We start from the raw sequence: 57,671 nt of genomic DNA on the forward strand, positions 1-57,671 counted from the left end.
CGCGGTGACTCCGCCGGAGCTGACAAAAGACGACGAGCGTTATCCGGGCCACGATCCGCGCTACGCGAAACTGACGGATAAAGAGCTGCCGGTAACCGAAAGCCTGGCGCTGACCATTGAGCGCGTTGTACCGTACTGGAACGACACCATTCTGCCACGTCTGAAAAGCGGTGAGCGCGTGATTATCGCCGCTCACGGTAACTCCCTGCGCGCGCTGGTGAAATACCTCGACAATATGGGTGAAGACGAGATCCTCGAACTGAACATCCCGACCGGCGTACCGCTGGTGTATGAGTTCGATGAAAACTTCAAGCCGGTTAAACACTACTATCTGGGTAACGCCGACGAGATCGCCGCGAAAGCGGCTGCCGTTGCGAACCAGGGTAAAGCGAAGTAATTAAATATAAAAAACCGGCTAACAAAGCCGGTTTTTTTATTTTTTAGCATGGAAAACGCTTCAGCTAGCCGCGACGCGCTTTTACCGCATCCGCCAGTTGATGCAAAATCATATCGGTATCTTCCCAGCCGATGCAGGCATCGGTAATGCTCTTGCCGTAGGTCAGCGGCACACCGCTTTCAAGACTCTGATTGCCTTCCACCAGATGGCTTTCAATCATCACGCCCATGATTGATTGCTCACCGCCAGCAATCTGCTGACAAACATCTGCGCCCACATCCATCTGCTTTTTAAACTGCTTGCTGGAATTGGCATGGCTAAAATCGATCATAATCTTCGCGGGCAGACCCGCTTTCGCCAGGCCAACCTTCACGTCGGCAACGTGCTTCGCACTGTAGTTCGGCTCTTTACCGCCGCGCAGGATGATATGACAATCACTGTTGCCGCTGGTGTTGACGATCGCTGAATGACCCCATTTGGTTACCGACAGGAAACAGTGCGGTGCCCCCGCGGCGTTGATAGCATCAATCGCGACTTTTATGGTCCCATCGGTGCCGTTTTTGAAACCCACCGGGCAAGAGAGTCCGGAAGAGAGCTCGCGATGCACCTGAGATTCGGTGGTTCGCGCGCCAATCGCTCCCCAGCTCATCAGATCGGCAAGATACTGCGGCGTGATCATATCGAGGAATTCTCCGGCCGCCGGCAGCCCGCTGTCATTAATATCCAGCAACAGCTTGCGCGCGATACGCAGACCATCATTGATGCGGAAGCTGTTATCCATATGCGGATCGTTGATCAGCCCTTTCCATCCCACGGTGGTGCGCGGCTTCTCAAAATAGACGCGCATCACAATTTCCAGCTCACCTTTTAGCGATTTGCGCAACTTGAGCAGCCGATCGGCATACTCTTTCGCCGCAACAGGATCATGAATGGAACACGGGCCGATGACCACCAGCAAGCGATCGTCATTGCCTTTGAGGATCTGATGGATCGCTTTACGTGCATGCGCAACGGTATTAGCGGCATTCTCGGTAGCGGGGAATTTTTCAAGGAGGGCAACGGGAGGCAGTAATTCGTTGATCTCTTTAATGCGTAAGTCGTCGTTCTGATAATTCATTTTAGTTCCAGCGTTGCCATACTTATCCAGTTAAATGCAATCTCCACAATCTATCTCTTCAGCTAAAAAGTGTAAATATGATTTTACATTACGCGCAGTCCGGAGAGGGGGAGTAATGTTCTCGTTGTGTCCACAACTGGGCATCAACCCTGATAACGCAGAGGATAGAGCCCCTTCACGCAGGGCTATTGGGCCGCCAGCAGCGGTACTCACATACTATGCGGGGCACTCCTTTTTCATTTTGTTCACCTGAAAGCCCAATCATGTCATAAAGTAATAATCAGAATAATAATGTTAGAGAGAAATCATGGGGCACTCACATTCACATACTCCTGTGCGGCAAACGGACGATCATAATGCCCGGCGACTACTGCTGGCGTTTTGCGTCACTGCCGGATTTATGCTGGTTGAAATCGCAGGCGGGTTGCTTTCAGGTTCTCTGGCGCTGCTGGCCGATGCGGGCCATATGCTCACTGATACAGCAGCGCTCCTGTTCGCCTTGCTGGCGGTTCGCTTCTCCCGCCGCCCACCAAATACCCGTCATACCTTTGGCTGGTTACGTCTGACCACCCTGGCCGCGTTCCTTAATGCCATTGCGCTGGTCATCATTACGATTCTGATCGTCTGGGAAGCCATTCAACGCTTTAATCATCCTCAACCGGTTGCCGGTAAAACCATGATCATCATCGCCATAGCGGGATTACTGGCGAATATTCTGGCATTCTGGATCCTGCGTCATGGCAATGAAGGTCATAATCTCAATGTACGGGCTGCGGCTCTGCATGTACTGGGGGATCTACTTGGTTCGGTCGGGGCGATAATAGCCGCCATCATTATCCTCGCCACGGGCTGGACGCCTATCGATCCCATTCTGTCAGTGTTGGTTTCGTGCCTGGTTCTGCGTAGCGCCTGGCGTTTGTTGCAGGAGAGTATCAACGAACTCCTGGAAGGCGCCCCGCGCTCCCTTGATGTTGACGCATTAAAGCGCGATTTGCGCCGTTCAGTGCCGGAAGTGCGCGATGTACACCATGTTCATGCCTGGCTGGTAGGAGAGAAAACGGTGATGACGCTGCATGTGCAGGTGGTGCCGCCGCACGATCACGACGGCCTGCTGGAACGTATCCACCTTTTCTTGCAGCACAAGTATCAGATTGCGGACATTACGGTGCAGATGGAGTATCAGCCCTGTCGTGTCCCGGAATGCCATCTGAATATGTCGCCCTCCGGACATGGACACAATCATTAACGGGCAAAAGCGTGAGACCCGCGCTCACGCGCGCTGTTAATCCACATCCGGCTACCGTTAAGGGCGATAAACGTCAGAAGCAGGTATTCCAGCGACATCGCGTAGACCCCCTGACGCGCAAAAATAACCATGCTAATTATGTTAATAATCACCCATAGCAGCCAGTTTTCGACATATTTGCGCGTCATCAGAATCATCGCCACAATAGACAGCACCATCATGCAGGCGTCCCAGAACGGGAATGCATCCGGCTGCAGTGTCGGCATTGCTACCTGCAACCCCAGGGTTTGCATCAGCACAACGGCAATGCGCGTCAGGAAGGCAAAAACCGGGTTAATAAACGCCGTCATCAGACCAATCGCCACCACGCAGGCCGCCAGCCAGCCCAGCGCCTTTGTCAGCGGCAGCCAGCGGATTTGCAGTTCAGCCTGATTATCGCGGGTCTGTCGCGACCAGGCGTACCAGCCATAGACGTTGGCCGCGAAGAAAAAAACCTGTAACAGAAGGCTGGCATAAAGCTGGATCTGGAAGAAGATAATGGCAAACAGAGTGACGTTGATCAGCCCAAAGGCATAGTTACCGATCTTCTCCAGACTCGCCAGCCAGATGCACAACAGGCCAGCGAGGGTGCCAATGGCTTCAATCCACGACAGGTCATATCCACCGGCACCAATGGGTATGTGCACTAATATGTTCTGCGTACTAAAAAAATCCATCTTATCCCCAGAGCGTACAGTGACGCGATAATGCGTTATCTCCGAAGTGTAGCCGCAAAATCGAGCATTCTGTTCAGCGGCACCAGCGCAGCAGCGCGCAACTGCTCATCAACATGAATTTCATGTTCGCTGCCCCCCTGCTCCAGCCCTTCAGCAATCGTCCGCAGGCCATTCATGGCCATCCAGGGGCAGTGCGCGCAGCTCCGACAGGTTGCCCCTTCGCCAGCCGTAGGCGCTTCCAGCAGCTCTTTTCCCGGTACCGCCTGCTGCATTTTGTAGAAAATGCCGCGGTCGGTAGCAACAATTAGCTGATGCTGCGGCAGGGTTTTAGCCGCATTAATTAACTGGCTGGTTGACCCCACGGCATCGGCCATATCAACAATCGCCTGCGGCGATTCCGGGTGCACGAGCACAGCCGCATGCGGATAAAGCGCCTTCATTCTTACCAGCGCTTGCGTTTTGAATTCATCATGAACAATACAGGCTCCCTGCCAGCACAACACATCGGCAGCAGTCTGTTTTTGTACATAGTTGCCCAGATGGCGGTCTGGCGCCCAGATGATTTTTTCGCCCATGCTATCAAGATGCTCAATCAGTTCCACCGCAATGCTGGAGGTCACTACCCAGTCAGCGCGAGCCTTCACCGCCGCCGACGTATTGGCATAAACCACCACGGTGCGGTCCGGATGCGCATCGCAGAAGGCGCCAAATTCGTCTATCGGGCAGCCCAGGTCAAGGGAACATTCCGCGTGTAGCGTGGGCATCAGAATCGTTTTTTCCGGGCTGAGGATTTTTGCCGTTTCGCCCATAAAACGCACCCCGGCAACCAGCAATGTTGAAGCGGCATGCCGTGCGCCAAAGCGCGCCATTTCCAGGGAATCGGCTATGCATCCCCCCGTTTCTTCAGCCAGGTGCTGGATTTCCGGGTCAGTGTAATAATGTGCCACCATAACAGCATCACGCGCTTTCAGGAGACGTTTGATCTTCTCGCGGTAGAATTGCTTTTCATCCACGTTTAGCGGGGCGGGTTTTGGTGGAAACGGATAGACTGCCGCTTCCGGGTCAAACATTACGCTCATCTTGCTGTCTCGTTTTTCTGGCTTAACGAAATAACCGATATAAAGCGTATCTACACCATAATCGGTCAAATTTGTTTTATATGCTAAACAAGATAGCTGATTATGCCAGGAATGTCGTGGAGAATTTAGCGGAAGAGGCCGAGGTCATGTCACTTTTGAATCCTATCTATCGCAGGTAGCAGAAAAACATCTTTAACGTTAATACTATGCGATTAAACGGTACTTACCAGGGATATGGTCAGCCCGTTATGGCGAGATAGTGCATTTTTTTAGCTGCCCGGCTTACTCACTGCAAATGTGAAGATAGTCGTTATATCTGGTCTGTAAAAGACATGGGGCGTTCCGATCGCCCCAGACCGCGCTGAAACCTGCCGCTGGCGGACACTGAGTTTCTTTTCCCTGCCCTGTAACCTGACGACCGGTGGGTTCAACTGTTACCCGTGGTCGTACCCGACTTTACCACCATACTTCGGCCTGTACGCCCACGCTAAATTGATCATTTTTGTCATCTTCAAAAGAAACTTCAGAGATGTCGTTTTCCAGTGATTTAATATAGGTACCATAAAAACGTATTTCTGGACGAGACCTCAACATGCTGGTACCAACTTTAAAGGCATGATACAACGTGGTTTTATATCCTGATTCGTGGTATTTCTGATTGTTTGCCTCGTTGGTTTGGTTGAAATAGGCCAATTCAACGCCAGTCTGGTTGTAATCATTCCAGATATACGCAGGACGAACCACGGCCCTGAATGTTTCAAAATCAGTATGCGCGCCGGTTTCATAGCTATAGAGATCATTGCCACGGCCATAAACTAAGGCATTCGCCATAATCACGTCCGGACGAAGATAAGTCTCTCCTTGCGAGATCAAACGCAGGCCGGTTCCGTTTGTATGATCGCCATAATAATATCCGTTATATCCATAATCAGGGTTTGAATCTGAAATATGCATAAATCCGCTGGCAATGGCGTTGTTAGCCGCCTGGATGACAAATTCGTTAAACCCACCATTGTCAAAATTCTGTCGCACAAGCCCGGTGATCAGCCATGCATCTTTCATGTCAAAATAGTTGTCAGATTTAGATATGTGATCTTTATTTGGCATATTATACCGACCATAAACGCCTAAGGTTGCCTTATCCCATAATGGAATATCATGGAAACGCATATCGATGGCATTGGTATTCACCTGTGTCGTGCTGGAATAATCCTTTGAATACAGATCCAAATCTTGACGCAACAATGCTATGTCCAGTTTACCCACACCTACATTAATATTCTCCAGCCCAACGGCACCAGCAGAATCTGCTTTATGTGCTTTCCAGTCCAGCATCTGGATTTCATAGTTCTGCAGATAATGTTTCCCTACCCAAAAGTTGGCCTCAGGAAGCGATGGGATAAATCCTGTGGTTGTAATATACATATCTGAGAACTGCAATATATTATCTTTATTGGTATTAAATGATCCATTACTATAAGACTGGCTGACATTGCCGTCCAGCCAAACAACTGCGTTTACCGTTTTGCCATTCTGAGCGTAGACTCGTTTATCCAGAATTAGATCAAACCATCCTCCATATTCATTTCCGAAACGCCCCAATGCGCCAATAGCATAAGATTTGGGAACACCGTGGCTTGATGTCGCCCATCCGGTACGAAAATAGCCGCTATAATTAAAGCCAAGATCATCTTTGACATATTTACTAATATCTGCCAGCGTCATGTCCTGAGCGGATGTAGCGCCGGTCACTTTTGTTGCACTCCCGCCTGCAGTTGCTGCTACAGATGTCGACACGGTTGCTGTCGGCACTGTCTGCGGTTTTTTGTTCAGTTTATCGCGAGCACTGTTAGCAATGCCGGTATCAGCCGTCCCGGTTGTTACCGGTTGCCAATCAAAAAAAACTTTATATTGCTGTAACGCTTTCCTCGTGGATTGTAGTTCCTGTTTATTTTCCGCCAGTTCCTTTTCTAATAATTCCAGCCGTTGCTCAATGGTGAGTTTGGCTGCCATAGCACTATTAGACACAATAGCTGAAGAAATTAGTAATACAATGGATTTCAGCTGAGTGTTTTGGATCATAACAATATCCTTACAGTGTTGTTATTTTTTGCAATAAGAAGAACGCCTGACGTTTTTAATTTACGTCTGGTGTCCTGTAAATAACTTCTGCTCACGCGGTTTCTGCGTGAGCGATTTTTTGCAAACGTTATATTTTCTGTGGCGAAAAATGATGGCGAATAAAATAGCCAGGCGTGCAGCTCCAGGCATGACAGAAACTGTTTATTTGTTGTCCACCGTAGGGGGACGCCAGTGGGTTCTCCGGATCGAACGCTTCCCAAAATGTATCTGCTCCAGCTTTGATCATACCTCCCCAGTAACTTTCCACCAGTTGTCGGGCCGCCTGTGGTAACCCGTTCTGTACCAACGCGTCCACCATGTGGTGATAAAGATAGGGGGTCAAAGGCCGAACCGCGCCATCGTGTTTCATCACCTGTTGCAGCGCAACCGCGTTCTGCGATTCAGGCAGCACCTGAGCCAGAGTCAGCCACACATTCGATGCCCAGGATACCTGCCGCTGTTCACCGCTGACAAATAGCTGCTGCTTCTCGTCGTAAAAATGCGTTCTGGCCGCCGCACACATGCGCGTTATAGCAGTCTCTACTACCGCCAGGTCATCCTGCGGCGCAATCGCGCTCCCCAGTTCCAGCAAACGGCGACAACTGTAAATCAGCACGCCCTGCATCGCCGCCTGTCTCTCCAGACCTTTCAACGCCGCCGACTGATCCTTTCCGGCATCCCAGTCGATAAATACAAAACCTTCCTGCTCCGGCGCATGAAACAGCCCGTCCTCCCCCACATGACGCAACAAGAGTTCGATCTGTTTTTTCGCTACCGGCCACAGTTCATCAACGGTCACCCGGTCCTCACTGGCGCGCAGATAACCAAGCAGCACGTCGCCAAACAGAGCCGAGTAGTCCAGCAGTACCACTTCACCGATACGCGGCTGCGGCTTCTCATACACACAGGCGGTGACGTATCCGTCCGCACGCGACATACCCGCAAACAGATAAAGACAACGACGCACGAGCGCCATATTGCGAAAACTGACGTAGTTGGTTAGTGCCTGCAAGCGCAGATCCCCCAACCAAAGTCGACAATCACGGCGTGGACCATCCTCAAATACCGTCTGCATACATTCATGGAGCGTGCGAATGCCGACTCTATCAATCGCGCCCAGTAGTTCGCTGTCATAGTGCGCTGGACGTCCCGTGTCCTGACCTGCCGACGATACCGCCCTCACGGCGACATCATCCAGCGTAACGCTGAAGTTGTTTGACACCGCCACCACCTCGATACGCACATAGCGGAAAGCATGGCGACGCGCGACATTCACCCTCTGCGGCAGAAAATCTATATTCAGCACCTCGTCCGGTAACCAGGAAGCGCTGACCCAGCCGTTGTAGGGATAAAGTGGTACGGCTACGTCGGTCACCACTTCGCCAAATACCAGCCGTAACCGGGCTGGCGCATCGCACGACACCCCCTGCCAGCCGAGACGGAAACTCAGATAACCTGTGTAATGTTCACCGAAATCGACAATAATCTGTTCACCGGTCCGGAAAGCCTTTCCCGCTAGTTTGTCCGGCGTGTAGAGCGGCGTCATGCGGTAGCCCAGTGGTTGCGCGGCATCTTTCTGCGCCTTCACCGCACCGACGATAGAGTGCACCTCTTCACGCAGTCGGGGTTTGAGCGTTTCCGCGAGTGCAACCCAACGCTGTGGTGACGATTCTGACGGCACGCCCGGCGGCAACCCCGCACCTTTCTCCACCGCGGGTACTCTGCTCACGCCTTTCTCTGCCACAGCTGGCCAGATTTTGACGCTGGCAGCCGCAATGGCCGCCTTGACCAACAATTCTCGTCGATTCATAATTTTTTTATTCCTCTGATACAAGTTTATTCCAGCGCCTTGTTTTTCATTTTTTATTTCAAAAACAGCCCTGACTGAGAGCCTATCCCAGTAGGCGTTATTGGCGCAGACAGTTTGAACACGGCCAGCGCGGAAGAACCGGAGCGTACACGTAGTACGTGAGGATTCTGAGCACTGCCCAGGTTCAAAATAACAAGCAAAATAGCCCTAATGGGATAGGCTCTTAAGCACTTCCGCATAACAATGAATTCTTCTTATGGCAACGCTTCTGCGCACCGTTGCAGCATAGGGTAATAAAAGTATTACTACTCAAATCTTTGCCAGTGCAATGTCCCAATATAATCGGAAAAAAACACAATAACGTACCGCTGACGGGAAATAGCGCTGCCTGGCTATCACTACTGTCTTTCATCCCGTTATAAAACCGGTGCAATACTAAAAAAAACGTTAACACGCCATATGCAGACAGTCTCCCGATTGGGGAGATGACGATACCAGACGCAGTATCAATAAAATCAGAAAGGATAATTCGTTTTCCTTTATACGGGGATTGCACTTCCGGATTATCACTGATTTTATCAACATCGATCGGCACCTGGCATATCTCACCAACCTGATTTCCTGCCAGCACTTGCAATTGCCATCCCGCAAAAAAACATCATTAAATAACGATTTTTATCAAACAATCCCCTATTAAAGTTACCGTAATTTTTCAATGTAAAGCGTAGCCATGCCGCACAATGCGCGACACTGCAGACATTATCACGGCCACCTATGCCAGCAGGGTTCTCACTGGCTAATGTTTTATATTTCATGGTCGGTCCTTAATATCAAACCACTCTTCGCGGAAATCCAGTCGTGAATACTCAGCATAGTTTTAGGGACAAAAAAACAAACCACTTTTCTACGGCGACAGCCATATACACAAGTGGTTTGGGTTTTGCCCGTATGCATAATGCTTAAATACGGTAACAATCCGATTTTTATTACGCCAGAATACAGCGCTGCTATTTACTGACAGGTTCTGTTCAGCACATTACGAATATCTGCCCTTGCTTGCGGCATTTGATGCCTGAGTTGCAATGCTCGATCAAAAAAACATAGATGCTACTCAGGCGTTTTCTTGAGCAGCGATTTTTTGCCTGGCTGGTTATCTTACCCACAGCAGCCACGGCTGCGAATGGGATACCATCTACAACCTTTCTGAGCAGTGAAGATCTGTACCTTCGGCTCTTATTGATGACTGTCTCAACAATATTGTTCAATTTTCTGGCTATCTTCATTTTCTGGGCCCTGAAAACAAAAAAACCAGATGTCCGCTGACATCAGCGAACATCTGGTTTTGCCTGCGGTAACGCAGTAACAATCCAACGGAGATCAGCATACACATCAATAGCACTACCTCAATATAAACGATATTAAAACGTGATAGAGATCGAGATATGTATGCAATATTTCAATCTAAACAGGCAGGGGAATCCCAGGATTTGCAGAAATGGATAAAGAGGACAATCGCCAGAACATTCCTGAGTTGGTGAGATCCCCGGTTGAGCGTGGGTAACCCGGGGCGGTAATAATAGCGCCTCTGACCGGGCAAGAGAGCGCGCGAGGGTGAATCAGGCAGGCAAACCAGGATGTTTATAGTGAAAGCGATAAACCTGTCTTACCGTTGATTCTGATGAGCCATGTCTGGCCCTGTTAGTCGGGCAATGAATGATATTTGTCGGCAGGGTTACCGTCCTGAACTTCTGAGGATGACTCGCTTCGCTCGCCCTTCGGGCAACGCAACGCGTTGTGCAAATTTGTTCCCGACTATTTTGTCAGCCCGAATCTGCCGCAGGTTCGAATCTTATACATCGCAGATAGCAAAAAAGCGCCTTTAGGGCGCCTTTTTACATTGGTGGGTCGTGCAGGATTCGAACCTGCGACCAATTGATTAAAAGTCAACTGCTCTACCAACTGAGCTAACGACCCCTTGCGGGATTTTACTGCTTTAATCATTCAGGATGGTGGGTCGTGCAGGATGACTCGGCTTCGCCTCGCCCTTCGGGCCGCTGCTGACGCAACGTTATCCTTCACGTTCTCTACCAGTAACCACCTTTAAAACTGGTGGGTCGTGCAGGATTCGAACCTGCGACCAATTGATTAAAAGTCAACTGCTCTACCAACTGAGCTAACGACCCATATGGGTGTTACCTGAAAGATTTTACTTGCTACCAATCTAACCCTGGCGGTGGTGCAGGATGACCAGGCTTCGCCTTGCCTTTCGTGCCGTTACTCGCGCAACGTTATTCTTTACGCTTTACTTTCGCGTTCCACCAGAATAATTGGTGGGTCGTGCAGGATTCGAACCTGCGACCAATTGATTAAAAGTCAACTGCTCTACCAACTGAGCTAACGACCCGAGTGGTGGGTGATGACGGGATCGAACCGCCGACCCCCTCCTTGTAAGGGAGGTGCTCTCCCAGCTGAGCTAATCACCCGATACTGCGCTGGATACATCTTTTAGTGGTGAGTCGTGCAGGATGACTCGGCTTCGCCTCGCCCTACGGGCTGTTGCTGACGCAACATTATCCTTTACGTTTTACTCTCGCGTTCCACCAGAACAATTGGTGGGTCGTGCAGGATTCGAACCTGCGACCAATTGATTAAAAGTCAACTGCTCTACCAACTGAGCTAACGACCCACTCTTTTCTGTCGCCCGGGGCTTGTTTGATATCCCCTGGCAACGGCGGCATATATTACTGATTTCAGAATTCAGCGCAACAAGAATTTAGAGAAAGATCACTTAACTGCTTAGGATTCATGCGACAAGACCAGAAATAACGCGATTTCTGGTCATGGCATAATCATCCCAGGGCGTTAAGGCGTTTTTGCGCTTGTTTCGCGCCATCGGTGCCAGGATATTTACTGATCACTTGCTGATAAACCGCCTTCGCTTTTGCAGTATCACCTTTGTCCTGCATAATTACCCCAACTTTAAACATCGCATCGGGTGCCTTCGGGGATTTCGGGTATTTTTTGACCACAGAAGCAAAATAGTACGCCGCGTCATCTTTTTTCCCCTGGTTATAATTCAGCTGACCAAGCCAGTAGTTGGCATTTGGTTGATAAGTTGAATCAGGGTACTTCTTAATGAAATTCTGAAACGCTGCCATCGCATCGTTCTGGCGGGAAGAATCCCTCACCAGGGCGATAGCCGCATTGTAATCGGTATTTGCATCTCCCGTTTGCACCGGAACGCCTGAGGAGGCCGCAGGCGCAGTCTGAGGGGCTGCCGCCCCCTGCGCCGCTGCTGAGGGCTGTCCCCCCGCAGCTGCGCCACCGCTACTCAGTCCGTCAATCTGTTGCAGGATCTGCTTCTGGCGCTCAACAACCTGATTCAGTTGATATTGATTTTCCTGAATTTGACCGCGCAGGGAGTCGATATCGGACTGGTTATCAGAAAGCTGTTGCTGGAGTTGGGTTAAAAGCTGGCTGTGAGCATTAGAAATACGCTCAAGTTGAGTGACGCGGTCTTCGACCGAGCCTGAGCCGACACTACTGATTGGCGCCTGAGCAAAAGCGGCCCAGGGGGCCGCTATGCCAACCAGTAACGACAGACTCAACAGATGATGTCTGAAGTTACTGCTCATGCAATTCTCTTAGTAAACCAGTACGGCGCGACGGTTTTTGGCGTAAGCCGCTTCGTCATGACCCAGTACTGCAGGTTTTTCTTTACCGTAAGAAACGATGGACATCTGGTCAGCAGAGACACCTTTGCCCTGCAGATACATCTTAACGGCGTTAGCACGACGCTCACCCAGAGCGATGTTGTATTCCGGCGTACCACGTTCATCCGCGTGACCTTCAATAGTCACTTTATAGGATGGGTTGCTACGCAGGAAATTAGCATGCGCGTCCAGCATTGCAGCGAAGTCAGAACGGATATCGTATTTATCCAGATCGAAGTAAACGATATTGTTCTGCTGCAGTTGCTGCATCTGCAGACGAGCCTGCTCTTCGGAAGACATGTTGCCGCCGTTAGCGTTACCGTCCATACCAGTGCCGGCACCCAGCATGCCTTCACCGCTCTGGTCGTTGCTGGCGTTCTTATGAGAAGAACATGCCGCGATTGCCATAACCGGCAGAGCGATCAACAGCCCTTTCAGCACTTTGTTCAGTTGCATTTATTTGATTCCTTTAGTAATCAATTATTTATTATCACAGATACGGCGACCAGGCAGGTGATTTAACCTGTCCATCAGTTGCCGGAAGACGCGCCTTGAAACGCCCATCTGTAGAAACCAGATTCAGCACGGAACCCATCCCCTGAGAAGAGCTGTAGATTACCATAGTGCCGTTAGGTGCCAGACTTGGCGTTTCATCCAAAAACGTTGATGTGAGAACCTGCACAGCACCCGTTTCCAGATCTTGTTTAGCAATGTGCTGCTGACCATTGGCCGAGCTTACCATTACCATCGTTTTACCATCAGCGCTCACGTCCGCATCCTGGTTTTGCGACCCTTCCCAGGTAATGCGCTGCGGCGTGCCGCCATTAATATTGACTTTATACACCTGCGGACGACCGGCCTGGTCGGAAGTAAAGGCCAGGTTCTGGCTATCCGGAAACCAGCTTGGCTCTGTGTTATTACTGCGACCATCGGTCACCTGACGAATCTGACCCGAAGCAAGATCCATCACGTACAGGTTCAGACTACCCGTTTTCGACAGGGCGAAAGCCAGTTTGCTGCCGTCCGGGGAGAACGCGGGCGCGCCGTTATGACGCGGGAACGACGCAACCTGACGGACAGCGGCGGTAGTCAGCGACTGAATTACCAGCGCCGAACGACCGCTTTCGAAGGTAACGTAAGCCAGTTTGGAGCCATCCGGAGACCAGGCCGGAGACATCAGCGGCTGGCTTGAACGCTTGACAAGAAACTGGTTGTAGCCATCGTAATCGGATACGCGCAGCTCATACGGGAACTGGCCGCCGTTGGTCTGCACAACGTATGCGATACGGGTACGGAAGGCGCCCTTAATGCCGGTCAGCTTCTCAAATACCGCATCGCTGGCAGCATGCGCCGCATAGCGCAGATACTGTTTAGTCACTTTAAATGTGTTCTGCGCCAGCACGGTACCCGGCGCGCCGCCGGTATCAACCAGCTGATATGCCACGTTGTAAGAACCGTCCGGGTTTTGCGTCACCTGGCCGACAACCACGGCGTCAATACCCAGCGCAGACCATGCCGCAGGCTGCACTTCCTGAGCGCTACCCGGCTGCTGAGGCAGGCGAGAGCGATCCAGCGGGTTAAACTTGCCGCTATTGCGCAGGTCAGCCGCCACGATCCCCCCCACATCCGCCGGCGCGGCACCCTGCCCCGCCCACTGGAACGGCACAACGCCGATCGGGCGCGCCGAGTCAACCCCCTGGGTTATCTCGATACGGACTTCTGCGTGCAACACCGCCGCCCACAGCATTAAAAAACCAAATGCTACTCGTAATGCCTGCTTCATCATATCTCCCTTATCCGGGCTGAAAACCCATGATAATTTAGCAGAATGTTAACAAACTCAAATACACAAAACTACCAAAACCCCGTGACGACAGAGATTGGTTTTTCCCCGCCGAAGCGGGGAAGATCACTACAATTTAAAGTCCAGTGTCGCATTTTTTATTTTTTCATAAACAGCCTGACTTGGCGGTTTAGGAATAGTCGCAGTTCTCGCGGCGGTCAACGCAGCCTGGCAAAGCGAAGGATCGCCGCCCTCAGACGTTATGTCCTTTAAAGTGCCGTCGGGTGCAAGGTTTATATGCAATACGCACCGTTTGCCCTGATACAGACTTGCATCATACAGACGACGCTGAATCGCAACCTGAATTTGCCTGGCATAGGCACTTATGTCAGCCCCGTTATCACCGCCGTTTGCGCCAGAAGTCCCTGAATCTTTGGAAGGCTGCCCCTTCCCTTTAGCGCCCCCGCCCGATTTCGGCGCATTCTTACCGGAGCTCAGGTCGCCAAGGAGATCGTCAACGCCAGTGGCTTCTTTCGCCGCAGCGGCTTTCTTCGCGGCGGCGGCTTTAGCTGCAGCGGCTTTAGCCGCTTTCTCAGCAGCGGCCTTCTCTGCCGCAGCCGCTTTAGCAGCGGCGGCTTTCTCAGCGGCAGCTTTCTGCGCGGCGGCTTTTTCTGCTGCCGCTTTTTCTGCTGCGGCCTGTTTAGCCGCTTCCTGTTGAGCTTTTTTCTCTGCCTGTTGCTGCGCTTTCTTCTCGGCTTCCTGCTGAGCTTTCTTCGCCGCCTCAGCTTCGGCTTTCTTCTGCGCATCCGCAGCCGCTTTCGCCGCTTCCGCTTCGGCCTGTTTCTTCGCATCAGCCGCGGCTTTGGCCGCCGCGGCCGCTGCTGCTTTCGCCTGGGCTTCCGCCTTCGCTTTCGCATCCGCTGCGGCTTTGGCGGCGGCTTCCTGCGCCGCTTTCGCCTGCGCGTCCGCTTTCGCCTTCGCTTCAGCGGCAGCTTTGGCTGCCGCTTCTTCGGCCTGCTTCTGCTGTTCTTTCGCTTCTTTAGCCGCTTCCTGCGCCTGCAGACGTTCTTGTTCCAGCTGTTTTAGCCGCTCCTGCTCGGCTCCCTGCTTTTCACGTAACTCTTCCGCCTGCTGTTGAGCCTGCTTTTCACGCTGTTCAGCGGCGCGGCGGGCGCTGGCCTGCTGCTGCTGCTCGCGGTTGTAGTTATCCACGACCGCGCCCGGATCAACCATTACCGCGTCAATAGAAGAACCACCGCCGCCGCCGGCTGATGTATCCAGATGCTCGTCAAACGAACTCCAGATCAGTAACGCTATCAATACGATATGCAGCGCGACTGAAACGATGATCGCTCGTTTAAGCTTGTCGTTTTGTTCGGTTGCCTTTGACACTATCGGTTCCCAAAAACTGTTCGCCTGTTCCCGTTATACTATGCCGACCACGAAACGGTTTCGTCCCATAGTCAACATTCTGGCGGGCGTGTATATCCCGAGCGATTAGATCGGCTTAGTCATCAAGCCAACCGATTTAACCCCTGCGCTGTGCAACAGGTTAAGCGCTTTAATAATCTCATCGTAGGGCACCTCTTTGGCGCCACCAATCAGGAACACCGTTTTTTCATTCGCCTCAAGTCGGCGCCTGGCTTCGGCAATCACCTGTTCCGGCGGCAGTTGCGACAGCGTCTCAGCGCCCACTTTCACGCTATACTGCCCAACACCGGAAACTTCAACGATCACTGGCGGATCGTCGTTGCTTTTCACCGTTTGCGATTCCGTTGCGTCCGGCAGGTCGACCTCTACGCTCTGCGTAATGATCGGCGCAGTCGCCATAAAGATCAGCAACAGCACCAACAGAACATCCAGCAGCGGAACGATATTGATCTCGGACTTCAGTTCGCGACGCCCGCGTCCACGTGCTCTGGCCATGGCTTACCCCTTATTGCTTTCGCTGCTGGTAAACGCCTGACGGTGCAGAATGGCGGTGAACTCTTCCATAAAGTTGTCGTAGTTGAGTTCAATTTTGTTCACACGCTGATTCAGGCGGTTATAGGCCATTACCGCCGGAATTGCGGCAAAAAGACCAATTGCCGTGGCGATGAGCGCTTCAGCGATCCCCGGCGCAACCATTTGCAGCGTCGCTTGTTTTACCGCACCCAGCGCGATAAAGGCATGCATGATCCCCCACACGGTGCCAAACAGCCCGATATAAGGGCTGATCGACCCCACCGTGCCGAGGAACGGAATATGCGTCTCCAGGCTTTCCAGTTCGCGATTCATCGAAATACGCATGGCACGCGAGGCGCCTTCAACAATCGCTTCCGGCGCATGGCTGTTCGCACGATGCAGGCGAACAAATTCTTTGAAACCGCTATAGAAGATTTGTTCCGACCCCGTCAAATTATCACGACGTCCCTGGCTCTCCTGATACAGACGAGAAAGTTCAATACCGGACCAGAACTTATCTTCAAATGCCTCCGCTTCACGCGACGCTGAATTGAGAATACGCGTTCTCTGAATAATGATGGCCCAGGAAGCGATAGAAAAACCAATCAAAATCAACATGATAAGTTTAACCAGAAGGCTCGCCTTCAGGAACAAATCAAGGATATTCATGTCAGTCACTGCTTAAACTCCGCGACAATAGACTTGGGAAGCGCACGAGGCTTCATTAAGAGTGGATCAACGCACACGATAAGAACCTCTGCTTCATTCAAAACGACATTCTCGGCGTTGACAATTCGCTGCGTGAATACCAGACAAGCGCCTCGCATTGAGGTGATTTCCGTCTGGATTTCAAGCATGTCGTCGAGTCTGGCGGGCGCAAAATATTCCACAGTCATTTTGCGAACCACAAAGGCAACTCGTTCAGCCAGCAAAACCTGTTGGCTGAAGTGATGGTGGCGCAGCATCTCTGTGCGTGCTCTTTCATAAAAAGCGACATAGCTGGCGTGGTAAACCACACCACCGGCATCGGTGTCTTCGTAATAGACCCGAACCGGCCATCGAAACAGCGTTGTATTCACTTTACATCCCGGTAATGCAACAAAAGGTTAGTGCTTTCAAACTTCGCTACTATACGCGCGGCAATCGTGGTTTGGAATGGGGGAAAGTAAACGACGAGTAAATTTTTATGGGCTTATGCAAGCCCATACAGTTACCAGAAACTTCTTATTCAAAAGAAGAAAAAGAACAGGCCCAAAACGAGCACAATATCAGCGATAAGTGGACAAAAAATTCCCTGCCAGTGAATGGTTCGCGGGCGAAAACCCACGCCGTGGATCACACCCGCACAAACGGCCCACATCAGCAGGAAACCGTGCCAGATCTCCAGCTCGCTGGTTTTTGCCGCAAAACGCGACGGGTCCCAGAAGATGCAGCCCGCTAACAGCAGCGCCATCAATAAGGAAAGCGCCCTTAACGGGCGCTTGTCCATTATCGCATACATATACTTTATCATTCACGACGCCTCTTTGTTGGCTACGTCTGCTTACCCCAGTCACTTACTTGTGTAAGCTCCTGGGGATTCACAGACTTGCCGCCTCGATGCAACCCGAATGATTTCGTATATCGCATCACGATAATACTCATCAGTGTTCTTCTTTACCTGCTTTGGTGGCTTCCACGTGCTCAAGCGCCAGCGCGGTAATCACCCCAAAAGCACAGGCAAGAAGCGTTCCCAAAATCCATGCGAAATACCACATATATAGCTCCTTACCTTAGTACAGCGAATGGGTGTTCTTTTCGATGTCGTCACGCGTGATGCGGCCAAACATTTTCCAGTAACACCAGGTGGTGTAGGCCAGAATAATTGGCACGAAGACAATCGCCACGTATGTCATCAGGTTCAGCGTTCTCTGGCTGGAGGTCGCGTCCCACATGGTCAGGCTCGCGTTCAATTCCGTGCTGGACGGCATGATGAACGGGAACATCGCGATACCGGCAGTCAGAATAATGCAGGCCAGCGTCAATGAAGAGAACAGAAACGCCAGCGCGCCTTTATCTGCCTTAGTGCTAAGGGCAGTCAACAGCGGAAGCACCACGCCCAGAGCCGGAATAATCCACAGCGCAGGTATACGGTTAAAGTTCACCATCCAGGCGCCCGCCTCCCGTGTGACCTCTTTGGTCAACGGGTTAGATGGGCCAGTGTGGTCCAGTACGGACTTCACCACATAACCGTCAATGCCATAGTAGACCCACACGCCCGCCAGCACGAAGCAGACCAGGGTGACCAGCGCCGCAACCGTTGAGACGGTGCGAGTACGCAGGTGCAGTTCGCCAACGGTACGCATTTGCAGGTAGGTCGCCCCCTGAGTCAGGATCATCGCCACGCTGACAATCCCGGCCAGCAGACCAAACGGGTTGAGCAACTGGAAGAAATTACCGGTGTAATACAGACGCAGGTATTCGTCGATGTGGAACGGTACGCCCTGCAGCAGGTTGCCGAAAGCCACGCCAATCACCAGTGGCGGGACAAAGCTGCCGACGAAGATGCCCCAGTCCCACATATTACGCCAGCGGGTATCTTCAATCTTCGAGCGATAGTCAAAACCCACCGGACGGAAGAATAAAGACGCCAGCACGAGGATCATCGCCACATAGAAACCGGAAAACGCAGCGGCGTAGACCATCGGCCAGGCGGCGAACAGCGCGCCACCGGCAGTGATCAGCCACACCTGGTTACCGTCCCAGTGCGGGGCGATGGAGTTAATCATAATTCGACGCTCGGTGTCATTACGACCCAGAAAGCGGGTGAGCATGCCCACCCCCATGTCGAAGCCATCGGCGACAGCAAAACCGATTAGCAAAATGCCGATCAGCAGCCACCAGATAAAACGCAATACTTCATAATCGATCATTTGACGACTCCTGTCTTAGCGTGCCGACTGAATAGCCGCGGAGGACTGTTCAAAGTGATAGCGACCGGTTTTCAGGCTGCTTGGTCCTTTACGGGCGAACTTGAACATCAGGAAAAGCTCAGCCACCAGGAACAGGGTATACAGACCGCAGATCAGTACCATGGAGAAGATCAGGTCACCCGCCGTCAGTGACGAATTGGCGACCGCCGTCGGTAATACTTCACCGATAGCCCACGGCTGGCGGCCATATTCAGCAACAAACCATCCTGCTTCAACGGCAATCCATGGCAGTGGCAAAGCGTAGAACGCAGCACGTAACAGCCATTTTTTCTCGCCAATGCGGTTACGAATCACGGTCCAGAAGGACGCGCCGATAATCAACAGCATAAGCACGCCGCACGCCACCATAATACGGAAAGCAAAGTACAGCGGCGCGACGCGAGGAATCGAATCTTTGGTCGCCTGCGCGATCTGCGCTTCCGTAGCTTGAGGAATATTGTCGGTATAGCGTTTCAGCAGCAGACCATAACCGAGGTCTTTTTTCACGTTGTTAAATTCATCGCGAACGGCTGGATCGGTAGACCCCGCACGCAGTTGTTCCAGCAGCGAGTAGGCTTTCATCCCGTTACGGATACGCTGTTGGTGCTGCGCCATCAGATCTTTCAGGCCAGTCACCTGCTTATCCACGGAGCGGGTCGCGATAATACCCAACGCATAAGGGATCTGAATCGAAAAGTGGTTCTCTTGTGCATCCTGATCGGGAATACCAAACAGAGTAAAGGACGCCGGAGCCGGCTGAGTATCCCATTCCGCTTCGATTGCCGCCAGTTTGGTTTTCTGCACATCACCCATTTCATAACCGGATTCATCACCGAGGACGATAACAGAGAGAACTGCCGCCATACCAAAGCTGGCTGCGATGGCGAAGGAACGCTTCGCAAAGGCGAAATCACGGCCTTTGAGCATATACCAGGCACTGATGCCAAGGATGAACATCGCGCCGGTCACATAGCCAGATGCCACGGTGTGAACGAATTTCACCTGAGCCACCGGGTTCAGCACCAGCTCGGAGAAGCTGACCATCTCCATACGCATGGTTTCAAAGTTGAAATCCGACGCGATAGGATTCTGCATCCAGCCGTTAGCGACGAGGATCCACAACGCCGACAGGTTCGACCCCAGCGCCACCAGCCAGGTAACAGCCATGTGCTGAACTTTGCCAAGACGATCCCAACCGAAGAAGAACAGACCGACAAAGGTAGATTCGAGGAAGAAAGCCATCAGACCTTCAATGGCCAGCGGCGCACCGAAGATATCACCGACGTAGTGAGAGTAGTAAGACCAGTTAGTCCCGAACTGGAACTCCATGGTCAGACCGGTTGCCACACCCAGGGCGAAGTTGATACCAAACAACTTGCCCCAGAATTTGGTCATATCTTTATAAATCTGTTTGCCGGAAAGGACGTAAACCGTTTCCATGATGGCCAGCAGGAACGCCATACCCAGCGTCAGCGGCACAAAAAGGAAGTGGTACATCGCGGTCAAGGCAAACTGTAAGCGCGACAGTTCGACTATATCTAACATCATGACTCCTTGCTCATCGCATGAAGACTCCGAGAGTGAACCCCGTTAGAAAGGGTCACACGCATGCCCCAATACAAATGTATTTGCTTCTTTTCTTCACACCCTCTTCTTAGTCAAGAAAACGGCAGTGCTGGAAAGTTACAAACATGTTAACAAAACACCCAAATTGATCCCGTGATTATATTACGCTGCAAAACCCTTACAATAAATAGGTTTTTATTGTGATAAATTTGCAATTTTCGACAGCGATCAATTTATAGCGAAAACACCCTGATTTGGTCAATTTGATCCGCAACAATTTAACTCCATTTCGCATTTATTTCCAAGCTTTAAACATTGATATAAATCAATTTTCACTTTAAATGTTAATTATGTTTACCATGTGAGTCATAGGTAGCACGCTGGTTAATGATATGTTTTTCAAGAGTGTCGTCAGTTACTAAAAATGATAGTCCATCTATTCAATTTCGGAGCGGAATTTAATGGCAGAAAGGGCGGTGAGTTAAATCAGCCATAAACGTAAAAGACTATATAGTTCACAGATTTTTTTTATCAAGTTAACACCATATATTTTTTTGTTTATATTATTTATCATTGCATTCACTTTAAGTTAACACAGCTAAGTAACTATCTCATTATCAAGTAAATGCGCTGCATGACCGCCTTTCTTGCCCCGGTGCCGCGCAACGTTCTGCCTCTGGCCTGCGTTCAGCAAAGCCCTTTTTCCTCATCTGTCGCGATTTGCCCTCCCCCTCCAGGTCACATTGTATTCAGCGCTTATCACCTGAGTAATGGAAGGCGTAGAACAAAAATGGTTTACGATAAATCACTGATGATCCAAATACGCCACAGTCAACGTATCAACAGCTTAAAGTCTACAGGAAGTTATCAGGAGAAAAAATGATGCAGACGATAGTCTATTTATCGCTCGCACTGACCGATAAATACCAATAAGAAACATAACCATATGATATATAATGATTTTAATACTATACAAGCGAACAATCACACGCAGAAAAATAGACTAAAAGAGAAAACTGTTCACTACAATCATGCATGTCAATTAACGGGTCACAATCATCAGCCCAAAATATTCGCCTCTATTTAATCTCATCAACGCGCTAAATAATTATAGGGAGAGATAATCAATCCAGGATATTGTCTGAGTAGGCTACGGTAAACCATAAATTTCCGAACGTGCTGTTATTATCCATAATTTTGCGTAATTAATCTGGCAGGATAAATATATCCCCTAAAGAATTCGTGTTGCATGACAAAACGGTTAACCGTGTTGAACTGCGCTGGCTACGAAGGAGTGAGGTCGCAGGCCTAATCACGCGGCAAAGCAACGGTCCGCATCAATGAGATGAGTCACAGCCCGGCCGACGCACATGCAGCCTGACGTAGAGCAAAAAGCGTGGAGTTTAGTGGTAACTAAATGAATTAAAAACAAAAAAGGCCATCATCAGATGGCCAACCATGTCGAAACTGAACCAGCCCTTGACCATGCAGACAATCAGGGCTGTTTTTTTACTTATGACTTAATGACAGTTTTCAGCGCTTCGCCGATATCCGCCAGGCTACGGACGGTTTTCACGCCTGCGGCTTCCAGCGCGGCGAATTTCTCATCCGCCGTCCCTTTACCACCCGCGATAATCGCTCCTGCGTGACCCATACGCTTGCCTTTCGGCGCGGTAACGCCCGCGATGTAACCAACAACCGGTTTGGTTACGTGATCTTTGATGTAGGCCGCCGCCTCTTCTTCCGCGCTACCGCCGATCTCACCGATCATCACGATCGCCTCCGTCTGCGGATCTTCCTCGAACAGTTTCAGGATATCGATGAAGTTAGAGCCCGGAATCGGGTCGCCGCCGATGCCCACACAGGTGGACTGGCCGAAACCGTAGTCAGTGGTCTGCTTAACCGCTTCATAGGTCAGCGTACCGGAACGGGACACGATACCCACTTTGCCCGGCTGGTGGATGTGGCCCGGCATGATGCCGATTTTGCACTCGCCTGGGGTGATCACGCCCGGGCAGTTCGGCCCGATCATGCGTACGCCCGCTTCGTCAAGCTTCACTTTCACCGTCAGCATATCCAGCGTCGGGATACCTTCGGTGATGGTGATAATCAGTTTGATGCCCGCGTCGACAGCTTCCAGAATGGAGTCCTTGCAGAACGGCGCCGGAACGTAGATAACCGTTGCGGTGGCGCCAGTGGCCTCTACCGCTTCACGCACGGTATTGAACACCGGCAGACCCAGATGCGTGGTGCCGCCTTTGCCTGGCGTGACGCCGCCCACCATCTGCGTACCATAAGCAATCGCCTGTTCGGAGTGGAAAGTCCCCTGGCTACCGGTAAAGCCCTGGCAGATAACCTTGGTGTTTTTATCGATTAAAACAGACATTATTTCCCCTCCACTGCGGCAACAACCTGCTGAGCTGCATCCGTCAGACTTTTCGCTGCAATAATATTCAGGCCGCTGTCAGCCAATTTTTTCGCGCCCAGTTCGGCGTTGTTGCCTTCCAGACGGACAACCACCGGTACGTTAACGCCCACTTCAGCAACCGCGCCGATGATACCGTCAGCAATCAGATCGCAACGAACAATACCGCCGAAGATGTTAACCAGAACCGCTTTCACGTTGTCATCGGAGAGGATGATTTTGAACGCTTCGGTCACGCGCTCTTTGGTCGCGCCGCCGCCTACGTCGAGGAAGTTAGCCGGTTCGCCGCCGTGCAGCTTAACGATGTCCATCGTGCCCATCGCCAGACCGGCTCCGTTAACCATGCAGCCGATGTTGCCGTCCAGCGCAACATAGTTCAGTTCCCACTGCGCCGCCTGGGCTTCACGCGGGTCTTCCTGAGACTGGTCGCGCATTTCGCGCAGATCCGGCTGGCGGAACAGCGCGTTGCCGTCAGCGCCCAGTTTGCCGTCGAGACAGATCAGATCGCCCTGTTTAGTGATCACCAGCGGGTTGATTTCGATCAGCGCCAGATCGCGCTCAAGGAAAATGGTCGCCAGCCCCATAAAGATCTTCGTAAATTGCTGAACCTGCTTGCCTTCCAGACCCAGTTTGAACGCCAGCTCGCGCCCCTGATACGGCATCGGACCCGCCAGCGGATCGAGGGCGATTTTGTGGATCAGGTGCGGGGTCTCTTCCGCCACTTTTTCGATCTCCACGCCGCCTTCGGTGGAAGCCATAAAGACCACCCGACGGGAGCTACGGTCAACAACCGCGCCCAGGTACAGCTCTTTATCAATATCGGTCGCCGCTTCAACCAGAATCTGGTTAACCGGCTGGCCGTTGGCGTCTGTCTGGTAGGTCACCAGACGTTTGCCCAGCCAGTGCTCCGCGAACGCGCGAATCTCTTCTTTACTGTTAACAACCTTCACACCGCCCGCTTTGCCGCGGCCACCTGCGTGAACCTGACATTTAACTACCCACGGGCCCGCGCCGATTTTTGAAGCGGCTTCTTCTGCTTCACGCGGAGTAGCACAGGCATAACCCACCGGCGCCGGTAAGCCATAGCGGGCAAAAAGTTGTTTTGCCTGATATTCATGTAAGTTCATGTGTTCTGTCCATCCTTCAGGGAATAATTATCTTTAAACCTGTAGGCCTGATAAGACGCGCCAGCGTCGCCATCAGGCATCTCATCAACGCCTTATCGGGCCTACGGTAGGTAATACTCTTGCTGACTAAACGTCCAGCAACAGACGCGTCGGATCTTCCAGCAGCTCTTTAATCGCCACCAGGAAACCGACCGATTCGCGTCCGTCGATCAGACGGTGATCATAGGAGAGCGCCAGATACATCATTGGCAGAATTTCTACTTTGCCATTCACCGCCATCGGACGGTCTTTAATGGCATGCATACCCAGAATCGCGCTCTGCGGTGGGTTAATGATTGGCGTGGACATCAGAGAACCAAAAACGCCGCCGTTAGTAATGGTGAAGTTACCGCCGGTCAGGTCATCCACGGTCAGCTTGCCGTCACGCCCTTTCACTGCCAGTTCTTTAATTTTCTTCTCAATATCCGCCATACCCAGCAGATCCACATCACGCAGAACCGGGGTAACCAGGCCGCGCGGCGTGGAAACCGCCATGCTGACATCGAAGTAGTTGTGATACACCACGTCGTCGCCATCAATGGAGGCGTTCACTTCCGGGTAGCGTTTCAGCGCTTCAACCACCGCTTTCACGTAGAAGGACATAAAGCCCAGACGGATACCGTGCCGTTTTTCAAACGCTTCGCCATACTGCTTGCGCAGATCCATAATCGGCTTCATGTTGACTTCGTTGAACGTCGTCAGCATCGCGGTGGAGTTTTTCGCTTCCAGCAGACGTTCGGCTACGCGCTTGCGCAGACGGGTCATCGGCACGCGTTTTTCAGAACGGTTACCCAGTTGTGCAGCCGGAACCGCCGCTTCTGGCGCTTTCGCTTCTTCTTTTTTCGCCGGCACGCTCGCCAGATATTTTTCAATATCTTCACGGGTGAGACGGCCACCCACGCCGGTACCTTGAATTACCGACGCGTCAAGGCTATGTTCCGCCAGCAGACGACGAATCGCCGGACTCAGCGCATCGTTGTTTTGTTCTTCCAGAGAGGCCTGCTGACGCTGGGCCGGCGTTGATTCTTTGGTATCGGCCTTCGCGTCGGACTCTTTGCCCGCGCTGTTACCTTCGCGCAGGCGCCCCAGAATCTGACGAGAGAGCACGGTGGCGCCTTCATCTTCAATAACTGCATCCAGAATGCCATCCGCTGAAGCCGGTACTTCCAGTACCACTTTGTCAGTTTCGATTTCTACCAGCACTTCGTCACGAACAACCGCATCGCCCGGTTTTTTATGCCAGGTTGCAACCGTTGCATCAGCTACGGACTCAGGCAGGTCGGGAACCAGAATATCTACGCTACTCATTATGTATCCTTTAATTAATCGACGTTCAGCGCGTCATTGACCAGATCTTGTTGCTGTTTCTGGTGAACGGACAAATACCCCACCGCCGGAGAGGCGGAGGCCGGGCGGCCTGCATAACGCAGAGAAGCCCCAAACGGAATCACTTCGCGGAAGTGATGCTGGCTACAGTACCAGGCGCCCTGGTTGAGCGGCTCTTCCTGACACCAGATAAAATCATGCACATGCGCGTAAGGTTTCAGCGCCTCCTGCACCGCCTGATGCGGGAACGGATAAAGCTGTTCAATACGCACAATGGCAACATCTTTCTGCTCATTTTTGCGGCGGCGTTCCAGCAGATCGTAATAAACTTTACCCGCACACAGCACAACGCGCTTCACCGCTTTCGGATCGAGATCGTCGATTTCCCCGATTGCGGGCTGGAAAGTCCCGTTGGCCAGTTCCTCCATGCTGGAAACCGCCAGCGGATGACGCAGCAAGGATTTCGGCGACATCACGATCAGCGGACGACGCATACCGCGCAGCGCCTGACGGCGCAGCATATGGTAAACCTGCGCCGGCGTTGACGGCACGCAAACTTGCATATTCTGCTCGGCGCAAAGTTGCAGATAACGCTCCAGCCGCGCGGAAGAATGCTCCGGCCCCTGACCTTCATAACCGTGTGGCAATAACATCACCAGACCGCACATCCGGCCCCATTTCTGCTCGCCGGAAGAGATGAACTGATCGATAACCACCTGCGCGCCGTTGGCGAAATCACCAAACTGCGCTTCCCAGATAGTCAGCGTGCGCGGTTCCGCGGTGGCATAACCATATTCAAACGCCAGCACCGCTTCTTCAGACAGGACCGAATCCCAGACCTTAAAGTGCCCCTGGCCATTATGCACGTGCTGCAGGGGCGTATAGGTGGAACCATTTTTCTGGTTATGAATCACCGCATGACGATGGAAGAAGGTACCGCGCCCGGAGTCTTCTCCGGACAAACGCACGGAAATGCCTTCATCAACCAGCGTGGCGTATGCGAGATTCTCCGCCCCGCCCCAGTCGAACAGTTTCTCTCCGGCAGCCATCGCCTGACGATCGCCATAAATTTTCGCTACGCGGGACTGCATCTCCACAGCTTCCGGCACGGTACTGATGCGTTTCGCCAGCTCCTGCAAACGTTTAGGTTCGACTTTGTCCGGATAGCTCTCATCCCACTCATGGTTGAGATACGGGGACCAGGTAAAAGAGTGCATGTTCATCGGACGCCACTCTTTGACCACGCATTCACCGGCATCCAGCGCATCGCGGTAGAGGTTGACCATTTCAGTCGCATCTTCCAGGGTCGCGACCTTTTCCGCTTCCAGCTTATCAGCGTAGATTTTGCGCGGGGTCGGATGTTTTTTGATTTTCTGGTACATCAGCGGCTGAGTTGCGCTCGGCTCATCGGCTTCATTATGGCCATGACGGCGGTAGCACACCAGGTCGATGAAGACATCGCGTTTAAAGGTGTTGCGGAAGTCCAGCGCCACGCGAGTAACGAAAGCCACCGCTTCCGGATCATCGGCGTTAACGTGGAAAATCGGTGCCTGTACCATTTTACCGATATCGGTGCAGTACGGGGTGGAGCGCGCATCCAGCGGGTTGGAGGTGGTGAAACCCACCTGGTTGTTGATAACGATGCGCACGGTGCCGCCCACTTCGTAACCACGCGCCTTAGACATGTTCAGGGTTTCCTGAACCACGCCCTGGCCCGTCACCGCGGCGTCGCCGTGGATGGTAATGGGCAGCACTTTATTGCTGCTCGGCTCATCCAGACGGTCGAGACGGGCGCGCACGGAACCAATCACCACCGGGCTGACGATCTCCAGGTGCGACGGGTTAAACGCCAGCGCCAGGTGCACCAGGCCACCTTCGGTTTCCATATCGGACGAGAAGCCCATATGGTACTTCACATCGCCGGTACCGAGTTGCTCTTTATGTTTACCGGAGAATTCATCAAACAGATCCTGGGGTTTTTTACCCAGCACGTTGACCAGCACGTTCAGACGACCACGGTGCGCCATGCCCAGCACCACTTCGCGGGAACCGCTCTTACCCGCATGGCGGATAATCTCTTTCAGCATCGGGATCAGCGCGTCGCCACCTTCCAGCGAGAAACGTTTTGCGCCGGGGAATTTCGCGCCGAGGTAGCGTTCCAGCCCTTCAGCCGCCGTCAGTTCGCTGAGAAAGCGTTTTTTCTCTTCGCCGCTAAAGTTCGCTTTTCCTGCTACCGACTCAATACGCTGCTGGATCCAGCGTTTTTCTTCGGTAGACGTGATGTGCATATATTCCGCACCGATTGAGCCGCAGTAGGTTTGCCTGAGGGCGGAAATCAACTCGCCCAGCTTCATCGTATCTTTACCGATGGCAAAAGATCCGACGTTGTAGCTTTCCTGAAAATCAGCCTCAGTCAGATCGTGGTATGCCGGATCGAGATCCGCCACTCGCTCTTGCTGCCACAGCCCCAGCGGATCGAGATTCGCATGCTGGTGACCACGGAAGCGGTATGCGTTGATGAGCTGCAGGACTTTCACCTGCTTGACATTGGTGTCAGGGTCGGAAATTGAAGAAGTGTAACGTGAGGCATCCTTCGCCAGGCGGCGGAAATAATCACGCGTTTTGGAATGGAATTGATCCGGTTTGACTCCGGTGCCAGGTAACTGCTGGAACATAGAACGCCAGTTAGCGTCAACAGAGTCAGGATCGGTTAAGAAGTCTTCATAGAGCTGTTCTATCCAGCTCTGGTTCGAGCCAGAGAGGTAAGAAGAGTCCAGCCAGGCTTTCATTGCGCCGTTCTGCATCGTGATCCCTTAAGCATTTATATGCTTACTTCGCCATGGATACTACCACGCACATTGCTGTGCGTGCCGGGGTTCACTTGCGAGCTCTTCTCTGTGTAGCGGCTCGCGAAGGAACCTTTAGAAACTGTCTAAATAATCTTCGTCGTTCCGGCTGCGACTGCGTTGCGGCTTTCACTCACCCCAGTCACATAGTCAACTATGCTCCAGGGAATTCGTTCAACCGCGCCTTGTCTCGCGCTGAACGTCTCGATTATTTACTTATCTGGCAGTTTTTAAAGGTTTCTGCAATTTGCCCGGTGGCGCTACGCTAACCGGGCCTACTGTTACGTAGGCCGGATAAGCGCAGCGCCATCCGGCGTTGTTACTTACGCACTGCGCTGCAACAACATCGACTTAATATGACCGATGGCGCGCGTCGGGTTCAGCCCCTTAGGACATACGCTGACGCAGTTCATGATGCTATGACAGCGGAATACGCTGAATGCATCGTTCAATCCTTCGAGGCGCTCGCTGGTTTCCGTATCGCGGCTGTCGATCAGGAAGCGATACGCGGCCAGCAGGCCCGCCGGACCAATAAACTTGTCCGGGTTCCACCAGAAGGACGGGCACGAAGTTGAACAGCATGCACAAAGGATACACTCATACAGCCCATCAAGCTTTTCACGCTGCTCTGGCATCTGCAAATGCTCGCGAGCGGGTGGATTTTGCCCATTATTCAATAAATAAGGCTTAATCTTCTCATATTGTGCATAGAATTGCCCCATGTCTACCACCAGGTCGCGGATAACCGGTAAACCGGGTAGTGGGCGAATCACAATTTTCTTGCCCGGCTGGTTCAGCGCTGAAATCGGCGTGATGCACGCCAGGCCATTTTTACCGTTCATATTCAGGCCATCTGAACCACACACGCCTTCACGGCATGAACGACGGAAAGAGAGGCTGGGATCTTTTTCTTTAAGCTGAATTAATGCATCCAGCAGCATCATATCGCGCCCTTCTTCGCCCTCCAGGGTGTAATCCTGCATACGCGGAGCGTCATCAACATCCGGGTTATAGCGATAAATTGAAAACTCGAGTTTCATTGTCCTGTCTCCGCATTAGTAAGTACGAATCTTCGGCGGGAATGCCGGGCGCAGTTTCGGTTCCATATTGACGCTTCGACGCGTCATGGATTCCGTCTCTGGCAGATACAGGGTATGGCACAGCCAGTTTTCATCATCGCGATCCGGGAAGTCGAAGCGGCTATGCGCGCCACGGCTTTCGGTACGGAAGTTGGCGGAGACGGCCGTTGCAAATGCCGTTTCCATCAGGTTGTCCAGCTCCAGGCACTCCACGCGCTGGGTGTTGAATTCGCTGGAGGTGTCGTCCAGACGGGCATTTTTCAGACGCTCGCGGATCACCTTCAGTTGCTCAAGCCCTTTCGCCATCGCGTCGCCTTCACGGAACACCGAGAAGTTGTGCTGCATACACTCCTGCAACGCTTTACGGATAGTGACCGGATCTTCGCCGTCACGGTTGTTGTTCCAGCGGTTGAGACGTTCCAGAGAGGCCTCAATGTCAGACTCGCTGGCGTCACGCAGCGCGCCCTGCTCGGCGATGGACTCCTGCAGATGCAGACCGGCCGCACGCCCGAAGACTACCAGGTCAAGCAGCGAGTTGCCGCCCAGGCGGTTAGCGCCGTGTACGGATACGCAGGCAATTTCACCCACCGCGAACAGACCAGGAATCACCACATCTTCGCCCTGCTCGTTCACGGTCAGCGCCTGACCGGTTACTTTGGTCGGGATGCCGCCCATCATATAGTGACAGGTTGGGATCACCGGAATCGGCTCTTTCACCGGGTCAACGTGGGCAAAGGTACGGGACAATTCGAGGATCCCCGGCAGACGGGATTCGAGCACTTCTTTCCCCAGATGGTCGAGCTTCAGTTTGGCATGCGGCCCCCACGGGCCGTCGCAGCCGCGACCTTCGCGGATTTCGATCATAATAGAACGCGCGACCACGTCACGACCGGCCAGGTCCTTCGCGTTCGGGGCATAGCGCTCCATAAAGCGCTCGCCGTGTTTATTCAGCAGATAACCGCCTTCGCCACGGCAGCCTTCTGTCACCAGCACGCCCGCGCCCGCAATACCGGTCGGGTGGAACTGCCACATTTCCATATCCTGCACCGGAACGCCGGCGCGCAACGCCATACCGACGCCGTCGCCGGTGTTGATATGCGCGTTAGTGGTGGACTGGTAAATACGGCCTGCGCCGCCGGTCGCCAGCACGGTTGCGCGCGCTTTGAAGTAAACCACTTCGCCGGTTTCGATACACAGGGCGGTACAACCTACCACTGCGCCGTCGGCATTTTTCACCAGATCCAGCGCATACCATTCAGAAAAAATAGTGGTATGGTTTTTCAAATTCTGTTGATACAACGTATGCAGCAATGCGTGACCGGTACGGTCAGCCGCCGCCGCGGTACGCGCCGCCTGTTCGCCGCCGAAGTTTTTCGACTGGCCGCCGAACGGACGCTGATAGATACGGCCATCGTCAAGACGGGAGAAAGGCAGCCCCATGTGCTCCAGTTCCAGAATCGCTTCCGGGCCGGTTTTGCACATATATTCAATGGCATCCTGGTCACCGATGTAGTCAGACCCTTTTACGGTATCGTACATGTGCCATTCCCAGTTATCTTCATGGGTATTACCGAGCGCCACGGTGATGCCACCTTGTGCGGATACGGTATGGGAACGGGTTGGGAAGACTTTGGAGAGCAGCGCACAGGTCTGGCCGCTTTGGGAAATTTGCAGCGCTGCGCGCATACCTGCGCCGCCTGCGCCAATAACAACAGCATCAAATTCTCTGACTGGCAGTTTCATTACACACCCCACACCACAACAAATCCATAAATGACGTAAACCACCAGCGCAACAACGATAGCAAGTTGCAGCACAAGACGCACGGCCAGCGGTTTAACGTAGTCGGTCAATACCTGCCACATGCCAATCCAGGCATGAATCAAGATGGAAAAAAGCGCCAGCAGGGTAAAGACTTTGGTGAATGACGATGAGAAGAAACCGCGCCAGAGTTCAAAAGTGAGTTCGCCGCTTGTGGCGAAGAAACCCACCATATAGATGATATATAACGTCAGAACGATAGCGGTGGCACGGACAAGGATGAAGTCATGTACGCCATTGCGTCCTAATGCGGAGGCGTTGCTTACCATACGAGGACTCCTGCGAGAAGTGAAAGCACGACAGTGATAACAAAAGAGATTTTGGCTGAGCGTTTACCCGCTTCGAATGTTTCTTCCAGATAACCAAAATCCATCATCATGTGACGAATGCCGACCACGACGTGATATGCCAGCGCGGTAAGAATGCCCCACATAATAAATTTAACAATGAAGCTATCCATGATAGCGGACGCTTGCTGGAATCCTTCAGGGGAAGAGAGGCTGGTGCCCAGTAACCACAACAGGATCCCGACCGCCACGAAAGTGATCACACCGGAAACGCGATGGAGAATGGACGCTATCGCCGTGATTGGGAACCGGATCGTTGTCAGATCCAGATTGACAGGTCTTTGTTTTTTCACATTTCTTACCATGAATAACGCCCACATGCTGTTCTTATTGTTTCCTTCCTCCGGTCTGCTTGCGGGTCAGACAGCGTCCTTATCTATAACCTGAAGTCATGTTAAAACTCTTTTTCAGGAGTTAAAACGTGACGAAAATAACGCTGGGTGGCTCGGGATTGCAGGGTATTCCGGAGACCTGGCGGCAGTATAGGCCGTTCACAAAATCATTACAATTAACCTACATATAGTTTGTCGGGTTTTCTCCCGAACAGTGATCAATATCACGATAACAACATATTTTTAAAATTTAATCATCTGATTTGACAAATATTAAACATTATTGTTACAACCATTACCAGATAAATGCGATAATGCACAAAAGTTATCGGGTCATGCTTTTACCTGAGAATAAGTTATGTAACAGTGAGAGAGTATTGACCGATGTAATCAGGACAGTTATTAGTGGTATATAGTTTATAAAATTCGGACTGCTAAAACGCTGATTTGCTGTTGTTTCATCGTAGACAGAAGGCGTACCATCAAGCGCCCTTGCTCTGTACCCTGCCCTGTTCCGCGACGCAGAGCGATGTGCAACATAACAAACTGGTAATGTTATCTGCTACGGGCCGAATGCAAATCCACCACCCGGCAGTCTTAAGCAATAAAGGCGCTAAGGAGACCATAAATGTCTGATGCTAAAGCAAAAATCACCCTGGGTGGTGATACTGCTATCGAACTGGATGTGCTAAAGGGCACGCTCGGTCAGGATGTTATTGATATTCGTAGCCTTGGTTCAAAGGGCGTATTTACTTTTGATCCTGGTTTTACCTCAACCGCATCCTGCGAATCTAAAATCACTTTTATCGATGGCGATGAAGGTATCCTGCTGCATCGCGGTTTCCCGATCGATCAGTTAGCCACCGATTCCAACTATCTGGAAGTGTGTTACATCCTGCTGAACGGTGAAAAGCCGACTCAGGCCCAGTACGACGAATTCAAAACCATCGTTACCCGCCACACCATGATTCACGAACAGATCACCCGTCTGTTCCACGCATTCCGCCGCGACTCTCACCCGATGGCCGTAATGTGCGGTATCACCGGCGCGCTGGCCGCGTTTTACCACGATTCGCTGGATGTAAATAATCCGCGTCACCGCGATATCGCCGCGTTCCGCCTGCTCTCCAAAATGCCGACCATGGCGGCGATGTGTTACAAATATTCGATTGGCCAGCCTTTCGTTTATCCGCGCAACGACCTTTCTTACGCGGGTAATTTCCTGAATATGATGTTCTCCACGCCGTGTGAAAAGTATGAGGTAAACCCGATACTGGAGCGCGCCATGGACCGTATTCTGATCCTTCATGCCGATCACGAACAGAACGCCTCAACCTCCACTGTTCGTACCGCGGGCTCTTCCGGCGCTAACCCGTTTGCCTGTATTGCGGCGGGCATTGCCTCCCTGTGGGGGCCGGCGCACGGCGGCGCCAACGAGGCGGCACTGAAGATGCTGGAAGAGATCAGCTCCGTTCAACACATTCCGGAGTTTGTCCGTCGCGCGAAAGACAAGAACGACTCTTTCCGTCTGATGGGCTTTGGCCACCGCGTGTATAAAAACTACGATCCACGTGCGACCGTTATGCGTGAAACCTGCCACCAGGTGCTCAAAGAACTGGGCACCAAAGACGATCTGCTGGAAGTGGCCATGGAGCTTGAGCACATCGCGCTCAACGACCCGTACTTTATTGAGAAAAAACTCTATCCGAACGTCGATTTTTATTCCGGCATCATCCTGAAAGCGATGGGTATTCCCTCCTCCATGTTCACCGTTATCTTCGCGATGGCGCGTACCGTGGGCTGGATCGCGCACTGGAACGAAATGCACAGCGACGGCATGAAAATCGCTCGCCCACGTCAGCTGTACACCGGCTACGAAAAACGCGATTTCCAGAACGATATCAAGCGGTAAGCCTGATATGACGAAAACGCGCCTTCTGGCGCGTTTTCGCGTGCTGACAAACCCGTATCAGATATTGTGCCCGCATTTCCGCCGGGTGGCGGCTAACGCCTTACCCGGCCCATAACCTCTTTAATATCAATAGATTATGTATCACCAGCAGGCCCGCGCAAGCGAAGCGCCGCCGGGCGATTCCGGAAGAGCAAACCGGCCGGCAATCTCACCGGCTAATGCTGGCATCCTGGACACCAGTAAAACGGTCTTGACGACAGCATCGTTCTCTCGATAATCCCGCCGCAGCGCTCACAATTCTCCCCTTCGCGATGAAAAACCTTAAAGCGAAACAGCGCGCCGTGATGCTTATCATCATCAACCAGGCCGCGAGTATTGTAGGACAGCCGCGGAATATCCAGCAGCGCCTGAGCCAGCACATCAAGCTGTTTATTATCAAGTCCGGATGCCTTGTGCCGCCCGGTTAACCCCGCCTGCCAGAGAATCTCTACGCGTAAATAATTCCCCAGCCCCGCAAGAAACGCCTGATCCAGCAACAGCCCGGAGAACTGACGATTGCGGAATTTCGCCGACAGCAGACGCGCTTTAACTTTCTCAACGGTAAGCGTCATATCGAGCACATCCGGCCCGACCCGCAGCAAAAACGGATGTCGGGCGAGCTGTTCAGGCGTCAGTATTTCAATATCAGAGGCGCTATAGAGCAAAATCGCCTTGCAGGCGGTCTGCAAGCGAACGCGCAAAATACGCGTCGTTTCAGGTTGTTCCCCCGCGTCGACCACTCGCCAGACGCCATACAACTGATTGTGGCTATAAAGCGTTAACCCGCCAGAGAAGTGAGTGAGCAGGGCTTTACCGCGGGTTTCAATACCTGTCACCTGTTGACCAACCAGCTGTGACTGATAAGCGTGTAACTGCGGGAAGGCGAACCACGCCTCAGTCAACGGTTCGCCTTTGATCGCCGCTTCCAGGCTATCCGCCGCACGGCGAATTTCCGGACCTTCCGGCATAATAATGTCCTTGTCTTAATGCGTTGCGCCGCCGACCGCTTTCACATCGCCATCCTGGCGTAAAGCAACGGCAATCGCGATCTCCAGCGCCGCACGTACCGTCTCTGCCGCCATACTCGCTTCGCCGGGATGAGCCGCAGCCTGCTCCGGCAAATAGGGGATATGAATAAATCCCCCCTTCACGCCGCATTTACCCTGTAGCCGATGCAGCAGACCATACATCACATGGTTACAGACAAATGTTCCCGCCGTCTGCGACACCGACGCCGGGATCCCACGCTCGCGCAGCGCCGCAACGATCGCTTTAATCGGCAGCGTGCTGAAATACGCCGCCGGACCATCGGCAATAATCGGTACGTCGATCGGCTGCAGGCCTTTATTGTCCGGAATTCGCGCATCATCAACGTTAATCGCCACCCGTTCCACGGTGATATCGACGCGCCCGCCCGCCTGACCAATCGCCAGCGTCAAGACGGGCTCCAGCTCGTCCAGCGCCGCGTTGAGTACCGCCAGGGCATCGCCAAATACGCACGGCAGTTGCCGCGCCGTAACGGGCAACCCGGCGATAATAACCCCATCCAGCTGCTTAACCACTTCCCACGAAGGATTAATCGCCTCGCCGCCAAAGGGTTCAAAACCGGTGATCAATACGCCAGCCATCATCCCTCCTTACAGGAACATCAGGAAATAGAGCAAAAATACGTTCACGGTAAGCAGCAGCACACCGGTCGGTACCTGAGCTTTGATCACCGCGTTTTTATCCGGCAGCTCCAGCAGCGCCGCCGGGACGATATTGAAGTTAGCCGCCATCGGGGTCATCAGAGTGCCGCAATAGCCGGAGAACATACCAATCGCCGCCATCACCGCCGGATTTCCGCCATGCTGTAACACCAGAATCGGGATCCCGACACCTGCCGTCACGATGGGGAATGCGGCGAAGGCGTTACCCATCACCATCGTCAGTAGCGCCATGCCGATAGCATAAACGGCAACGGCAATAAACCGGCTGTCCACCGCCAGATAGTGCTGCGTCAACCACGAGATGCTATTGCCGACGCCGGCGGCGGTAAACAGCAGGCCGAGAACCGCCAGGATCTGCGGCAAAATAAACGCCCAGCCGACCGAATCCAGAAGACGGCGCGCCTCCTGTAACGGCTGTGCGGCGGTTTCATGGGTCATGCGGATCGCCATCACCAGGCCGAGCAGCGTTCCCGCGGTCATGGAAAACAGGGTAATCAACGTGGCGTGATTGCCCGCGCCAAAGACAGCAACCTGCAACGCTGGCAGATTGTTAAACAGCAACACGCCAGCAACGGTCACCACCGGAATCGCCAGCGCGGGGAAGAACAGTTTGTTGCCCAGACGCGCGGCGCTGGCGGTGCGCTCTTCCTGCGAACGCTGATGATAGCGGCCGAGGCGAACACCGCCAAAACCGGCAATCAGCGCCAGCACGACAACGATGATACCGACGGCAATATTAACGGTCCGCTTATCGCCGACCAGTTGATACGTCCAGTCGCCAAACAGAAACACCACGCCGTAAAGCCCCCAGAACAGACCGGTCGTCAGCCTGCGCGGGTTCGCTTTATCGCGCCATGACATCACCGCCACCACCAGCAGAACGGCGCCCGCCAGCCAGTACAACCAGGTTTGCTGAAAATTCATGCGGCACCGCCTTTCGCCTGCGCGGCGTTAATCTTGTCCAGCTCACGCTGTAGATGACGGTCCAGACGCCACAGACGAGCGGAGTGGATCAGGAAGGCGCATACCGCCGTAGGGATCCCCCACACGGCGATGTGCAGCGGCTCGGTCTGAATGCCGCCTGACTCCAGCATAAAGTTATGCATAAAGATAATCGCGCCAAAGGCGACAAAAATATCTTCGCCGAAGAACAGGCCAACGTTATCGGTGGCGGCCGACATCGCGCGTAAGCGGTAACGGATATCGCCCGGCAGCGCGCCAAAATTCTTCTCCGCCGCGCCTTCCGCCATCGGCGCCAGCAGCGGACGCACCATCTGCGGATGCCCACCCAGACTGGTTAACCCCAGCGCGGCGGTCACTTCACGTACGAACAGATAGACAATGAGCAAACGGCCCGCTGTTGCGCTGCGGATCTTCGCGATCCACGCCTGCGCGCGCTCTTTCAGCCCATGCCGTTCCAGCAGGCCGATGACCGCCAGCGGCAGCAGAAGAATAAACGGCAGATTGCGGGTATTAAGAAACCCTTCCCCCAGCTTTTCCAGAATGGTCGCGACCGGCATATGCGCCGTCAGCCCGGTGATGATCCCGGAAACAATCACCACCAGAACCGGGTTAAAACGCAAAAGGAATCCAACCACGATTGCGGCAATGCCGATCAGCGGCCAGAGTGATACTGACTGTTCCATAGTAGCATCCTGTATGTTGTGTATTGTTAATTGCTTAATATTATTATTTTACTCTTCTGTTTCCGTGCTCACCTGTATATTGCGCCCGGCAAACGCCGCGCGCAAACGACGGGCAAAATCCAGCGCGTGCTCACCGTCACCATGCAAACAAACGGTTTCCGCTACCACATGCGCCCATTCACCGGTAATGCTCCGAACCCGATTGTGTTGCACCATTTCCAGCGTCTGCGCCAGCGATTGCTCTTCGCTCTCAATCAGCGCGCCAGGCTGCGTGCGCGGCACCAGGCTGCCATCCGCCAGATAGCCGCGATCGGCAAACACTTCCTGACGGGTAGCCAACTGGTAACGTTGTCCGGCGCGAATCAGCTCGCTGCCCGCCAGCCCAACCAGCACCAGATCAGCATCAATATCGCGCACCGCACGGGCAATCGCATCGGCCAGTTGCGGATCTTTCGCCGCCTGGTTATAGAGCATACCGTGCGGCTTAACGTGCTGTAATTCGCCGCCTTGCGCGCGCACCATCGCCGCCAGCGCGCCAACCTGGTACAGCGTTTGCGCATAAACGGTTTCCGGCGGCAGTTGCATAGGCGTCCGTCCGAAGTTCTCCCGGTCAGGGAAGCTCGGATGCGCCCCTACCGCAACGCCATATTTCAGCGCGTCGCGGACGCTCTGCAGCATCATCACCGCATCTCCGGCATGGAAACCGCAGGCGATATTGGCGGAAGAAACCAGTTGCAACAGGGCACTGTCATTGGCGCAGCCTTCACCCAGATCGGCATTTAAATCAATCTTCATTATCAAGTCTCCATGCCAGTTGTTCGAAATAACGCTGTCTGTCGTCACGCGCTTTAAGCGCTTCCTCCAGCGTACAGGGAACAAAGTGGATCGGCTGACCCAGCGGAATTTGCGCCAACTGGTACATATCAGCCTCAATAATACTGGCAATACGCGGATAACCACCGGTCGTCTGGGCATCATTCATCAGTACGATCGGCTGACCGTTGTGCGGAACCTGCACCACGCCGGGCAGCAGGCCGTGAGAGAGCATCTCGCGATCGGTCGTCCGCTTCAGCGGTTGCCCCTGCAGACGGTACCCCATGCGATTGCTTTGCGGACTCAATTGCCAGGGCGAACGCCAGAAAGACGCCTGCGATGCGCTATCAAATTCCTGATATTCCGGCCCAGGCAGCGCACGGATGCGATTGCCGACAGGCAGTTGCTTCACGCCGCGCGGCCCACGAAATTGTTTTTCGGATTTACCCAGTTTCAGCCGGTCGCCATCCTGTAAACGCCGTCCTTCCAGTCCGCCAATCCCCACTTTCAGGTCGGTACTGCGCGAGCCCAACACTTTCGGCACCGCAATGCCCCCCGCCACCGCAAGATAACTACGCACGCCGTGCTGGGGATTTTTGAGCACCAGATGCTGGCCCGCCCTGACCGCCGTCCGCCAGCCGACCCACACCGACTCATCATCCAGCTTCGCCTCACAGGCGGCGCCGGTCAGTGCAAACCAGCCGCTACGTTCAAACTGAATATCCACCTGACCCAGGGTTATCTCCAGCGCCGCGGCGTTGGCGCCGTTACCCACCAGCAAATTGGCGATCACCAGCGCGGGCTTATCCATAGCGCCGCAGCGGCTGATGCCCAACTGACGCAGCCCTTCACGCCCGCCATCCTGTACCGAGGTATACATCCCGGCACGGATTATCTTCAACATACGCCCTCCTTTTGCGGCACAAAACGGACCCGGTCGCCGGAACGCAGCAGCGTCGGCTCCTTGCGCGTCGGATCAAACAGCGCCAGCGGCGTACGCCCCAGTAGCTGCCAGCCTCCCGGCGTCGCCAGCGGGTAGATCCCGGTTTGCGCCCCGCCAATCCCGACCGAACCGGCGGGCACCAGTAGCCGCGGCTCCGCCCGGCGCGGCATCGCCAGTTGTTCCGGCAGGCCGCCAAAATACGGGAACCCAGGCTGGAAGCCAAGAAACCAGACCACGTACTCCACCGAGGCATGCAATTCAACAACCTGCTTTTCGCTCAGGCCGCTATGGCGAGCGACCTCCCCCAGATCCGGGCCGCCTTCGCCACCGTAAACGACCGGGATCGAGACCTGCCGGGATTCCGGTTCGAGCGTATCGCACTCCTCCCACCAGATTTGCAGGCGCTCAATCGCATCCCACGCGGTTTGCTGTGGATTACGCAATATCACGGTAATGTTGTTCATACCGGGAATCGCTTCCACCACCTCAGTATGGCCAATCAGCCGCTGCGCTAACCGCCAAATCCGTTTCTGACTCTCCAGCGTCACCGGTGGCTCCAGCTCCAGCACAACAGCCGTTTCACCTAATAAATAACAACGCGCTCGCTGCACTTTTACCTCCATTTATCAGGCCGGATTCGGGATATCAATAAATGTGACATCCAGTTCGCTGTTTTCCGTCAACCATTCGCTTAACGCACGAATCCCGCCGCGCTCGGTGGCATGGTGACCCGCGGCGTAAAAATGCAATCCCTGCTCACGCGCCGAATGGATGGTTTGTTCCGAAACTTCACCGGTAATAAACGCATCGACGCCAAAACGCGCCGCGCTGTCGATAAAGCTCTGACCGCCCCCGGTACACCACGCCACACGGGCTACTTTGTCCGGCCCGGTATCACCGCACCACAGCGGTTTACGTCCCAGGCGCGCTTCAATCCACGAAGCCAGTTCCAGGCCGGATACCGCCATTGAGAGTTCTCCCCATGGCACCAGCGGTTCGATCTCACCCATCACGTTGATGCCAAGCAGCGAAGCCAGCTGCGCGTTATTCCCCAGTTCCGGGTGGGCATCAAGGGGTAAGTGCCAGCCATAGAGGTTGATATCATTGCTTAGCAACGTCTTGAGACGGTTACGCTTCATACCGCGAATAACCGGCGATTCCCCTTTCCAGAAATAACCATGATGGACAATCACCGCATCGGCCTCCAGGCGCACGGCTTCGTCAAGCAGCGCCTGGCTGGCAGTCACGCCGGTAACAATTTTTTGCACCGTTTCACGTCCTTCCACCTGCAGACCATTGGGGGCGTAATCACTGATGGCCGCACTATTCAGCTTTTCATTAATCAGTTGTTCCAGTTCACTATTTTTCATTTTCGCTCCATCAGGCGATCGTGTTGTGCAGAGGGATAACATAACGATATCCATGCGATCCGTCGATAGCCTCCCGCCTTTCGCTGACGATTTTGATCATGCGCGAAATCCGGCGCTGTTTTTTCACCTGCTTTGCGCGTCTGCCCGCCGTGTTGTTCAGGCGGGAGCGGTCGGTACCGTCGCTCATTGTGACGACGATTACCGCACCTGGAGGGGATGTTCTGCGACGTCGCGTGGACGTGACGCCGTTCAGTCGTCCGCCGATGGCCTCTTCAGCTCTCTGGCGGCGTCCCAGGCTGCCAGCGTCGCCAGCCGGGCCTGCTTGTGATCAATAATCGGGCGCGGATAATCCAGCGTGAGGCCATTTTTCTCCGCCCATATCCACGGTTGATGCAGCGCTTTGTCAGGAACATCGGCCAGCTCAGGTAGCCATTGGCGAATAAACGTCCCGGCTTTATCAAACCGTTCACCCTGCGTCGTCGGGTTAAAAATACGAAAATAGGGTACGGCATCGGTGCCGGTTGAAGCCGCCCACTGCCAGCCGCCATTGTTAGCCGCCAGATCGCCATCAATAAGCTGTTCGATAAAGTAGCGTTCGCCCAGCCGCCAGTCGATACGCAGATCTTTCACCAGGAAACTGGCGACAATCATTCGCAGGCGATTATGCATCCAGCCAGTTGTATTTAGCTGACGCATCGCGGCATCAACAATCGGGAAGCCGGTTTTTCCGCGTTGCCAGGCCTGTAGCGCTAACTCATCATCCCGCCATGCGACATTATCAGTCCAGGCAATAAAGGGGCGTCCTTTACACACTTTCGGATGGTACACCATCAGATGGCGGTAGAATTCGCGCCAGATAAGTTCATTGAGCCACACGGCCCCTGCGTGGCCATTAAGCGCCCGTGGTTGCTCCACCAGCAGGCGATGCAGACACTGACGCGGCGAGAGGACGCCCACCGCCAGACACGGTGACAGCCGGCTGGTTCCCTCAATGGCCGGCAGGTCGCGCAGGTGTTCATAATCGGCAACCTTTTTCTGACAGAACCGGCGAAGCTGCGTAATAGCACTTTTTTCATCAGCGGCGAACAGGGCGCGATCAAAGGGCGTTTGCGGATAGTCTATTTTCACTTCAGACGCCGACACCCTTGCCCCGCTGGCGCGGACTTGCGGCGCGGCAACACACTCAGGAAACGCCTCCTGTAAACGGCGAATAAAAGCATGTTTAAATGGCGTAAACACCTTATACATTTCGCGATTGCCGGTGAGCACGCTGCCGGGCGCCAGCAATACGCTGTCATCAAAACCCTGACAGATCGCCTTTTCTAAGATTTTCTCCACGGCCGCGTCACGCTGGCGTTCATTAATTTCGTACTGGTAGTTATAAAACAGATGGGTGACCTGCTGCTGCTCGCAGATCCTGGCGAGCAGATTCACACTGGCGGCGAAGTCTTCCGCATGTTCAATGAGCAGCGGGATCCCTCGCGTTGCCAGCGCCGTTTGCAGACTATGAAGGTGGCTGACGATAAATGCCGCCTGGCGTGGCGCCATGCCATGCTGATGCCATTGTCCTGGCGTGGCGATAAATACCCCGAGGACACGGGCATGTGGATCCCGGCAGGCCGCCGCGAGCGCCAGATTATCGTGAATGCGCAAATCCGCGCGAAACCAGACCAGATGGGTGGCCATAACGCTCCTGAAATCCGTGATTTTTTATTCGTTCAGTGTTTCCGGCCAGCCAGTGAAATAGCGTTGTTCAGCGAGGTAAGCATCCGGAAATTCGGTCATATAATGTTTTAGCAACGTTACCGGGGCAAGCAACGGCTCTCTCCCCAAGCGATAGTCATTAATGAGCATCGTCAGCGCCTGCTTCTGTTCAGCGGTCAGGTGTTCACGGAAATAGCCCTGAACATGCATCAGAACGTTGGTATGGTTCTGCCGGGTAGAAGGATGGGCCAGCAGATTCACCAGACGCTCACGATAGGCATCGAAAAAAGCATCCAGCGATGGCCAGTCGGCCATCGCCGCCACAAAAGGCCCTATCTGACGGTACGCTGGCTGCGAATGCGCCAGCAGTATCAACTTGTAGCGGCTATGAAAATCGATCAGTCCGCCGCGGGTCAATCCTTCGCGACGCAAGTTATCCAGTTCACGTAAGGTATACATACGGGTTTTATCATCGTCTTCCAGCCAGGTCTCATTCATTACCGCTCCTTGTCTCATGGAAAGTTGTCAGTGTATACCCGTCATACTTCAAGTTGCATGTGCGTTGGCTTTCCTCATTCACCCCAGTCACGTACTGGAGTACGCTCCCGGGGATTCACTGCATCGCCGCCTTCCTGCAACTCGAATAATTTAGGGTATAAAACACAACTGGCAAAAAAAACCGCCGGGAAAACCGGCGGCCAGATGACTGATAAAGTGGGTTATTCCTGGAATTGCCCGGCGGCGCTTCGCTTGCGCGGACCGGAGTAAAATTCATAACATGATGATATTACGAGTTTCCCATGAGAAGCCAGGCCTCGATCGCCATCAGGCGGAAATACCCGCACACTATCCGTACGATAAATAATTTGAGACGATCAGTAAAAATCTGCGGCGGCTTTTTCCGCCTGGGCCATCCATACCGGCTGATCGCTGGTTTTGGCCCACACGCGGTGCAACCAGCTGTAAAAACGGGCGCGATCCTTCCAGAACAGCATCACCGGAAAAGCCAGCACGCCAGCCACAACGGCGAAAGCACGGCGCGCGAAGATGACGTAAGCCGGATAGTTTTTGTACAACGTCATAATTTCTCTCCCCTTTGTCAGGCCGGCAATCAACGCCGGTAAAGTGCCAATGTACTCTGGCTAAAATAGTACCGCTTTGACTGTAATTTTACTACTCATCCGACCACTAAAAAGCACTTATTTTCGCCTTTATTTTTATTCATTCGGTAAATTAGTTACATAAAAGTTAAATTAATACTAAACATTAGTTAAATTGTGGTTTTGGCGATTTTTATATTTTTTTTATCCCTCCGGCGCTGATTTTTGCGAAATCTTTGCGCCCAACTTTCTATTCTCCACGTAAAGCCTAAAAACACCCGGAGGTGGATTGTGACCGCAGGCGTAATCGCTGGCGTAGCGCTGGTGTTCCTGTTGCTGGTTTATCTGGTTTATGCCCTGCTACACGCGGAGGCATTCTGATGGCCGCGCAAGGATTTTTACTCATCACGAGCTTTATTCTGCTGCTGCTCATCCTGGCGCGTCCGCTGGGAAGCGTACTGGCAAGCATGATTAACGATGTACCGTTACCTGGCCTTGCCGGTATCGAACGCAGTTTATGGCGGGTAGCCGGTATTCGTTCGCAGGAGATGAACTGGTATCAATATTTATGCGCTATTTTGCTGTTTAACGCCCTCGGTATACTGGCGTTATTTGTGCTGCTGATGCTTCAGGGTTCACTGCCGCTCAACCCTCAGCATCTGCCCGGCCTGTCATGGGATCTGGCGCTGAATACCGCGGTGAGCTTCGTCAGTAACACCAACTGGCAGGCCTACGCCGGGGAAACCACCATGAGCTATCTGAGCCAGATGGCAGGACTGGCGGTGCAAAATTTCCTCTCTGCCGCCACCGGGATCGCGGTGGTCTTCGCTTTCACCCGTGCGTACGCCCGGCAGAAAGTCAGCACCCTGGGCAACGTCTGGGTCGATCTGATTCGTATCACGCTCTGGTTGTTGCTGCCGATTTCGCTACTGATCGCCCTGTTCTTTATTCAGCAAGGCGTGCCGCAGAATTTCGCTCCCTATCAGAGCATGGTTTCGCTTGAAGGTGTGCGCCAGATGCTGCCGATGGGGCCAGTGGCTTCCCAGGAAGCCATTAAGATGCTTGGCACCAACGGCGGCGGTTTCTTTAACGCTAATTCCGCTCACCCGTTCGAAAACCCCACCGCGCTGACCAATATGGTGCAGATGCTGGCGATCTTTCTGATCCCGGCGGCATTGTGCTTCGCCTTTGGCGAGGTGGTGGGCGATCGCCGCCAGGGTCGCGCGATTCTGTGGGCAATGTTGCTGATCTTTATTGTCTGCGCGGCGGCGGTGATGTGGGCGGAAACTCGCGGCAACCCGCATCTGTTGCACCTCGGGGCCGACAGTAATCTGAATATGGAAGGCAAAGAGAGTCGTTTTGGCATTCTCGCCAGCAGCCTGTTTGCGGTTATCACCACCGCCGCATCCTGCGGAGCGGTGAATGCGATGCATGACTCCTTTACCGCGCTGGGCGGGATGGTGCCCATGTGGCTGATGCAAATCGGCGAAGTGGTTTTTGGCGGCGTCGGGTCGGGTCTGTACGGCATGCTGTTATTCGTGATGCTGGCGGTATTTATCGCCGGGTTAATGATTGGCCGCACGCCGGAATACCTCGGTAAGAAAATCGATGTCCGTGAAATGAAAATGATTGCGCTGGCGATCCTCGTCACGCCGACGCTGGTGCTCCTCGGTACGGCTCTGGCGATGATGACCGGGGCCGGACGCGCCGCAATGCTTAATCCCGGCCCGCACGGATTTAGCGAAGTGCTGTACGCGGTAACTTCGGCGGCCAATAACAACGGCAGCGCCTTCGCGGGCATCAACGCAACGACGCCGTTCTGGAACCTGCTACTGGCGTTCTGCATGCTGGTCGGCCGCTTCGCGGTCATTATTCCGGTAATGGCCATTGCCGGCTCGCTGGCAACGAAGAAAATTCAGCCCGCCAGCAGCGGGACGCTCGCAACCCATGACGCGTTATTTATCGGCCTGCTGATCGGCACCGTTTTGCTGGTCGGTGCCCTGACCTTTATTCCCGCGCTCGCGCTCGGCCCGCTGGCGGAACAATTCTCTTTACTTTAAGCGATTGCGGAGCAACCTGTTATGAGTCGCAAATCATTAGCCCTGCTGGAGCCGACGCTTGTACGCCAGGCGTTGCTTGACGCAGTGAAAAAACTTAGCCCGCAAGTACAGTGGCGTAACCCGGTCATGTTTATCGTCTGGATCGGCAGCCTGCTGACCACTCTGCTCGCCATCGCGATGGCAAGCGGGCAGATCGCGGGAAGCGCCCCGTTTACCGCTGCCGTCAGTATTTGGCTGTGGTTTACCGTGCTGTTCGCCAACTTCGCCGAAGCAATGGCCGAAGGCCGCAGTAAAGCGCAGGCCAGCAGCCTCAAAGGGGTCAAAAAGACCGCATTTGCCCGTAAACTGCGCGCGCCGCAGCACGATGCGCAAATTGACCACATCCCCGCCGATGAACTGCGTAAAGGGGACGTCGTCCTGGTCGAAGCTGGGGATATTATTCCCTGCGATGGCGAAGTTATCGAAGGGGGCGCGTCGGTGGACGAAAGCGCCATCACCGGCGAGTCCGCGCCGGTCATTCGCGAATCCGGCGGCGACTTCGCCTCGGTGACCGGCGGAACGCGGATTCTCTCTGACTGGCTGGTCATCGAATGCAGCGTGAATCCCGGCGAAACCTTCCTTGACCGGATGATCGCCATGGTGGAAGGCGCGCAGCGCCGCAAGACGCCAAACGAAATCGCCCTGACCATTCTGCTGATCGCCCTGACTCTGGTGTTCCTGCTGGCGACCGCCACCATCTGGCCTTTCTCCGCCTGGGGCGGTCACGCCGTCAGCGTAACGGTGCTGGTCGCCCTGCTGGTGTGTCTGATCCCGACGACTATCGGCGGATTACTCTCGGCGATTGGCGTTGCCGGGATGAGCCGGATGCTGGGGGCCAACGTCATCGCCACCAGCGGACGCGCGGTAGAAGCCGCAGGCGATGTGGACGTGCTGCTTCTGGACAAAACCGGCACCATCACCCTCGGTAACCGCCAGGCTTCGGATTTTCTGCCCGCTCAGGGCGTGGATGAAAAGACGCTGGCGGACGCGGCGCAACTCTCCTCGCTGGCCGACGAAACGCCGGAAGGCCGCAGCATCGTCATCCTCGCCAAGCAACGTTTTAACCTGCGGGAACGCGATGTCCAGTCGCTTCATGCCACTTTTGTTCCCTTTACCGCGCAAAGCCGAATGAGCGGTATCAATATCGATAACCGAATGATCCGTAAAGGTTCCGTGGATGCCATTCGTCGCCATGTCGCCGCCAGCGGCGGTCATTTTCCTGCTGACGTGGAACAAAAAGTGGATAGCGTCGCTCGTCTTGGCGCCACGCCGCTGGTGGTGGTGGAAGGTTCCCGCGTGCTGGGCGTTATCGCGCTGAAAGATATTGTCAAAGGCGGGATCAAAGAACGCTTCGCCCAGTTGCGCAAAATGGGCATCAAAACGGTGATGATCACCGGCGATAACCGTCTGACGGCGGCGGCGATTGCCGCCGAAGCCGGTGTGGATGATTTTCTGGCGGAAGCGACGCCGGAAGCCAAGCTGGCGTTGATTCGCCAGTATCAGGCCGAAGGCCGTCTGGTGGCGATGACCGGCGACGGAACCAACGATGCGCCGGCGCTGGCGCAGGCTGATGTGGCGGTGGCGATGAACTCCGGTACTCAGGCGGCGAAAGAAGCCGGCAACATGGTGGATCTCGATTCTAACCCCACTAAGCTGATTGAGGTGGTGCATATCGGCAAACAGATGCTGATGACCCGCGGTTCTTTAACCACCTTTAGCATCGCCAACGACGTAGCAAAATATTTCGCTATTATTCCGGCGGCGTTTGCCGCGACCTATCCACAGTTGAATGCGCTGAACATTATGCGTCTGCATTCGCCGGACTCCGCGATCCTCAGCGCGGTGATCTTCAATGCGCTGGTTATCATTTTTCTGATCCCGCTGGCATTAAAAGGGGTGAGCTATAAGCCGCTTTCAGCCTCTGCCATGCTGCGCCGTAACCTGTGGATCTACGGTCTTGGCGGGCTGGTGATACCGTTTATCGGTATCAAAGCTATCGATCTGTTACTTACCCTGAGCGGGCTGCTGTGAGGAAAAGATCATGTCATTGATTCGCCCCGCCATTGTGCTTTTTATTCTGTTAACGCTTATTACCGGCGGCGTCTATCCGCTGTTGACCACCGCGCTGGGACAGTGGTGGTTCCCGCAACAAGCCAACGGTTCGCTGGTGAGGATTGACGGTGAAGTGCGCGGTTCCCGCCTGATCGGCCAGAACTTTACCTCCGCTGGCTATTTCCAGGGCCGCCCGTCCGCCACGACCGGGATGCCGGACAACCCGCTGGCTTCCGGCGGCAGCAACCTTTCCGTCAGCAATCCGGCGCTGGATAAAACTATCGGCGAACGGATACAGGCGCTGCGCGCCGCCAACCCGGATGCAAGTCCGGCGGTGCCGGTGGAGTTGGTCACCGCCTCGGCGAGCGGACTGGATAACAATCTGACTCCGGCCGCCGCCCTATGGCAGGTACCTCGCGTCGCCAGAGCGCGGCAGCTTAGCGTTGAACAGGTCAGCCAGTTGGTCAACGACGCAACGCAAACACCGTTGCTCAGCTTTCTTGGTCAACCTGTGGTAAATATACTGCAGCTAAATATGTCGCTGGATGCGCTGAAGGATAAGTGAAATGAGTGATGAGCCGCTGCGCCCGGACCCTGACCACCTTCTGGAACACACCGCCGCACCGCACCGGGGAAAACTGAAAATCTTCTTTGGCGCCTGCGCGGGCGTCGGGAAAACCTGGGCGATGCTGGCGGAAGCGCAGCGGCTGCGCGGTCAGGACCTGGATATTTTGATCGGCGTGGTGGAAACCCACGGGCGTAAAGAGACGGCGGCGATGCTTGACGGGCTCAGCGTCCTTCCCCTGCGCCGCCTTTCCCACCGAGGGCGCTACGTTAAAGAGTTTGATCTGGACGGCGCGCTGGCTCGCCGCCCGGCGCTGATCCTCATCGATGAACTGGCGCATAACAACGCGCCCGGCTCACGTCATCCCAAACGCTGGCAGGACGTAGAGGAACTTCTGGAAGCCGGAATTGATGTCTTTACCACCGTCAACGTCCAGCACCTGGAGAGCCTGAATGATGTGGTCAGCGGCATCACCGGCGTTCAGGTCCGCGAAACCGTCCCCGATCCGTTCTTCGATGCCGCCGACGAAGTGGTGCTGGTGGATCTGCCGCCTGACGATCTGCGGGCGCGCCTGAAAGAAGGCAAGGTTTATATTGCCGGTCAGGCCGAACGCGCCATTGAACATTTCTTTCGTAAAGGTAATCTGATTGCCCTGCGTGAACTGGCGCTGCGCCGCACGGCCGACCGGGTGGACGATCAGATGCGCGCCTGGCGGGGCCATCCTGGCGAAGAGAAAGTATGGCATACCCGCGACGCCATTCTGCTGTGCATCGGACACAACACCGGTAGTGAAAAACTGGTGCGCGCCGCCGCGCGGCTGGCAGCCCGCCTCGGTAGCGTCTGGCACGCGGTGTATGTCGAAACCCCGGCGCTGCATCGTCTGCCGGAAAAGCAGCGACGCGCCATCTTAAGCGCCCTGCGCCTGGCGCAGGAGCTGGGGGCAGAGACCGCCACTCTCTCCGATCCTGCGGCAGAAAAAGCGGTTGTGCATTACGCCCGGGAGCATAATCTCGGCAAAATTGTGCTGGGCCATCCCACAACGCGGCGCTGGTGGCGCAGCGATTCGTTTGCCGATCGGCTGGCGAAACTGGCCCCGGATCTCGATCAGATAGTGGTGGCGATCGATGACCCGCCAGTTCGCCCGCTTAGCAGCTCATCGGACACCCGAACGTTTAAGGATAAGTGGCGGGTACAAATCCAGGGCTGTCTGGTTGCCATCGCCTTATGTGCGCTGACGACGATCATCGCCATACAGTGGATGGTCGCTTTTGATGCCGCTAACCTGGTGATGCTGTACCTGCTGGGCGTGGTGATTATCGCCCTGTTTTTCGGGCGCTGGCCCTCGGTGGTCGCCACCTTTATTAACGTCGCCAGCTTCGATCTCTTTTTTATCGCGCCTCGCGGTACGCTTGCCGTTTCCAATGTGCAATACCTGTTAACTTTCGCCGTGATGCTGACAGTGGGTCTGGTGATTGGTAACCTGACGGCAGGCGTACGCTATCAGGCACGGGTTGCCCGTTATCGCGAACAACGCACACGCCATCTGTACGAGATGTCCAAAGCGCTGGCGGTAGGGCGAAGCAAGCAGGATATCGCCGCCACCAGCGAACGGTTTATCACCTCCACGTTTCAGGCTCGTAGTCAGGTGTTATTGCCGGACGAAAACGGCACGCTAACGCCGCTGACGCACCAGCAAGGCATCACACCCTGGGATGACGCCATCGCCCGATGGAGTTTTGATAAAGGCCTGCCAGCCGGGGCGGGCACCGATACCCTGCCCGGCGTGCCGTATCAAATCCTGCCGTTAAAAAGCGCCGACAAAACGCACGGGCTGGTGGTAGTGGAGCCGGGTAATCTTCGCCAGTTGATGATCCCGGAGCAACAGCGGTTACTGGAAACATTCACCCTGCTGGTCGCCAGCGCGCTGGAGCGCCTGACGCTGACCGCCAGCGAAGAGCTGGCGCGACTCGCCAGCGAGCGCGAGAGCGTTCGCAACGCCCTGCTCGCCGCCCTATCCCATGATCTGCGCACGCCGCTGACGGTGCTGTTTGGTCAGGCGGAAATTTTAACCCTTGATTTAGCAAGTGAAGGATCGCCTCACGCTCGCCAGGCCAGCGAAATTCGCCAGCATGTGCTCAACACTACCCGGCTGGTGAATAACCTGCTGGATATGGCGCGAATCCAGTCCGGCGGCTTTAATCTTAAAAAAGAGTGGCTGACGCTTGAAGAGATCGTTGGCAGCGCTCTGCAAATGCTGGAGCCAGGGCTCTCCCGTCCGGTTAACCTGTCGTTGCCTGAGCCGCTGACGCTGGTGTACGTTGACGGCCCGCTGTTCGAGCGGGTGCTGATTAACCTGCTGGAAAACGCCGTCAAGTACGCCGGTTCACAGGCGGAGATCGGCATTAATGCTCATATTGCAGGCCAGTATCTCCAGCTTGAGGTGTGGGATAATGGTCCCGGCATTCCGGACGGGCAGGAGAAAAGCATCTTCGACAAATTTGCCCGCGGGAATAAAGAGTCGGCGGTACCGGGCGTTGGCCTGGGGCTGGCTATTTGCCAGGCAATTGTTGAAGTGCACGGCGGAACGATTTCCGCGCATAATCGTCCGCAAGGCGGAGCCTGTTTCCGTGTTACACTCCCGCAGGAAACCGCACCTGAATTTGAAGATTTTCATGAGGATATGTGACCAACGTTCTGATAGTTGAAGATGAACAGGCTATTCGCCGCTTTCTGCGCAGCGCGCTGGAAAGTGACGGGCTGCGCGTGTATGAGGCAGAAACGTTAAATCGCGGCCTGCTGGAAGCTGCCACGCGAAAACCCGATCTCATCATTCTTGATCTTGGCCTGCCTGACGGCGACGGCATCGATTTTATTCGCGATCTGCGGCAGTGGAGCGCAATTCCGTTGATTGTGCTTTCTGCGCGTAGTGAAGAGAGCGACAAAATCGCCGCGCTGGATGCGGGCGCTGACGACTATCTGAGTAAACCCTTCGGCATCGGCGAACTGCAGGCGCGCTTACGCGTGGCGCTGCGACGTCACGCCAGCGGCCCTTCTTCCGAACCCATCGTACAGTTTTCCAGCGTAAAAGTGGATTTAGCCGCACACCTTGTTCGTCGCGATGAAGAGGAGATTCACCTGACGCCGATCGAATTCCGTCTGCTGGCCGTACTGCTCAATAACGCCGGAAAAGTGCTGACTCAGCGCCAACTGTTAAATCAGGTCTGGGGACCGAACGCGGTCGAGCACAGTCACTATTTGCGTATTTATATGGGCCACCTGCGACAGAAGCTGGAGCTGGATCCGGCTCGTCCCCGCCATTTCATTACCGAAACCGGGATTGGCTATCGCTTTATGCCATGAATTCGTGACCTTCCTCGGCTGGACGCTGTATGGACTGGTATCGCCGCGCTTTGAGCTGAAAAACAAACACGGTTAAAAAAAAGCCCGGTAGCGATAACTAACGCTTACCGGGCCTACGATCGTTGTTGTAGGCCGGGCCGCACTACCGCCCGGCACACAAACCGCACTTACGCGTTTTTCAGCACTTCGCTGACAATCTCAACCGCTTCTTTTTCGATCTGCTTGCGGTGTTCCTCACCGAGGAAGCTTTCGCAATAGATCTTATACGCGTCTTCCGTACCAGAAGGCCGCGCGGCAAACCAGCCGTTGTCGGTCATCACCTTCAGGCCGCCAATGGCCGCGCCGTTACCCGGCGCCGCCGTCAGACGCGCGGTGATCGGATCGCCCGCCAGCGTGCTGGCGCTGACCATTTCCGGAGAGAGCTTAGACAGCGCCGCTTTCTGCGCGGAGGTCGCGCTTGCCTGCAAACGGTTATAGCTCGGCGCGCCAAAGCGGGCCGCCAGCTCGTTGTAGTGCTCCTGCGGGTTTTTCCCGGTGACGGCCGTGATTTCCGCCGCCAGCAGGCACATGATGATGCCGTCTTTATCGGTAGACCACGGCGTGCCGTCGAAACGCAGGAAAGAAGCCCCGGCGCTCTCTTCGCCGCCGAAGCCGAAGCTGCCGTCGAACAGACCGTCGACGAACCATTTAAAGCCGACCGGCACTTCCACCAGTTTACGCCCCAAATCGTTCACTACGCGGTCGATCATCGCGGAAGAGACCAGCGTTTTACCGACCGCCACCTCTTTGCCCCACTGCGGGCGGTGCCGGAACAGATAGTTGATCGCGACCGCCAGATAGTGGTTCGGGTTCATCAGCCCAGCCGGAGTCACGATGCCGTGGCGGTCATAGTCCGGGTCGTTGGCGAACGCCAGATCGAACTTATCACGCAGCGCCAGCAGACCCGCCATCGCGCACTCGGAGGAACAGTCCATACGGATTGCGCCGTCTTTGTCGAGATGCATAAAGCGGAACGTCTGATCAACGTGATCGTTAACGATAGTCAGGTTCAGGTTGTAGTGCTTAGCAATACGCTTCCAGTATTCGATACCGGAACCGCCCAGCGGATCAACGCCCAGCGTCAGGCCCGCTTTCTGAATCGCCGTCATATCGACGATATCCGCCAGCCCTTCGATAAACGGCTGCACCAGATCCTGCTCTTTCACATGTCCGGAGGCCAGTGCGGCATCCAGGGAAATGCGCTTCACGCCCTGCAAACCTGCAGCAAGCAGTTCGTTGGCCCGGTTTTCTACCACTTTAGTGACGTTGGTATCTGCCGGGCCGCCATTTGGCGGATTGTATTTGATACCGCCGTCTTCCGGCGGGTTATGAGAGGGAGTAATGACAATCCCGTCAGCCTGTGGCCCGCCGTTTTCATTATGCACCAGAATCGCATTCGAAATCGCTGGTGTCGGAGTAAAACCGTTGTTTTCCTGCACGATGACATCAACACCGTTTGCCGCCAGCACTTCTAGTACGGAAATGAAAGCCGGTTCGGATAATGCGTGGGTGTCCTTCCCGACGTAGCATGGGCCGGTGATCCCGTTCTTCGCGCGGTCTTCGGCAATTGCCTGCGCAATCGCCAGAATATGCTGCTCGTTGAAGTTGTGGCGCGCCGCGCTGCCGCGGTGACCGGAGGTACCAAACTTCACTGCATGTTCCGCGTTGCCTACATCCGGCTTCAGCACATAGTACTGGGCAGTCAGTTGGGCGACGTTAATCAAATCACTCTGTTGCGCAGGTTGACCTGCGCGCTTATCGATTGCCATTGCCTGATCCTTCTGGTGCAAAAGTTAAACAACTAGATCGTACCGCAAACCTTTTCGATCAATTCCGCGGGGAACTGCATTGATTGCATGATATGTTCGATCATGCTGCATTTGCGACCGGTATTGGTATTTGTAATCACCCACCATGGCGTACCCGGAACCTGCTTAGGTTTCGTCTGATTACCGTTTTTCTGTAGCGTCTTCTCATCTTCTGCAAAATAGACGCGGGTACGCCCGTGCAAAGACTCGGTGGCCTCCGCAAACCCTTTGCTGTCTAAAGAATAGAGGGTGGTCAGAATCAGCATGAAACGGTTTACCGCACGCTTTTGTTCAGCGTACTCATCAGACAACAGCAGTTCGCGCATCGCGCGGACTTTATCTTTCAGAGGATTAACGGGTTTCACTTCAACGACAGGCGCTGGCTCGGGAGCCGGGGTAGCTTTCGCTACCGGTGCAGCGGACTGAGGAACGGCGGAAAACTTCAACATGCGCCGTAAAATGTCGGATGCGCTCTCGCCAATATGCTTGGTGTGGCTGGCAATATAGCTATAGAGTTCATCATCAACTTCGATTGTTTTCATCTTAATCCAGTGCGATATCTTTTTCTGAATACAAGTTGTCGGGATTATAGGGGCAAATCCCAACCGCGGATAGCGTCAAACCAGGATGGCGGCAAAACTCGGAAATCTTCCGGTTCTTGCAGCCGAATGGCAGAATGTCCAACATAATACCCTAACCCGACGGAGCGAAAAAAAGAACTTTGCCATGAAATTAAATAGCCGAATACAATCTGCACAGAATCCGCATAATCATCCCCCTGTCGTCCTGGTCCACGGCCTTTTTGGCAGCCTGGATAACCTTGGGATCCTCGCCCGCGATCTGGTCGCCGATCACGATATTTTGCAGGTTGATATGCGAAACCACGGCCTTTCGCCGCGCGCGCCGGAAATGACCTATGCCGCGATGGCGCAGGATCTGCTGGACACCCTCAATGAATGTCAGATAGAAAAAGCGGTCTTTATTGGCCATTCTATGGGCGGCAAGGCGGTCATGGCGCTAAGCGCGCTGGCTCCTGAACGCATTGCAGGTCTGGTGATCATTGATATCGCCCCCGTGAATTATCACGTCCGCCGTCATGATGAAATCTTCGCCGCCATCAATGCCGTAACCGATGCCGGCGCGAGTACCCGCCAACAGGCAGCAGTGATTATGCGCGAGCACCTTCACGAAGAAGGGGTGATTCAGTTTCTGCTGAAGTCTTTTGTCGATAGCCAGTGGCGTTTTAACGTACCGGCTCTGTGGGAGCAGTATGACAATATCGTCGGCTGGCAAACTATCCCGGCCTGGCCTCACCCGGCGCTGTTTATCCCCGGTGGCAACTCCCCTTACGTGACCGATGCTTACCGCGATGCCCTGCTGGCGCAATTTCCCCAGGCCCGGGCGCACGTCATTGCCGGCGCCGGGCATTGGGTGCATGCCGAAAAGCCGGAGGCCGTGATACGGGCAATTCGCCGATATTTGCTCACCCTCGGCGCATAACTGGCTAAAATCTGCCCGACCGCGCGGCAGAATGTCTGCGGTCGTTGGCGCATCGCATTGCCTGATGTATGATGGCGCGCTATCTGCGTCGGCTATACCCGACAGCTTGTTTCCCCCGAAGTCACTCTGAATCATGGCAAAAGAACAAACGGACCGTACGACATTAGATTTGTTCGCAACTGAGCGTCGGCCGGGTAGACCGAAAACCAATCCGCTTTCACGCGATGAACAACTGCGCATCAATAAACGCAATCAGCTTAAACGCGATAAAGTTCGCGGATTGAAGCGCGTTGAGTTAAAACTGAATGCCGATATCGTCGATGAGCTGAATGAGCTGGCCGAAGCCCGTCGTATGACCCGCAGCGATCTGATAGAAGAGATACTGATGAACCAACTGGCGGCCTTGCGCAGCCACGATAACGCCTGAAACCTTCAAAAAATAACCTTTCATGTAGCAGAGTGTGCAGTTGGGCGCGATTGCTGTTTCCGCGCCCTTCTCAGTTCTGCTATGATTGCCCTTATCTGCAGGCATTAAGCCATTACCACATCATTAAGTTTCAAGAGGTTATTTTACTCATGGCTATCATCGGCATCTTTTTTGGCAGCGACACCGGCAACACCGAAAATATTGCAAAAATGATTCAAAAGCAGCTTGGTAAAGATGTTGCTGAAGTCCACGACATTGCCAAAAGCAGCAAAGAAGATCTGGAAGGCCACGACATTCTGCTGCTCGGCATCCCGACCTGGTATTACGGTGAAGCCCAATGCGACTGGGATGATTTTTTCCCTACGCTGGAAGAGATAGATTTCAATGGCAAGCTGGTCGCGCTTTTTGGCTGCGGCGATCAGGAAGACTACGCAGAATATTTTTGTGACGCGCTGGGGACTATCCGCGATATCATTGAGCCTCGCGGCGCGACTATCGTGGGTCACTGGCCGACAGCTGGCTACCATTTTGAAGCGTCTAAAGGCCTGGTCGATGATGACCACTTCGTCGGCCTGGCTATCGACGAAGACCGTCAGCCGGAACTGACTAATGAACGTGTCGACAAATGGGTAAAACAGATTTCTGAAGAACTGCATCTTGAAGAAATCAAGAATGCCTGAGTCTGTACCCGTCATACGGTCTGTTGCATCTGCGTTGACAATACTCGCTCATCCCCGGGCCTTGCCCTGCGAGGCCAGCGCAAGCGCTGTTCAAAACGGTTAACCGTTTTGTCCTGCAACTTGAATTAGTGAGGGGATAAACAACATAATCGACAGATTTTTTTGCATTAATAGACAAAAGCAATCAAAGATATAGCTACAAGTTTTTAACTTTTAATCACATATCTGTACAATGTCCTCTGATTTAACGAGGTCACGTAAAGTGCTTTTGCAGCGAATGCCTCGTTTTTGACAGTATACAAGGCCCGATGCTTGCGGTTTTCATTTCGCCATGGCAGTTCTATAATGATACGCATTACATCGGGTTATTCTCTGTATTACTTCCGCTCATGGAAGTAGATCGTTTAGCAACAGGACAGATTCCGCATGACTGACAACAATACCGCATTAAAGAAAGCTGGCCTGAAAGTGACCCTTCCGAGATTAAAAATCCTGGAAGTCCTGCAGGAACCGGATAACCATCATGTCAGCGCGGAAGACTTATATAAACGCCTGATTGATATGGGGGAAGAAATTGGTCTGGCAACCGTTTATCGCGTACTGAACCAGTTTGACGATGCTGGCATCGTTACCCGCCATAATTTCGAAGGCGGTAAATCCGTTTTTGAACTGACGCAGCAACATCACCACGATCACCTGATTTGCCTCGATTGCGGCAAAGTGATCGAATTTAGTGATGATTCCATTGAAGCGCGCCAGCGTGAAATTGCCGCCAAACACGGTATTCGTCTGACTAACCACAGCCTGTACCTGTACGGCCACTGTGCGGAAGGCGATTGCCGCGAAGATGAGCACGCTCACGACACCAAGTAATATGTCGCACTGAAAAGCCAGCCGCATCAGGCTGGCTTTTTTATCTGTTGAACTCGCCCACGCGCTCCCCGCCATCCCTGTGCTAATCTCATGTAAGTTCTGTCTGACCTCTTCCGGAGAATCGAAATGGAGCTTCGCCAGCTACGCTACTTTGTCCGTATTGTGGAAACCGGGAGTATGGGCAGTGCGGCGCTCGATCTTAATATCGGCGTCTCGGCACTCAGCCAGCAGATGACGCGGCTGGAAAACGAACTTGCCATTCGCCTGTTGCAACGCACTTCTCGCGGCGTAACGCCCACCAGTGCCGGACTGGCCTTTTATTCCCAGGCTCAGCTGGCGCTGCGTCATGCTGACGATGCTATTCTCGCCGCGCGGGAAGCGCGTCTCTCAGGACACGTCAGCGTCGGCATGGCCCCCAGCACCGCCTCTGTCCTCGGCATACCTTTTATCCATGCGATGCGGGAAAACTATGCGGATGTGCGTCTGCATGTGGTGGAAAGCCTTTCCGGTAATCTGGAACGGATGATCAATACCCGGCAGATTGATTTAGCCGTGGTGTTCCAGAAAGAGAAAATTCTGCGCTGGAGCGCCAGGCCGATTCTTGAAGAGCGACTGTTTCTGATTGGCGCACATGCTCTGCTGGCTGAAATTTCTGATGAGATCATCACCCCAGCAGAGTTGGCCAGTATTCCCCTGATTATGCCCAGTCCCGGTCATGGTCTGCGTGGCAGACTGGAAGCAATTTGTCAGGAAAATGCGTTTCAGGTTGAAATTACAGCAGAAATTGACGGCCTGACCTTGTTGATGCACGCCGTTCGTAGTGGGCTCGGCGCCACGCTACAGCCAGGCGCCGCAATTTCTCATCTTGATAAAGAGGCGCTCAGAGTGATCGGCATCCACAATCCGATACTGAGTCGCCCCAACTTTTTGGTCAGCCTTTCTGATGATGAGCTTACCCCTGCGGGCCTCGCCGCCCGCGTCGTGCTGACGAAGGTCATGCGTCACCTGGTAGATACAGGCGGTTGGCCTGGAGCAACACTTTACGCTAACTAAAGAACTCTTTAGCAGAGCCTCATAGCGCCCACACAACTTATACGTATACATTTTAATTACAAATTTAACAATCAGTTAAATAGTAATGGAGTATACGATGATTGATGTCCTGGTGATTGGCGGAGGCAACGCCGCATTATGTGCCGCCTTGACCGCCCGTGAGAGCGGAGCCTCCGTGCTGCTGCTTGAAGCGG

55 protein-coding genes, 5 tRNA genes and 1 pseudogene (2 of these 61 running past the window's edge) are annotated in these 57,671 nt (G+C 53.9%); 17 read left to right on the forward strand and 44 right to left on the reverse strand.

What is annotated here, in order from left to right; genetic code table 11:
• On the forward strand, positions 1 to 397 hold the 3' portion of the coding sequence (gpmA, locus tag FE839_RS09710) for a 2,3-diphosphoglycerate-dependent phosphoglycerate mutase (protein ID WP_138360632.1). The gene continues 356 nt to the left of window position 1, outside the view; 397 of the gene's 753 nt are visible here — the last part of the coding sequence; its start codon lies off the left edge, out of view; its stop codon occupies positions 395 to 397.
• 64 nt (positions 398 to 461) lie between these two features.
• Here the strand turns inward: gpmA and aroG are convergent, their stop codons facing one another.
• Entirely contained in the window at positions 462 to 1,514 is a 1,053-nt protein-coding gene (aroG, locus tag FE839_RS09715; protein WP_138360633.1) for a 3-deoxy-7-phosphoheptulonate synthase AroG, read from the reverse strand.
• A 307-nt stretch (positions 1,515 to 1,821) separates the two neighbouring features.
• Here aroG and zitB point away from each other — a divergent pair, with 307 nt between their 5' ends.
• Positions 1,822 to 2,760, forward strand: a complete 939-nt coding sequence (zitB, locus tag FE839_RS09720; protein ID WP_138360634.1) for a CDF family zinc transporter ZitB — start codon at positions 1,822 to 1,824, stop codon at positions 2,758 to 2,760.
• On the opposite strand, the gene pnuC is transcribed toward zitB, so the two are convergent.
• From pnuC to sdhC, 30 genes are all read right to left on the reverse strand, one after another.
• Positions 2,757 to 3,476 (reverse strand): nicotinamide riboside transporter PnuC, encoded by a 720-nt coding sequence (pnuC, locus tag FE839_RS09725; protein WP_138360635.1) that lies wholly within the window; start codon positions 3,474 to 3,476, stop codon positions 2,757 to 2,759. The genes zitB and pnuC overlap by 4 nt on opposite strands.
• Positions 3,477 to 3,511: 35 nt before the next feature.
• Positions 3,512 to 4,555, reverse strand: coding sequence for a quinolinate synthase NadA (nadA, locus tag FE839_RS09730; RefSeq protein WP_138360636.1), 1,044 nt, complete (start codon positions 4,553 to 4,555; stop codon positions 3,512 to 3,514).
• Between the two features lie 456 nt (positions 4,556 to 5,011).
• Positions 5,012 to 6,637: a carbohydrate porin gene (locus FE839_RS09735; RefSeq protein WP_138360637.1), complete on the reverse strand. Its 1,626-nt coding sequence runs from the start codon at positions 6,635 to 6,637 to the stop codon at positions 5,012 to 5,014.
• 127 nt (positions 6,638 to 6,764) lie between these two features.
• The gene (locus FE839_RS09740) at positions 6,765 to 8,486 is read right to left on the reverse strand and encodes an alpha-L-rhamnosidase-related protein (RefSeq protein WP_206665970.1); all 1,722 of its coding nucleotides are present in this window, start codon (positions 8,484 to 8,486) and stop codon (positions 6,765 to 6,767) included.
• Between the two features lie 223 nt (positions 8,487 to 8,709).
• Positions 8,710 to 9,123: a hypothetical protein gene (locus FE839_RS09745; protein WP_138360638.1), complete on the reverse strand. Its 414-nt coding sequence runs from the start codon at positions 9,121 to 9,123 to the stop codon at positions 8,710 to 8,712.
• On the reverse strand, positions 9,092 to 9,301 hold the full coding sequence (locus FE839_RS09750) for a PTS transporter subunit EIIB (protein ID WP_138360639.1): 210 nt from the start codon (positions 9,299 to 9,301) through the stop codon (positions 9,092 to 9,094). The genes FE839_RS09745 and FE839_RS09750 overlap by 32 nt, the downstream gene beginning before the upstream one ends.
• A 1,083-nt stretch (positions 9,302 to 10,384) precedes the next feature.
• Positions 10,385 to 10,460: transfer RNA gene (locus FE839_RS09755), tRNA-Lys, on the reverse strand.
• Positions 10,461 to 10,593: 133 nt separating this feature from the next.
• Positions 10,594 to 10,669 (reverse strand) — tRNA-Lys (locus FE839_RS09760).
• A gap of 145 nt (positions 10,670 to 10,814) precedes the next feature.
• Positions 10,815 to 10,890, reverse strand: a tRNA-Lys gene (locus FE839_RS09765).
• A 3-nt stretch (positions 10,891 to 10,893) separates the two neighbouring features.
• Positions 10,894 to 10,969 (reverse strand) — tRNA-Val (locus FE839_RS09770).
• 127 nt (positions 10,970 to 11,096) lie between these two features.
• Positions 11,097 to 11,172: transfer RNA gene (locus FE839_RS09775), tRNA-Lys, on the reverse strand.
• Positions 11,173 to 11,335: 163 nt separating this feature from the next.
• Positions 11,336 to 12,121, reverse strand: a complete 786-nt coding sequence (gene cpoB / locus FE839_RS09780) for a cell division protein CpoB (protein WP_138360640.1) — start codon at positions 12,119 to 12,121, stop codon at positions 11,336 to 11,338.
• Positions 12,122 to 12,130: 9 nt separating this feature from the next.
• Positions 12,131 to 12,655 carry a peptidoglycan-associated lipoprotein Pal gene (gene pal / locus FE839_RS09785; RefSeq protein ID WP_138360641.1) on the reverse strand — a complete coding sequence of 175 codons (525 nt, stop codon included), beginning with the start codon at positions 12,653 to 12,655 and terminating at the stop codon, positions 12,131 to 12,133.
• Positions 12,656 to 12,689: 34 nt separating this feature from the next.
• Entirely contained in the window at positions 12,690 to 13,982 is a 1,293-nt protein-coding gene (gene tolB, locus FE839_RS09790; RefSeq protein WP_138360739.1) for a Tol-Pal system beta propeller repeat protein TolB, read from the reverse strand.
• A gap of 129 nt (positions 13,983 to 14,111) precedes the next feature.
• Complete coding sequence (gene tolA / locus FE839_RS09795; protein ID WP_138360642.1) at positions 14,112 to 15,374, reverse strand: cell envelope integrity protein TolA; 1,263 nt, start codon at positions 15,372 to 15,374, stop codon at positions 14,112 to 14,114.
• Between the two features lie 105 nt (positions 15,375 to 15,479).
• A complete protein-coding gene (tolR, locus tag FE839_RS09800; protein WP_138360643.1) occupies positions 15,480 to 15,908 on the reverse strand; it encodes a colicin uptake protein TolR in 429 nt (142 codons plus the stop codon).
• 3 nt (positions 15,909 to 15,911) lie between these two features.
• Positions 15,912 to 16,604: a Tol-Pal system protein TolQ gene (gene tolQ, locus FE839_RS09805; protein WP_138360644.1), complete on the reverse strand. Its 693-nt coding sequence runs from the start codon at positions 16,602 to 16,604 to the stop codon at positions 15,912 to 15,914.
• Positions 16,601 to 17,005, reverse strand: a complete 405-nt coding sequence (ybgC, locus tag FE839_RS09810) for a tol-pal system-associated acyl-CoA thioesterase (protein WP_138360645.1) — start codon at positions 17,003 to 17,005, stop codon at positions 16,601 to 16,603. The genes tolQ and ybgC overlap by 4 nt, the downstream gene beginning before the upstream one ends.
• A gap of 149 nt (positions 17,006 to 17,154) precedes the next feature.
• Positions 17,155 to 17,439 (reverse strand): cyd operon protein YbgE, encoded by a 285-nt coding sequence (gene ybgE, locus FE839_RS09815; RefSeq protein WP_138360646.1) that lies wholly within the window; start codon positions 17,437 to 17,439, stop codon positions 17,155 to 17,157.
• 130 nt (positions 17,440 to 17,569) lie between these two features.
• Positions 17,570 to 17,683 (reverse strand): cytochrome bd-I oxidase subunit CydX, encoded by a 114-nt coding sequence (gene cydX, locus FE839_RS09820; RefSeq protein ID WP_004100325.1) that lies wholly within the window; start codon positions 17,681 to 17,683, stop codon positions 17,570 to 17,572.
• Between the two features lie 15 nt (positions 17,684 to 17,698).
• The gene (cydB, locus tag FE839_RS09825) at positions 17,699 to 18,838 is read right to left on the reverse strand and encodes a cytochrome d ubiquinol oxidase subunit II (protein WP_138360647.1); all 1,140 of its coding nucleotides are present in this window, start codon (positions 18,836 to 18,838) and stop codon (positions 17,699 to 17,701) included.
• Between the two features lie 15 nt (positions 18,839 to 18,853).
• Positions 18,854 to 20,422, reverse strand: coding sequence for a cytochrome ubiquinol oxidase subunit I (cydA, locus tag FE839_RS09830; RefSeq protein ID WP_138360740.1), 1,569 nt, complete (start codon positions 20,420 to 20,422; stop codon positions 18,854 to 18,856).
• Between the two features lie 1,534 nt (positions 20,423 to 21,956).
• Positions 21,957 to 22,829: a succinate--CoA ligase subunit alpha gene (gene sucD / locus FE839_RS09835; RefSeq protein ID WP_138360648.1), complete on the reverse strand. Its 873-nt coding sequence runs from the start codon at positions 22,827 to 22,829 to the stop codon at positions 21,957 to 21,959.
• Complete coding sequence (gene sucC / locus FE839_RS09840) at positions 22,829 to 23,995, reverse strand: ADP-forming succinate--CoA ligase subunit beta (protein ID WP_138360649.1); 1,167 nt, start codon at positions 23,993 to 23,995, stop codon at positions 22,829 to 22,831. Before sucC ends, sucD begins: the two co-directional genes overlap by 1 nt.
• Positions 23,996 to 24,121: 126 nt before the next feature.
• Positions 24,122 to 25,342, reverse strand: coding sequence for a 2-oxoglutarate dehydrogenase complex dihydrolipoyllysine-residue succinyltransferase (odhB, locus tag FE839_RS09845; protein ID WP_138360650.1), 1,221 nt, complete (start codon positions 25,340 to 25,342; stop codon positions 24,122 to 24,124).
• Positions 25,343 to 25,356: 14 nt separating this feature from the next.
• Complete coding sequence (sucA, locus tag FE839_RS09850) at positions 25,357 to 28,164, reverse strand: 2-oxoglutarate dehydrogenase E1 component (protein WP_138360651.1); 2,808 nt, start codon at positions 28,162 to 28,164, stop codon at positions 25,357 to 25,359.
• 365 nt (positions 28,165 to 28,529) lie between these two features.
• Positions 28,530 to 29,246, reverse strand: coding sequence for a succinate dehydrogenase iron-sulfur subunit SdhB (gene sdhB / locus FE839_RS09855; RefSeq protein WP_138360652.1), 717 nt, complete (start codon positions 29,244 to 29,246; stop codon positions 28,530 to 28,532).
• A gap of 15 nt (positions 29,247 to 29,261) precedes the next feature.
• Positions 29,262 to 31,028: a succinate dehydrogenase flavoprotein subunit gene (sdhA, locus tag FE839_RS09860; RefSeq protein WP_138360653.1), complete on the reverse strand. Its 1,767-nt coding sequence runs from the start codon at positions 31,026 to 31,028 to the stop codon at positions 29,262 to 29,264.
• On the reverse strand, positions 31,028 to 31,375 hold the full coding sequence (gene sdhD, locus FE839_RS09865; RefSeq protein ID WP_138360654.1) for a succinate dehydrogenase membrane anchor subunit: 348 nt from the start codon (positions 31,373 to 31,375) through the stop codon (positions 31,028 to 31,030). The genes sdhA and sdhD overlap by 1 nt, the downstream gene beginning before the upstream one ends.
• Entirely contained in the window at positions 31,369 to 31,773 is a 405-nt protein-coding gene (gene sdhC, locus FE839_RS09870) for a succinate dehydrogenase cytochrome b556 subunit (RefSeq protein ID WP_171034858.1), read from the reverse strand. The genes sdhD and sdhC overlap by 7 nt, the downstream gene beginning before the upstream one ends.
• A 326-nt stretch (positions 31,774 to 32,099) precedes the next feature.
• Between sdhC and FE839_RS25080 the strand changes: the two genes are divergently transcribed.
• Together FE839_RS25080 and gltA are read left to right on the forward strand one after the other, a co-directional pair.
• Positions 32,100 to 32,201, forward strand: coding sequence for a hypothetical protein (locus tag FE839_RS25080; RefSeq protein WP_421808317.1), 102 nt, complete (start codon positions 32,100 to 32,102; stop codon positions 32,199 to 32,201).
• A 212-nt stretch (positions 32,202 to 32,413) separates the two neighbouring features.
• Positions 32,414 to 33,697: a citrate synthase gene (gltA, locus tag FE839_RS09875; protein ID WP_138360656.1), complete on the forward strand. Its 1,284-nt coding sequence runs from the start codon at positions 32,414 to 32,416 to the stop codon at positions 33,695 to 33,697.
• Between the two features lie 215 nt (positions 33,698 to 33,912).
• On the opposite strand, the gene nei is transcribed toward gltA, so the two are convergent.
• From nei to FE839_RS09930, 11 genes are all read right to left on the reverse strand, one after another.
• Positions 33,913 to 34,704, reverse strand: a complete 792-nt coding sequence (gene nei / locus FE839_RS09880) for an endonuclease VIII (RefSeq protein WP_138360657.1) — start codon at positions 34,702 to 34,704, stop codon at positions 33,913 to 33,915.
• 15 nt (positions 34,705 to 34,719) lie between these two features.
• Positions 34,720 to 35,364, reverse strand: coding sequence for a pyroglutamyl-peptidase I (gene pcp, locus FE839_RS09885; protein WP_138360658.1), 645 nt, complete (start codon positions 35,362 to 35,364; stop codon positions 34,720 to 34,722).
• Positions 35,365 to 35,373: 9 nt separating this feature from the next.
• Entirely contained in the window at positions 35,374 to 36,369 is a 996-nt protein-coding gene (locus FE839_RS09890; protein WP_138360659.1) for a DUF979 domain-containing protein, read from the reverse strand.
• On the reverse strand, positions 36,366 to 37,091 hold the full coding sequence (locus FE839_RS09895) for a DUF969 domain-containing protein (protein WP_138360660.1): 726 nt from the start codon (positions 37,089 to 37,091) through the stop codon (positions 36,366 to 36,368). Before FE839_RS09895 ends, FE839_RS09890 begins: the two co-directional genes overlap by 4 nt.
• Positions 37,092 to 37,139: 48 nt before the next feature.
• Positions 37,140 to 37,886, reverse strand: a complete 747-nt coding sequence (pxpA, locus tag FE839_RS09900; RefSeq protein WP_138360661.1) for a 5-oxoprolinase subunit PxpA — start codon at positions 37,884 to 37,886, stop codon at positions 37,140 to 37,142.
• Complete coding sequence (gene pxpC / locus FE839_RS09905) at positions 37,876 to 38,808, reverse strand: 5-oxoprolinase subunit PxpC (protein WP_138360662.1); 933 nt, start codon at positions 38,806 to 38,808, stop codon at positions 37,876 to 37,878. Before pxpC ends, pxpA begins: the two co-directional genes overlap by 11 nt.
• Positions 38,802 to 39,458 (reverse strand): 5-oxoprolinase subunit PxpB, encoded by a 657-nt coding sequence (gene pxpB, locus FE839_RS09910; RefSeq protein ID WP_138360663.1) that lies wholly within the window; start codon positions 39,456 to 39,458, stop codon positions 38,802 to 38,804. Before pxpB ends, pxpC begins: the two co-directional genes overlap by 7 nt.
• Before the next feature lie 15 nt (positions 39,459 to 39,473).
• On the reverse strand, positions 39,474 to 40,217 hold the full coding sequence (locus tag FE839_RS09915; protein WP_138360664.1) for a type 2 GTP cyclohydrolase I: 744 nt from the start codon (positions 40,215 to 40,217) through the stop codon (positions 39,474 to 39,476).
• A gap of 249 nt (positions 40,218 to 40,466) precedes the next feature.
• Positions 40,467 to 41,903: a deoxyribodipyrimidine photo-lyase gene (gene phrB / locus FE839_RS09920; RefSeq protein WP_138360665.1), complete on the reverse strand. Its 1,437-nt coding sequence runs from the start codon at positions 41,901 to 41,903 to the stop codon at positions 40,467 to 40,469.
• Positions 41,904 to 41,927: 24 nt separating this feature from the next.
• Positions 41,928 to 42,419, reverse strand: coding sequence for a DUF1722 domain-containing protein (locus tag FE839_RS09925; protein ID WP_409513728.1), 492 nt, complete (start codon positions 42,417 to 42,419; stop codon positions 41,928 to 41,930).
• Positions 42,420 to 42,796: 377 nt separating this feature from the next.
• Entirely contained in the window at positions 42,797 to 43,003 is a 207-nt protein-coding gene (locus FE839_RS09930; RefSeq protein ID WP_138360667.1) for a YbfA family protein, read from the reverse strand.
• Between the two features lie 309 nt (positions 43,004 to 43,312).
• Between FE839_RS09930 and kdpF the strand changes: the two genes are divergently transcribed.
• From kdpF to FE839_RS24850, 7 genes and pseudogenes are all read left to right on the forward strand, one after another.
• Complete coding sequence (kdpF, locus tag FE839_RS09935; protein ID WP_138360668.1) at positions 43,313 to 43,402, forward strand: K(+)-transporting ATPase subunit F; 90 nt, start codon at positions 43,313 to 43,315, stop codon at positions 43,400 to 43,402.
• Positions 43,402 to 45,081 (forward strand): potassium-transporting ATPase subunit KdpA, encoded by a 1,680-nt coding sequence (kdpA, locus tag FE839_RS09940; protein ID WP_138360669.1) that lies wholly within the window; start codon positions 43,402 to 43,404, stop codon positions 45,079 to 45,081. The genes kdpF and kdpA overlap by 1 nt, the downstream gene beginning before the upstream one ends.
• A 21-nt stretch (positions 45,082 to 45,102) precedes the next feature.
• On the forward strand, positions 45,103 to 47,151 hold the full coding sequence (gene kdpB, locus FE839_RS09945; RefSeq protein WP_138360670.1) for a potassium-transporting ATPase subunit KdpB: 2,049 nt from the start codon (positions 45,103 to 45,105) through the stop codon (positions 47,149 to 47,151).
• A gap of 10 nt (positions 47,152 to 47,161) precedes the next feature.
• Positions 47,162 to 47,737, forward strand: coding sequence for a potassium-transporting ATPase subunit KdpC (kdpC, locus tag FE839_RS09950; RefSeq protein ID WP_138360671.1), 576 nt, complete (start codon positions 47,162 to 47,164; stop codon positions 47,735 to 47,737).
• Position 47,738: 1 nt separating this feature from the next.
• Positions 47,739 to 50,423 carry a two-component system sensor histidine kinase KdpD gene (gene kdpD / locus FE839_RS09955; protein ID WP_138360672.1) on the forward strand — a complete coding sequence of 895 codons (2,685 nt, stop codon included), beginning with the start codon at positions 47,739 to 47,741 and terminating at the stop codon, positions 50,421 to 50,423.
• Positions 50,420 to 51,097 (forward strand): two-component system response regulator KdpE, encoded by a 678-nt coding sequence (kdpE, locus tag FE839_RS09960; protein WP_138360673.1) that lies wholly within the window; start codon positions 50,420 to 50,422, stop codon positions 51,095 to 51,097. Before kdpD ends, kdpE begins: the two co-directional genes overlap by 4 nt.
• Positions 51,096 to 51,173, forward strand: a pseudogene (locus tag FE839_RS24850) (hypothetical protein); the annotation flags it as partial. The gene kdpE and the pseudogene FE839_RS24850, both read left to right, overlap by 2 nt.
• A gap of 91 nt (positions 51,174 to 51,264) precedes the next feature.
• On the opposite strand, the gene pgm reads toward FE839_RS24850, so the two are convergent.
• Both pgm and seqA read right to left on the reverse strand, forming a co-directional pair.
• Positions 51,265 to 52,905 carry a phosphoglucomutase (alpha-D-glucose-1,6-bisphosphate-dependent) gene (gene pgm, locus FE839_RS09970; RefSeq protein WP_138360674.1) on the reverse strand — a complete coding sequence of 547 codons (1,641 nt, stop codon included), beginning with the start codon at positions 52,903 to 52,905 and terminating at the stop codon, positions 51,265 to 51,267.
• 32 nt (positions 52,906 to 52,937) lie between these two features.
• Entirely contained in the window at positions 52,938 to 53,486 is a 549-nt protein-coding gene (seqA, locus tag FE839_RS09975; RefSeq protein ID WP_138360675.1) for a replication initiation negative regulator SeqA, read from the reverse strand.
• A gap of 184 nt (positions 53,487 to 53,670) precedes the next feature.
• Between seqA and ybfF the strand changes: the two genes are divergently transcribed.
• From ybfF to tcuA, 6 genes are all read left to right on the forward strand, one after another.
• On the forward strand, positions 53,671 to 54,444 hold the full coding sequence (gene ybfF / locus FE839_RS09980; protein WP_138360676.1) for an esterase: 774 nt from the start codon (positions 53,671 to 53,673) through the stop codon (positions 54,442 to 54,444).
• 133 nt (positions 54,445 to 54,577) lie between these two features.
• Positions 54,578 to 54,871 carry a LexA regulated protein gene (ybfE, locus tag FE839_RS09985; protein WP_138360677.1) on the forward strand — a complete coding sequence of 98 codons (294 nt, stop codon included), beginning with the start codon at positions 54,578 to 54,580 and terminating at the stop codon, positions 54,869 to 54,871.
• Between the two features lie 149 nt (positions 54,872 to 55,020).
• A complete protein-coding gene (gene fldA, locus FE839_RS09990) occupies positions 55,021 to 55,551 on the forward strand; it encodes a flavodoxin FldA (RefSeq protein WP_171034859.1) in 531 nt (176 codons plus the stop codon).
• A 426-nt stretch (positions 55,552 to 55,977) separates the two neighbouring features.
• Entirely contained in the window at positions 55,978 to 56,424 is a 447-nt protein-coding gene (fur, locus tag FE839_RS09995; protein ID WP_138360678.1) for a ferric iron uptake transcriptional regulator, read from the forward strand.
• A 126-nt stretch (positions 56,425 to 56,550) separates the two neighbouring features.
• Positions 56,551 to 57,477 (forward strand): tricarballylate utilization LysR family transcriptional regulator TcuR, encoded by a 927-nt coding sequence (gene tcuR / locus FE839_RS10000; protein ID WP_138360679.1) that lies wholly within the window; start codon positions 56,551 to 56,553, stop codon positions 57,475 to 57,477.
• Between the two features lie 97 nt (positions 57,478 to 57,574).
• Positions 57,575 to 57,671, forward strand: partial view of an FAD-dependent tricarballylate dehydrogenase TcuA gene (gene tcuA / locus FE839_RS10005; protein WP_138360680.1) — the 5' end (the start) only. It continues 1,307 nt past the right edge of the window; the window shows 97 of its 1,404 coding nt (coding positions 1–97); it begins with the start codon at positions 57,575 to 57,577; the stop codon falls past the right edge of the window.

Source organism: Klebsiella indica, assembly GCF_005860775.1.
Lineage (GTDB): Bacteria > Pseudomonadota > Gammaproteobacteria > Enterobacterales > Enterobacteriaceae > Klebsiella > Klebsiella indica.

Bases quoted from the DNA above. Each gene is read 5' to 3' on its own strand.
- sdhA (WP_138360653.1), bottom strand. From the start codon at position 31,028: ATGAAACTGCCAGTCAGAGAATTTGATGCTGTTGTTATTGGCGCAGGC.
- gltA (WP_138360656.1), top strand. From the start codon at position 32,414: ATGTCTGATGCTAAAGCAAAAATCACCCTGGGTGGTGATACTGCTATC.
- fldA (WP_171034859.1), top strand. From the start codon at position 55,021: ATGGCTATCATCGGCATCTTTTTTGGCAGCGACACCGGCAACACCGAA.
- ybfE (WP_138360677.1), top strand. From the start codon at position 54,578: ATGGCAAAAGAACAAACGGACCGTACGACATTAGATTTGTTCGCAACT.
- sucD (WP_138360648.1), bottom strand. From the start codon at position 22,829: ATGTCTGTTTTAATCGATAAAAACACCAAGGTTATCTGCCAGGGCTTT.
- pcp (WP_138360658.1), bottom strand. From the start codon at position 35,364: ATGGCTGGCGTATTGATCACCGGTTTTGAACCCTTTGGCGGCGAGGCG.
- nei (WP_138360657.1), bottom strand. From the start codon at position 34,704: ATGCCGGAAGGTCCGGAAATTCGCCGTGCGGCGGATAGCCTGGAAGCG.
- sdhC (WP_171034858.1), bottom strand. From the start codon at position 31,773: ATGTGGGCGTTATTCATGGTAAGAAATGTGAAAAAACAAAGACCTGTC.
- pxpC (WP_138360662.1), bottom strand. From the start codon at position 38,808: ATGTTGAAGATAATCCGTGCCGGGATGTATACCTCGGTACAGGATGGC.
- pxpA (WP_138360661.1), bottom strand. From the start codon at position 37,886: ATGAAGATTGATTTAAATGCCGATCTGGGTGAAGGCTGCGCCAATGAC.
- FE839_RS09930 (WP_138360667.1), bottom strand. From the start codon at position 43,003: ATGACGTTGTACAAAAACTATCCGGCTTACGTCATCTTCGCGCGCCGT.
- FE839_RS09915 (WP_138360664.1), bottom strand. From the start codon at position 40,217: ATGAAAAATAGTGAACTGGAACAACTGATTAATGAAAAGCTGAATAGT.
- cpoB (WP_138360640.1), bottom strand. From the start codon at position 12,121: ATGAGCAGTAACTTCAGACATCATCTGTTGAGTCTGTCGTTACTGGTT.
- FE839_RS09890 (WP_138360659.1), bottom strand. From the start codon at position 36,369: ATGAATTTTCAGCAAACCTGGTTGTACTGGCTGGCGGGCGCCGTTCTG.
- sdhB (WP_138360652.1), bottom strand. From the start codon at position 29,246: ATGAAACTCGAGTTTTCAATTTATCGCTATAACCCGGATGTTGATGAC.
- kdpD (WP_138360672.1), top strand. From the start codon at position 47,739: ATGAGTGATGAGCCGCTGCGCCCGGACCCTGACCACCTTCTGGAACAC.
- ybgE (WP_138360646.1), bottom strand. From the start codon at position 17,439: ATGATAAAGTATATGTATGCGATAATGGACAAGCGCCCGTTAAGGGCG.
- FE839_RS09750 (WP_138360639.1), bottom strand. From the start codon at position 9,301: ATGAAATATAAAACATTAGCCAGTGAGAACCCTGCTGGCATAGGTGGC.
- pal (WP_138360641.1), bottom strand. From the start codon at position 12,655: ATGCAACTGAACAAAGTGCTGAAAGGGCTGTTGATCGCTCTGCCGGTT.
- FE839_RS09740 (WP_206665970.1), bottom strand. From the start codon at position 8,486: ATGAATCGACGAGAATTGTTGGTCAAGGCGGCCATTGCGGCTGCCAGC.
- tolB (WP_138360739.1), bottom strand. From the start codon at position 13,982: ATGAAGCAGGCATTACGAGTAGCATTTGGTTTTTTAATGCTGTGGGCG.
- sdhD (WP_138360654.1), bottom strand. From the start codon at position 31,375: ATGGTAAGCAACGCCTCCGCATTAGGACGCAATGGCGTACATGACTTC.
- FE839_RS25080 (WP_421808317.1), top strand. From the start codon at position 32,100: ATGCACAAAAGTTATCGGGTCATGCTTTTACCTGAGAATAAGTTATGT.
- fur (WP_138360678.1), top strand. From the start codon at position 55,978: ATGACTGACAACAATACCGCATTAAAGAAAGCTGGCCTGAAAGTGACC.
- pnuC (WP_138360635.1), bottom strand. From the start codon at position 3,476: ATGGATTTTTTTAGTACGCAGAACATATTAGTGCACATACCCATTGGT.
- tcuR (WP_138360679.1), top strand. From the start codon at position 56,551: ATGGAGCTTCGCCAGCTACGCTACTTTGTCCGTATTGTGGAAACCGGG.
- cydX (WP_004100325.1), bottom strand. From the start codon at position 17,683: ATGTGGTATTTCGCATGGATTTTGGGAACGCTTCTTGCCTGTGCTTTT.
- kdpA (WP_138360669.1), top strand. From the start codon at position 43,402: ATGGCCGCGCAAGGATTTTTACTCATCACGAGCTTTATTCTGCTGCTG.
- zitB (WP_138360634.1), top strand. From the start codon at position 1,822: ATGGGGCACTCACATTCACATACTCCTGTGCGGCAAACGGACGATCAT.
- odhB (WP_138360650.1), bottom strand. From the start codon at position 25,342: ATGAGTAGCGTAGATATTCTGGTTCCCGACCTGCCTGAGTCCGTAGCT.
- aroG (WP_138360633.1), bottom strand. From the start codon at position 1,514: ATGAATTATCAGAACGACGACTTACGCATTAAAGAGATCAACGAATTA.
- cydA (WP_138360740.1), bottom strand. From the start codon at position 20,422: ATGTTAGATATAGTCGAACTGTCGCGCTTACAGTTTGCCTTGACCGCG.
- sucC (WP_138360649.1), bottom strand. From the start codon at position 23,995: ATGAACTTACATGAATATCAGGCAAAACAACTTTTTGCCCGCTATGGC.
- FE839_RS09925 (WP_409513728.1), bottom strand. From the start codon at position 42,419: ATGAATGAGACCTGGCTGGAAGACGATGATAAAACCCGTATGTATACC.
- cydB (WP_138360647.1), bottom strand. From the start codon at position 18,838: ATGATCGATTATGAAGTATTGCGTTTTATCTGGTGGCTGCTGATCGGC.
- pgm (WP_138360674.1), bottom strand. From the start codon at position 52,905: ATGGCAATCGATAAGCGCGCAGGTCAACCTGCGCAACAGAGTGATTTG.
- phrB (WP_138360665.1), bottom strand. From the start codon at position 41,903: ATGGCCACCCATCTGGTCTGGTTTCGCGCGGATTTGCGCATTCACGAT.
- nadA (WP_138360636.1), bottom strand. From the start codon at position 4,555: ATGAGCGTAATGTTTGACCCGGAAGCGGCAGTCTATCCGTTTCCACCA.
- seqA (WP_138360675.1), bottom strand. From the start codon at position 53,486: ATGAAAACAATCGAAGTTGATGATGAACTCTATAGCTATATTGCCAGC.
- ybfF (WP_138360676.1), top strand. From the start codon at position 53,671: ATGAAATTAAATAGCCGAATACAATCTGCACAGAATCCGCATAATCAT.
- tolR (WP_138360643.1), bottom strand. From the start codon at position 15,908: ATGGCCAGAGCACGTGGACGCGGGCGTCGCGAACTGAAGTCCGAGATC.
- kdpC (WP_138360671.1), top strand. From the start codon at position 47,162: ATGTCATTGATTCGCCCCGCCATTGTGCTTTTTATTCTGTTAACGCTT.
- sucA (WP_138360651.1), bottom strand. From the start codon at position 28,164: ATGCAGAACGGCGCAATGAAAGCCTGGCTGGACTCTTCTTACCTCTCT.
- FE839_RS09895 (WP_138360660.1), bottom strand. From the start codon at position 37,091: ATGGAACAGTCAGTATCACTCTGGCCGCTGATCGGCATTGCCGCAATC.
- FE839_RS09735 (WP_138360637.1), bottom strand. From the start codon at position 6,637: ATGATCCAAAACACTCAGCTGAAATCCATTGTATTACTAATTTCTTCA.
- kdpB (WP_138360670.1), top strand. From the start codon at position 45,103: ATGAGTCGCAAATCATTAGCCCTGCTGGAGCCGACGCTTGTACGCCAG.